Annotated in this window: 48 protein-coding genes, 1 tRNA gene and 2 pseudogenes (1 of these 51 only partly in view); 27 read left to right on the top strand and 24 right to left on the bottom strand. The window is 66.8% G+C overall.

What is annotated here, in order from left to right:
- Together ACVFYP_RS16435 and ACVFYP_RS16440 are read left to right on the top strand one after the other, a co-directional pair.
- The coding region (locus tag ACVFYP_RS16435; protein WP_499201286.1) for a DUF2274 domain-containing protein at positions 1-248 on the top strand (248 nt) is incomplete at its 5' end.
- A gap of 265 nt (positions 249-513) precedes the next feature.
- Positions 514-702 (top strand): helix-turn-helix transcriptional regulator, encoded by a 189-nt coding sequence (locus tag ACVFYP_RS16440; RefSeq protein ID WP_499201287.1) that lies wholly within the window; start codon positions 514-516, stop codon positions 700-702.
- Positions 703-811: 109 nt separating this feature from the next.
- On the opposite strand, the gene ACVFYP_RS16445 is transcribed toward ACVFYP_RS16440, so the two are convergent.
- From ACVFYP_RS16445 to ACVFYP_RS16465, 5 genes are all read right to left on the bottom strand, one after another.
- Complete coding sequence (locus ACVFYP_RS16445) at positions 812-2,068, bottom strand: tyrosine-type recombinase/integrase (RefSeq protein ID WP_499201288.1); 1,257 nt, start codon at positions 2,066-2,068, stop codon at positions 812-814.
- Positions 2,069-2,385: 317 nt separating this feature from the next.
- Positions 2,386-3,981, bottom strand: a complete 1,596-nt coding sequence (guaA, locus tag ACVFYP_RS16450) for a glutamine-hydrolyzing GMP synthase (protein WP_499201289.1) — start codon at positions 3,979-3,981, stop codon at positions 2,386-2,388.
- Between the two features lie 95 nt (positions 3,982-4,076).
- The gene (locus ACVFYP_RS16455) at positions 4,077-4,685 is read right to left on the bottom strand and encodes a calcium-binding protein (protein WP_499201290.1); all 609 of its coding nucleotides are present in this window, start codon (positions 4,683-4,685) and stop codon (positions 4,077-4,079) included.
- Between the two features lie 108 nt (positions 4,686-4,793).
- Positions 4,794-5,387, bottom strand: a complete 594-nt coding sequence (locus ACVFYP_RS16460) for a GNAT family N-acetyltransferase (protein WP_499201291.1) — start codon at positions 5,385-5,387, stop codon at positions 4,794-4,796.
- Complete coding sequence (locus ACVFYP_RS16465) at positions 5,384-6,697, bottom strand: RsmB/NOP family class I SAM-dependent RNA methyltransferase (protein ID WP_499201292.1); 1,314 nt, start codon at positions 6,695-6,697, stop codon at positions 5,384-5,386. Before ACVFYP_RS16465 ends, ACVFYP_RS16460 begins: the two co-directional genes overlap by 4 nt.
- Positions 6,698-7,015: 318 nt before the next feature.
- On the opposite strand from ACVFYP_RS16465, the gene ACVFYP_RS16470 reads away from it, so the two are divergent.
- Complete coding sequence (locus ACVFYP_RS16470; protein WP_499201293.1) at positions 7,016-7,522, top strand: hypothetical protein; 507 nt, start codon at positions 7,016-7,018, stop codon at positions 7,520-7,522.
- Between the two features lie 74 nt (positions 7,523-7,596).
- Here the strand turns inward: ACVFYP_RS16470 and guaB are convergent, their stop codons facing one another.
- From guaB to ACVFYP_RS16490, 4 genes are all read right to left on the bottom strand, one after another.
- Positions 7,597-9,123, bottom strand: a complete 1,527-nt coding sequence (guaB, locus tag ACVFYP_RS16475) for an IMP dehydrogenase (RefSeq protein WP_499201294.1) — start codon at positions 9,121-9,123, stop codon at positions 7,597-7,599.
- Between the two features lie 80 nt (positions 9,124-9,203).
- Positions 9,204-9,920: an RlmE family RNA methyltransferase gene (locus ACVFYP_RS16480; protein WP_499201295.1), complete on the bottom strand. Its 717-nt coding sequence runs from the start codon at positions 9,918-9,920 to the stop codon at positions 9,204-9,206.
- Between the two features lie 85 nt (positions 9,921-10,005).
- A complete protein-coding gene (locus tag ACVFYP_RS16485; RefSeq protein ID WP_499201296.1) occupies positions 10,006-10,491 on the bottom strand; it encodes a helix-turn-helix domain-containing protein in 486 nt (161 codons plus the stop codon).
- Between the two features lie 109 nt (positions 10,492-10,600).
- Positions 10,601-11,707, bottom strand: coding sequence for a Ppx/GppA phosphatase family protein (locus ACVFYP_RS16490; RefSeq protein ID WP_499201297.1), 1,107 nt, complete (start codon positions 11,705-11,707; stop codon positions 10,601-10,603).
- A gap of 191 nt (positions 11,708-11,898) precedes the next feature.
- On the opposite strand from ACVFYP_RS16490, the gene ACVFYP_RS16495 reads away from it, so the two are divergent.
- A tRNA-Gln gene (locus tag ACVFYP_RS16495) sits at positions 11,899-11,972 on the top strand.
- 254 nt (positions 11,973-12,226) lie between these two features.
- Here ACVFYP_RS16495 and ACVFYP_RS16500 read toward each other — a convergent pair.
- Both ACVFYP_RS16500 and ACVFYP_RS16505 read right to left on the bottom strand, forming a co-directional pair.
- Entirely contained in the window at positions 12,227-12,967 is a 741-nt protein-coding gene (locus tag ACVFYP_RS16500; RefSeq protein ID WP_499201298.1) for a hypothetical protein, read from the bottom strand.
- 103 nt (positions 12,968-13,070) lie between these two features.
- Positions 13,071-15,416, bottom strand: a complete 2,346-nt coding sequence (locus tag ACVFYP_RS16505) for a PAS domain-containing protein (RefSeq protein WP_499201299.1) — start codon at positions 15,414-15,416, stop codon at positions 13,071-13,073.
- Between the two features lie 243 nt (positions 15,417-15,659).
- Here ACVFYP_RS16505 and ACVFYP_RS16510 point away from each other — a divergent pair, with 243 nt between their 5' ends.
- Together ACVFYP_RS16510 and ACVFYP_RS16515 are read left to right on the top strand one after the other, a co-directional pair.
- The gene (locus ACVFYP_RS16510) at positions 15,660-16,013 is read left to right on the top strand and encodes an ArsC family reductase (RefSeq protein WP_499201300.1); all 354 of its coding nucleotides are present in this window, start codon (positions 15,660-15,662) and stop codon (positions 16,011-16,013) included.
- A gap of 74 nt (positions 16,014-16,087) precedes the next feature.
- Positions 16,088-17,371 carry an ArgE/DapE family deacylase gene (locus ACVFYP_RS16515; protein WP_499201301.1) on the top strand — a complete coding sequence of 428 codons (1,284 nt, stop codon included), beginning with the start codon at positions 16,088-16,090 and terminating at the stop codon, positions 17,369-17,371.
- A gap of 91 nt (positions 17,372-17,462) precedes the next feature.
- Here ACVFYP_RS16515 and ACVFYP_RS16520 read toward each other — a convergent pair.
- A pseudogene (locus ACVFYP_RS16520) lies at positions 17,463-17,570 on the bottom strand (IS5/IS1182 family transposase); the annotation flags it as partial.
- 147 nt (positions 17,571-17,717) lie between these two features.
- On the opposite strand from ACVFYP_RS16520, the gene ACVFYP_RS16525 reads away from it, so the two are divergent.
- A complete protein-coding gene (locus ACVFYP_RS16525; protein ID WP_499201302.1) occupies positions 17,718-18,818 on the top strand; it encodes an SGNH/GDSL hydrolase family protein in 1,101 nt (366 codons plus the stop codon).
- A gap of 80 nt (positions 18,819-18,898) precedes the next feature.
- Here ACVFYP_RS16525 and ACVFYP_RS16530 read toward each other — a convergent pair whose 3' ends face one another.
- The 3 genes from ACVFYP_RS16530 to ACVFYP_RS16540 form a co-directional block, all read right to left on the bottom strand.
- The gene (locus ACVFYP_RS16530) at positions 18,899-19,396 is read right to left on the bottom strand and encodes a cupin domain-containing protein (RefSeq protein ID WP_499201303.1); all 498 of its coding nucleotides are present in this window, start codon (positions 19,394-19,396) and stop codon (positions 18,899-18,901) included.
- Positions 19,397-19,408: 12 nt separating this feature from the next.
- Positions 19,409-20,380, bottom strand: a complete 972-nt coding sequence (locus ACVFYP_RS16535; protein ID WP_499201304.1) for a Bug family tripartite tricarboxylate transporter substrate binding protein — start codon at positions 20,378-20,380, stop codon at positions 19,409-19,411.
- A gap of 84 nt (positions 20,381-20,464) precedes the next feature.
- On the bottom strand, positions 20,465-20,845 hold the full coding sequence (locus ACVFYP_RS16540) for a hypothetical protein (RefSeq protein WP_499201305.1): 381 nt from the start codon (positions 20,843-20,845) through the stop codon (positions 20,465-20,467).
- A gap of 384 nt (positions 20,846-21,229) precedes the next feature.
- Here ACVFYP_RS16540 and ACVFYP_RS16545 point away from each other — a divergent pair, with 384 nt between their 5' ends.
- From ACVFYP_RS16545 to ACVFYP_RS16565, 5 genes are all read left to right on the top strand, one after another.
- Complete coding sequence (locus ACVFYP_RS16545; protein WP_499201306.1) at positions 21,230-23,089, top strand: ribonucleoside-diphosphate reductase subunit alpha; 1,860 nt, start codon at positions 21,230-21,232, stop codon at positions 23,087-23,089.
- Positions 23,080-23,289, top strand: coding sequence for a hypothetical protein (locus ACVFYP_RS16550; RefSeq protein ID WP_499201307.1), 210 nt, complete (start codon positions 23,080-23,082; stop codon positions 23,287-23,289). The genes ACVFYP_RS16545 and ACVFYP_RS16550 overlap by 10 nt, the downstream gene beginning before the upstream one ends.
- Positions 23,290-23,314: 25 nt before the next feature.
- Positions 23,315-24,370, top strand: coding sequence for a ribonucleotide-diphosphate reductase subunit beta (locus ACVFYP_RS16555; protein ID WP_499201308.1), 1,056 nt, complete (start codon positions 23,315-23,317; stop codon positions 24,368-24,370).
- 57 nt (positions 24,371-24,427) lie between these two features.
- Positions 24,428-25,102 (top strand): SCO family protein, encoded by a 675-nt coding sequence (locus tag ACVFYP_RS16560; protein ID WP_499201309.1) that lies wholly within the window; start codon positions 24,428-24,430, stop codon positions 25,100-25,102.
- 105 nt (positions 25,103-25,207) lie between these two features.
- Positions 25,208-25,492, top strand: a complete 285-nt coding sequence (locus ACVFYP_RS16565) for a hypothetical protein (protein ID WP_499201310.1) — start codon at positions 25,208-25,210, stop codon at positions 25,490-25,492.
- Between the two features lie 3 nt (positions 25,493-25,495).
- On the opposite strand, the gene ACVFYP_RS16570 is transcribed toward ACVFYP_RS16565, so the two are convergent.
- Positions 25,496-26,224, bottom strand: a complete 729-nt coding sequence (locus tag ACVFYP_RS16570) for a tRNA1(Val) (adenine(37)-N6)-methyltransferase (protein ID WP_499201311.1) — start codon at positions 26,222-26,224, stop codon at positions 25,496-25,498.
- Positions 26,211-26,429, bottom strand: coding sequence for a putative signal transducing protein (locus tag ACVFYP_RS16575; RefSeq protein ID WP_499201312.1), 219 nt, complete (start codon positions 26,427-26,429; stop codon positions 26,211-26,213). Before ACVFYP_RS16575 ends, ACVFYP_RS16570 begins: the two co-directional genes overlap by 14 nt.
- A gap of 215 nt (positions 26,430-26,644) precedes the next feature.
- Here ACVFYP_RS16575 and ACVFYP_RS16580 point away from each other — a divergent pair, with 215 nt between their 5' ends.
- On the top strand, positions 26,645-27,604 hold the full coding sequence (locus ACVFYP_RS16580; protein WP_499201912.1) for a polyprenyl synthetase family protein: 960 nt from the start codon (positions 26,645-26,647) through the stop codon (positions 27,602-27,604).
- A gap of 36 nt (positions 27,605-27,640) precedes the next feature.
- Here the strand turns inward: ACVFYP_RS16580 and ACVFYP_RS16585 are convergent, their stop codons facing one another.
- On the bottom strand, positions 27,641-29,050 hold the full coding sequence (locus ACVFYP_RS16585) for an aspartate aminotransferase family protein (protein WP_499201313.1): 1,410 nt from the start codon (positions 29,048-29,050) through the stop codon (positions 27,641-27,643).
- Between the two features lie 149 nt (positions 29,051-29,199).
- Between ACVFYP_RS16585 and ACVFYP_RS16590 the strand changes: the two genes are divergently transcribed.
- The 3 genes and pseudogenes from ACVFYP_RS16590 to ACVFYP_RS16600 all read left to right on the top strand — a co-directional run bounded on the left by ACVFYP_RS16590 (position 29,200) and on the right by ACVFYP_RS16600 (position 33,406).
- A complete protein-coding gene (locus ACVFYP_RS16590; protein ID WP_499201314.1) occupies positions 29,200-31,500 on the top strand; it encodes a molybdopterin-dependent oxidoreductase in 2,301 nt (766 codons plus the stop codon).
- A gap of 165 nt (positions 31,501-31,665) precedes the next feature.
- Positions 31,666-32,115, top strand: a pseudogene (locus tag ACVFYP_RS16595) (AAA family ATPase); the annotation flags it as partial.
- A gap of 160 nt (positions 32,116-32,275) precedes the next feature.
- On the top strand, positions 32,276-33,406 hold the full coding sequence (locus tag ACVFYP_RS16600) for an AAA family ATPase (protein WP_499201913.1): 1,131 nt from the start codon (positions 32,276-32,278) through the stop codon (positions 33,404-33,406).
- A gap of 428 nt (positions 33,407-33,834) precedes the next feature.
- Here the strand turns inward: ACVFYP_RS16600 and ACVFYP_RS16605 are convergent, their stop codons facing one another.
- Positions 33,835-34,788 carry an alpha/beta hydrolase gene (locus ACVFYP_RS16605; RefSeq protein WP_499201315.1) on the bottom strand — a complete coding sequence of 318 codons (954 nt, stop codon included), beginning with the start codon at positions 34,786-34,788 and terminating at the stop codon, positions 33,835-33,837.
- Between the two features lie 107 nt (positions 34,789-34,895).
- On the opposite strand from ACVFYP_RS16605, the gene ACVFYP_RS16610 reads away from it, so the two are divergent.
- A complete protein-coding gene (locus ACVFYP_RS16610) occupies positions 34,896-37,517 on the top strand; it encodes a bifunctional acetate--CoA ligase family protein/GNAT family N-acetyltransferase (protein ID WP_499201316.1) in 2,622 nt (873 codons plus the stop codon).
- Position 37,518: 1 nt separating this feature from the next.
- On the opposite strand, the gene ACVFYP_RS16615 is transcribed toward ACVFYP_RS16610, so the two are convergent.
- The 4 genes from ACVFYP_RS16615 to otnI all read right to left on the bottom strand — a co-directional run bounded on the left by ACVFYP_RS16615 (position 37,519) and on the right by otnI (position 40,994).
- On the bottom strand, positions 37,519-38,394 hold the full coding sequence (locus ACVFYP_RS16615; protein WP_499201317.1) for a helix-turn-helix domain-containing protein: 876 nt from the start codon (positions 38,392-38,394) through the stop codon (positions 37,519-37,521).
- Between the two features lie 267 nt (positions 38,395-38,661).
- On the bottom strand, positions 38,662-39,546 hold the full coding sequence (locus ACVFYP_RS16620; RefSeq protein WP_499201318.1) for a 2-hydroxy-3-oxopropionate reductase: 885 nt from the start codon (positions 39,544-39,546) through the stop codon (positions 38,662-38,664).
- Between the two features lie 20 nt (positions 39,547-39,566).
- Complete coding sequence (locus ACVFYP_RS16625; protein ID WP_499201319.1) at positions 39,567-40,211, bottom strand: nicotinamidase; 645 nt, start codon at positions 40,209-40,211, stop codon at positions 39,567-39,569.
- Positions 40,212-40,214: 3 nt separating this feature from the next.
- A complete protein-coding gene (gene otnI, locus ACVFYP_RS16630) occupies positions 40,215-40,994 on the bottom strand; it encodes a 2-oxo-tetronate isomerase (RefSeq protein ID WP_499201320.1) in 780 nt (259 codons plus the stop codon).
- 156 nt (positions 40,995-41,150) lie between these two features.
- Here otnI and ACVFYP_RS16635 point away from each other — a divergent pair, with 156 nt between their 5' ends.
- The 6 genes from ACVFYP_RS16635 (at position 41,151) to ACVFYP_RS16660 (ending at position 47,945) form a co-directional block, all read left to right on the top strand.
- A complete protein-coding gene (locus ACVFYP_RS16635) occupies positions 41,151-42,224 on the top strand; it encodes an AI-2E family transporter (RefSeq protein WP_499201321.1) in 1,074 nt (357 codons plus the stop codon).
- A gap of 110 nt (positions 42,225-42,334) precedes the next feature.
- Positions 42,335-43,930 (top strand): ABC transporter substrate-binding protein, encoded by a 1,596-nt coding sequence (locus ACVFYP_RS16640; protein WP_499201322.1) that lies wholly within the window; start codon positions 42,335-42,337, stop codon positions 43,928-43,930.
- A 96-nt stretch (positions 43,931-44,026) separates the two neighbouring features.
- On the top strand, positions 44,027-45,010 hold the full coding sequence (locus tag ACVFYP_RS16645) for an ABC transporter permease (protein WP_499201323.1): 984 nt from the start codon (positions 44,027-44,029) through the stop codon (positions 45,008-45,010).
- Positions 45,011-45,020: 10 nt separating this feature from the next.
- Positions 45,021-45,932 carry an ABC transporter permease gene (locus ACVFYP_RS16650; protein ID WP_499201324.1) on the top strand — a complete coding sequence of 304 codons (912 nt, stop codon included), beginning with the start codon at positions 45,021-45,023 and terminating at the stop codon, positions 45,930-45,932.
- Positions 45,932-46,915, top strand: coding sequence for an ABC transporter ATP-binding protein (locus ACVFYP_RS16655; RefSeq protein ID WP_499201325.1), 984 nt, complete (start codon positions 45,932-45,934; stop codon positions 46,913-46,915). Before ACVFYP_RS16650 ends, ACVFYP_RS16655 begins: the two co-directional genes overlap by 1 nt.
- On the top strand, positions 46,908-47,945 hold the full coding sequence (locus ACVFYP_RS16660; protein WP_499201326.1) for an ABC transporter ATP-binding protein: 1,038 nt from the start codon (positions 46,908-46,910) through the stop codon (positions 47,943-47,945). Before ACVFYP_RS16655 ends, ACVFYP_RS16660 begins: the two co-directional genes overlap by 8 nt.
- Positions 47,946-47,977: 32 nt before the next feature.
- Here ACVFYP_RS16660 and recG read toward each other — a convergent pair whose 3' ends face one another.
- Complete coding sequence (recG, locus tag ACVFYP_RS16665) at positions 47,978-50,050, bottom strand: ATP-dependent DNA helicase RecG (RefSeq protein ID WP_499201327.1); 2,073 nt, start codon at positions 50,048-50,050, stop codon at positions 47,978-47,980.
- A gap of 43 nt (positions 50,051-50,093) precedes the next feature.
- Here recG and ACVFYP_RS16670 point away from each other — a divergent pair, with 43 nt between their 5' ends.
- The 4 genes from ACVFYP_RS16670 to proS all read left to right on the top strand — a co-directional run.
- Positions 50,094-50,474, top strand: coding sequence for an FAD assembly factor SdhE (locus ACVFYP_RS16670; RefSeq protein WP_499201328.1), 381 nt, complete (start codon positions 50,094-50,096; stop codon positions 50,472-50,474).
- Entirely contained in the window at positions 50,471-54,085 is a 3,615-nt protein-coding gene (gene mfd, locus ACVFYP_RS16675; RefSeq protein ID WP_499201329.1) for a transcription-repair coupling factor, read from the top strand. Before ACVFYP_RS16670 ends, mfd begins: the two co-directional genes overlap by 4 nt.
- Before the next feature lie 50 nt (positions 54,086-54,135).
- Positions 54,136-54,435, top strand: a complete 300-nt coding sequence (locus tag ACVFYP_RS16680; protein ID WP_499201330.1) for a DUF1467 family protein — start codon at positions 54,136-54,138, stop codon at positions 54,433-54,435.
- A 423-nt stretch (positions 54,436-54,858) separates the two neighbouring features.
- Positions 54,859-56,136, top strand: the 5' portion of a protein-coding gene (gene proS, locus ACVFYP_RS16685) for a proline--tRNA ligase (protein WP_499201331.1). 27 nt of this gene lie beyond the right edge of the window; only the first 1,278 of its 1,305 coding nucleotides appear in the window; the start codon lies at positions 54,859-54,861; its stop codon lies beyond the right edge, outside the window.

The following is a 56,136-nucleotide window of genomic DNA, read 5'->3' on the forward strand; positions in this document are numbered from 1 at the left end:
GATTTGGTGCTCGAACCCTACAGGAACTGACTATGGCCAAGCTGAAACTCGGCCCGATCGCCGACGACAAACCTGTGAAGGTCGCCTTGGAGCTGCCCGCCGCGCTCCATCGCGATCTTACAGAATACGGCCGCCTGCTAGCCGAGGGCGGCGAACCCATCGAGCCCGCTAAGCTGATCGTGCCAATGCTCGAACTCTTCATCTCGACCGATCGCGGCTTCGCTAAGGCCCGGCGCAGCATCGGCTGAGCCCATGCCCGCGGGTCGTACCGGCGATGCTGTTATGCTCCCGCCGCGCCCATTCCGCTCTCACCAGCATAATCACCGTACGATATGCGGTGATTAGCGCCCCTATCACCGCACACGTCATGCGAACCCGGTTGGGGTGCCGTGCGCGAGCGAACGCGAATGCGGCACGCTACCGGCGGCCGATCCTTCGCCATGGTTCGCTAGACGCCGAGAATGCAGCCAAGTCGCTACCCCGGCCACATTAAAGGAGGTTTGGAATGAACACATGGAACGACAGGATCGCAAACGGTGTGGCTGGGCGATGAGCCAGACACCGGCCCCTCTCAACAAACGCACCATCCGCAGGCACCAGCTTCGACAGATCGTTCCCCTGGCCGACACGACCATCTACGACATGGAGCAGCGCGGCGAGTTTCCGCAGCGCTTCTATCTGACATCTCGAACCGTCGTATGAGACCTCGGCGAAGTGGAGGCTTGGCTTGAAGAACGCCGTCGAGCCTCCAAGGCGAAGACCGCCAAGCGTGCCCCCGCACCCGACGTCACGCTCAGGAAGACCCGTCCAGTCAAAGGTTAGGCTCCGGGGCCAGAAGGTCCATGGAGGCCGGATAGAGCGTTGGGGTGTATTTCTGACCGCCGACCCATGCGTCGATCAGATTGCCCCATTCCTGCATCATGTGGCGGCGCTGGTGCTCATACTCGGCCTTGTTATAGACGCCGCGCGAAGAACGCCCGTCCTCGTGCGCCAGGCACTTCTCGATCCAGTCTCTGTTGAAGCCCAGTTCATTGAGCAGCGTCGAGCCCGTGCGGCGAAGATCATGCACGGTGAACGGCTCCAGCGGCAGACCCGCCTTCTTGGCTTGCACGACGACCGCCGTGGTGACACGGTTGAAGGTCGCGCGCGACATCGGCGCATCCGCATCGTAGCGCGAGGGCAGCAGGTAGCGCGAATTGCCCGCACAGGTCTTGAGCGCGACGAGGATGTCCAGCGACTGTTCGCACAGATAGACGTTGTGCGGCTTGGAACGCTTCATCCGCTCCTTCGGGATCGACCACACCGCATTCTCGAAGTCGACTTCATCCCACACCGCGTCCTGCAACTCGCTCTTGCGAACCATTGTAAGCAGGATCAGCTTCAAGCCGAGCCGGATGGTCGGCAGCGTAGCCACATGCTCTAGCTGGCCGAGCATCACCCGAATTTCAGCGGGCGAAAGCGAGCGGTCCTTGGGAACGAAGGTCGCGATCGACGCCGGCCCGACCTCTTCGGCGGGGTTCGCCACCTTCTCCCCGTGCAGCTTCGCGAAGGCAAAGACCAGCTTCACAATGTCCCGGACATGGACCGCCGTGGCTGGCGCTCCCCGCTTCTTCACTTTGTCGCACATCGCCCGAAGATCTTCGGGCGTGATTTCCGTCAGCAACCGATTGCGGAACGTCGGCAGTATATCGCGCTCGTAGATCGAGCGGCGCATCGCGCGAGTGCTTTCGGCCATCCGGTGCTCTTGCAGCCAGCGTTCGCCAAACTCGCCAAAGCTCTTTGCTTCCTTGATGCGGCGCTTCTCGCGCTGCTTCTCCTGGGCGGGCGACCGCCCCTCCTGAATCGAGCGCTGTGCGTCGATTAGCTTTTCCCGAGCACGGGCGAGAGAAAGGCCCGCTGGCCCGTATCGGCCGAGGGTCAAGGTCTCGCGTCGACCGTGCATACGGTAGTCATAGCGGAACACGACGGCGCCCGACGGGTTCACGACGACATACATACCGTCACGGTCAGTGACCTTGTATAATTTGTCCTTTGGTTTCAGTGCCTTGATTGCCGCATCGGTAAGCATCAGCCCCTCCTAGATCGTTCAAAAACGCCAGAGAGCCCCTAAAAATACCGTCAGGCCAAAATCGACCAATCCAGACGGCGAATTTTCCTTTATTCTCAACGGAATAAGGTCAAAAAAATACCGTCACAAGCTCTCTTAGCCATGACGGTATATGCAATTCCGCGATGTCACAAGGCGCCCCATACCGTCAGCTCCGCCGTCGATCGCGAGGCTTGCTCAGCGATTGACGGCGAAAGGCGTTGGAAAGAAAATTGTTTATTTTCAATGTGTTGTAGAGGGAAATCGGCGGCTATCGGCGGCGTTTGGGTAGGCGCGAATTATTCCCACTCGATCGTACCCGGCGGCTTGCTGGTGATGTCGTAGGTCACGCGGTTGATGCCGCGCACCTCGTTCACGATGCGCCCCGCCACGCGGGTCAGGAATTCCATGCTGAACGGGTAGACATCCGCCGTCATGCCATCCGTGCTGGTCACGGCGCGCAGCGCGCAGGCGGAATCGTAGGTGCGGCCATCGCCCATCACGCCCACGGTCCGCACCGGCAGCAGCACGGCAAAAGCCTGCCAGATCGCGTCGTAGAGGCCGGCGTTGCGGATTTCCTCCAGGTAGATGGTGTCCGCGTGTCGCAGGATATCCGCCTTCTCCCGCGTCACTTCGCCAGGGATGCGGATGGCGAGGCCCGGGCCGGGGAAGGGGTGGCGGCCGACGATGACCTCCGGGATGCCGAGTTCGCGGCCGAGCACGCGGACCTCGTCCTTGAACAGGTCGCGCAGCGGCTCCACCAGCTTCATGCGCATGCCCTCCGGCAAGCCGCCCACATTGTGGTGCGACTTGATGGTGACGGAGGGGCCGCCGGTGGCGGAGACGCTTTCGATGACGTCGGGGTACAGCGTGCCCTGGGCCAGGAAGTCGGCGCCGCCGATCTTCTGCTGCTCCTCCTCGAACACCTCGATGAACAGCCGGCCGATGGTCTTGCGCTTCAGCTCCGGGTCGGTGACGCCGGAGAGCTGGCCGAGGAACAGCTCGCTGGCATCGCGATGCACCAGCTTGATGTTGAAGCGGTCGCGGAAGGTGGCGACGACCTGTTCCGACTCATTGGCCCGCATCAGCCCATGATCGACATAGATGCAGGTGAGCTGGTCGCCGATCGCCTCATGCAGCAGCACCGCGGCGACGGAGGAATCGACGCCACCGGACAGGCCGCAGACCACGCGACCGCTGCCGACCTGCGCGCGGATCTTCTCCACCATCTCGGCCCGGAAGGCGCCCATGGTCCAGTCGCCGGAACAGCCGCAGACAATATGCGAAAAGTTCTTCAGCAGGGCGGCGCCATGCGGGGTGTGGACCACCTCCGGGTGGAACATCGTCCCGTAGTAGCGGCGTTCGTCATTGGCGATGACGGCGAAGGGCGCGCCCTCGCTGGCGGCGACGACTCGGAAACCCTCGGGCAGGCGGGTGATGCGGTCGCCATGGCTCATCCACACCTGTTCGCGCGCGCCTGGCGCCCAGACGCCCTGGGTGATGGCGCAGTCGCCGGTCACGTCGATATGGGCGCGGCCGAACTCCCGCAGATGGCCGCCCTCCACCAACCCGCCGAGCTGATGCGCCATCACCTGCTGGCCGTAGCAGATGCCGAGAATCGGCAGGCCCATCTCGAACACCGCCTGCGGCGCGCGGGGGCTACCCTCCTCGGTCACGCTGGCCGGCCCGCCGGAGAGGATGATGCCCTTGGGGGCGAAGGCGCGGATGCGCGCCTCGGGAGCCGCGTTGAACGGCCAGACCTCGCAATACACCCCGGATTCGCGAAGCCGGCGCGCGATGAGCTGCGTCACCTGGCTGCCGAAATCGAGGATGAGGATGCGGTCGTGGTGCTGCGCGACCGGGGCGGATGCGGCGTCGGGGGCGGCCTGTGTCATGGCGCCTATCAGCACAGGCCGGCCAGCACGACAAGCCGTTTCGACGCCACCCAGGGCTGCGCCGGGCGGGGCGCTGCCCCACCCGGCGCGGCGGGTCACCCGGCGAGGGTGATCTGTTCCATCTCGAAGAACCGCACCACCTCGCCATTCACCGTGAACTGGCCATTGGCGGGGCCGTGGAAGACGATGGCATTGCCGGTGATGGTGTAGCTGCTGCCGTCATACATCTGCAGCCCGGCCTGCAACTGCTCCATGGTCACGCCTTGCAGCATGACGTTGTCGGCACCATTGCCGCCATGCAGCTCGTCATTGCCGTCGCCGGCCTGCCACCAGAAGGTGTCGCTGCCCTCGCCGCCGAAAACCTTGTCGCCATGCCCGGCGCCGCCGCGCAGATGGTCGTGGCCGTCGCCGCCATGCAGCTCATCCGTGCCGGCGCCACCCAGCAGCAGGTCGTTGCCCTCGCCGCCGAACACCTTGTCGTCGCCGGCGCCGGCATCCACGAAGTCATCGCCGCTGCCGGCATGCACCTCATCCTGGCCACCGCCGCTGCTGATGGTGTCATTGCCACCGGCGCCGAAGACCTTGTCCATGCCGTCGCCGGTGGCCAGGTGGTCGCCGCCCTCCGTGCCGAAGCGGTCGGTGAAGCTGCCGCCGGTCACCCGGTCCAGCGCCTCGGGGGGAATGATCTTCGCCTGTTCAGCCATCGGAACCTCCTCTGCCTGTCCGTCTCGATAACGGAACGCTAGGGCAGGGTGGGCAGGGCGCCTAGCGGGGCGATTCCTCTCGGCGGCATAGGCAGGGGCGATGACCGCTCAGTCGCCCTCGCGCAGGCGGCCTTCCGGCACTGGGGCGGTGGCCGCCAGCAGGGTGTCGATCGGGTCCCAGACCATGGCGATCTGCTCGACGGGCTGATTGCCGACGCGGATGGTCTCCCGCATCGCGGTCCTGCCGCCCAGATGGCGGTAGAAGAAGCGGCTCGGATTGGCTTCCAGCACCCAGGCGAGGACGGACTGGCAGCCGATGGCGCGCAGATGGGCGGCCATGGCGCGCATCATGCGCCGGCCGCAGCCGCGCTCCCGATGGTCATCCAGCACATAGAGGGTCTCCACCTCGCCCTCCGCCAGACCGCCGCGACGGGCGCGACCGCCGGAGGCGAAACCCACCACACTGGGCTCCCCGTTGGCTTCCCCGGCCTGATGCGGCGACCCCACCGTGGCGACGAAGACCGCATGGCCGCCGCGCCGGTCCAGGATGGCACGGTGGTAGAAGCCGGCGAGGCGGGGTTCGGACAGGCTGGCCAGATAGCCGTCCCGCAGCATGCCGGCATAGGCGCTGCGCCAGGCGGCCACATGCACCGCGGCGATCGCCGCCGCATCACCCGGCCGGGCGCGGCGGATGGCGATCATGAAGCCCGCCTTTGCAGCACCGCGGCGAAGAAGCCGTCCGTGCCGTGGCTGTGCGGCGACAGCGCCATATAGGGGCCGGGGCAGGGGGCGGCGATGTCGGGGCGAACCGCCGGCCACAGCGCCGCGAAGGGCAGTGGCGTGAAGTCGGGGTGGCGTTCCAGGAAGCCCGCCATCTGCATCTCATCCTCTTCCGGCAGCAGCGAGCAGGTAGCGTAGACCAGCCTTCCGCCCGGGCGCACCAATTCAGATGCATCGTCGAGAATCATCGCCTGCTTGAGAACCAGCTCCGCCAGGTCGCGTCCATTGGTGCGGATCCGGGCATCCGGATTGCGCCGCCAGGTGCCGGTGCCGGTGCAGGGGGCGTCCACCAGCACACGGTCGAACTTGCGGGAACTGCGCTTGCGCCACTTGTCGCCGCTGGTCAGCAGGTGACATTCGGCATTGTGCACGCCTGCCCGGCGCAGCCGCTTGACCGCGCCTTCGAGACGGGAGGCGGAGGTGTCGCAGGCGACGATATGGCCGCGATTGCCCATGGTGGCGGCCAGCGCCAGGGTCTTGCCGGCGGCGCCGGCGCAGTAATCGGCCACCCGCATGCCGGGCGCGGCCTCGGTCAGCAGGGCGATGAGCTGGCTGCCCTCGTCCTGGATTTCGATCAGCCCCTCCAGGAAGGGTTTCGTGGCGCTCACCGGCCGGCGGTCGGCGATCCGCATGCCCCAGGGGGAGAGCGGCGTGGCGGTGGCGGGAATGCCCTCCGCGGCCAGGGCGGCCAGCGCATCCTCCCGGCTGACCTTCAGGAGATTGGCGCGGAGATCGAGCGGCGCGGCCTGTTCCATGGCCGCTGCCTCCTCCGCCAGACGATCGCCGAAGCGGGTCAGCAGGCCGGGCATAGCCCATTCCGGCAGGTTCAGCCGCGGCCCGTCCGGCATCCGCGGCACCACCAGCGGGCGCCCGACGAGCTTGGCCAGCACGCCACGCTCCTCCTCCGAAAGGGGGGAGGCGGCGAAGCGCTCGCCGGAGAAGTTCTGGTCCACGCCGTCCAGCGTCCAACCCTCCGCCAGCAGCAGATGGCCGGCCAGCAGCAGCCGGGCAGAGGGTGCCGCGATGCCGAATTCGGAGAAATGCCAGGCGAGACGCAGCCGCTGCCGAATCGCGCCCCAGGCGCGTTCCGAGACATTGCGGCGGTCCGAGCCGCCGATGTAGCGGCGGGTGCGGAAGAAATCATTGGCGATGGCATCCGCCGGACGGCGGGGCGAGGCCTCGATGGCGGCGAGCAGGTCGATGGCGGCGGCGAGGCGGGCGGCGGGGGTCATGAGGGTATCCGGACGGGCCGCGCGCCGGGGCGGGATCGGGCCTGGGCGGGGGGCGGGAAGGGCAGGGGCGCAGGGCGCCAGCGAGGTTCGTCGGCGCAGCATAGCCGGTCCGTCGCCGCTTCGCGATGGCAGGCCAACTTTGTCATGCATCGCGCGCTTCAGACGCTGACTCGCGAAACTCTGTTTCGGATCATGAGCGTGGTTTCGCCATGATTTTTTCGTCAGCTCCCCCTACCCGCATGGGCCGAGGGTGGGATTTCGGCCTAGACTCAGCTCTCAAGCTCGCATCCAGCGAGCCAGAAAGGGGACCTGCCACACATGTTCAAATCCATTCTCGCCGCCGGCGCCGTCGTTGTCATGGTCGCCGGTGCCGCGGTGGCGCAGCAGAAGGGCGCACCCCCGCAGCAGGCGCAGCAGTTCCCCGATTGGCGGGCCCAGCCGCGCTACGCCACGATCAACCTGCGCGCCGGCTTCGAGCCCGACCCGCGCGAGGTTCCGGTCGAGGCCGGTGGCGATCGCGAGGCGACCAGCGTGGGCCCGGACTGCGCCGGCTGGATCGATTTCTCCAAGCCCGACGTCGACCTGAACTACACCTCGGGCCAGTACCCGCTGTATATTTCCGTTGCCGCCAATGTGGACACCACGCTGGTCGTCAATGATGCCGCCGGCAACTGGCACTGCAATGACGACATGGATGGCGTGAACCCCGGCATCATCCTGCGCAGCCCGCAGAGCGGCAATTACAACATCTGGATCGGCACCTTCGAGCGTGGCGCGCCGCAGCGCGCGACGCTGCGCATTTCCGAGGTTCCGCCCCAGCGCTGATGGCCAGGCGCTGACATGACGACGGCCCGGATGATCCCATCCGGGCCGTTCATCTCGCGTCGCTGTCAGGGCATTCAGCCTTCCAGGCGATAATTCGGCGCTTCCCGCGTCACCGCCACGTCATGCACATGGCTCTCGCGCAGGCCGGCATTGGTGATGCGGCGGAATTTCGCGCGCGTCTGCAGGTCGGGGATGGTGGCGGCGCCGGTATAGCCCATGGCGGCGCGCAACCCGCCGACCATCTGGTGGATCACTGTGCCGACCGGACCCTTATAGCCGACGCGGCCCTCCACGCCTTCGGGCACCAACTTCAACTTGTCCGCCACTTCCGCCTGGAAGTAGCGATCCGCCGAGCCGCGCGCCATGGCGCCGAGGCTGCCCATGCCGCGATAGGACTTGTACGACCGGCCCTGGTAGAGAAACACCTCGCCCGGCGCCTCGTCGGTGCCTGCGAAAACGCTGCCCATCATGACGCAATCCGCGCCCGCCGCGATCGCCTTGGCGACGTCGCCGGAGGAGCGGATGCCGCCATCGGCGATCGCCGGCACGCCGCGTTCGCGGCAGGCGGCCGCACTTTCCATCACCGCGGTCAGCTGCGGCACGCCGACGCCGGCGACGATGCGGGTGGTGCAGATGGAGCCTGGGCCGATGCCGATCTTCACCGCATCGGCGCCGGCCTCGATCAGCGCCAGCGCGCCTTCCGGCGTGGCGACGTTGCCGGCGACGATCTGCACGGAGTTCGACATCTTCTTGATGCGCTCGATGGCGCGCAGCACGCCGCCGGAATGTCCATGCGCGGTGTCGACCACCAGCACATCGATATCGGCGGCCACCAGCAGGCCGGCACGGTGGTAGCCGTCCTCGCCCACGCCGATCGCCGCGGCGGTGCGCAGGCGGCCCATCGGGTCCTTCACCGCATTGGGGTTGGCCTGGGCCTTGTCCATGTCCTTCACGGTGATCAGGCCGACGCAGCGATAGGCGTCGTCCACCACCAGCAGCTTCTCGATGCGGTGCTTGTGCAGCAGCTCCCGCGCCTTGTCCTTGGTGACATCGGCATCGGCCGTCACCAGGCCTTCGCGCGTCATCAGCTCATAGACCCGCAGATTGGGGTCGGTGGCGAAGCGCACGTCGCGGTTGGTGATGATGCCGACCAGCCGGCCGCTGCCGCGTTCCACCACGGGCACGCCGCTGATGCGATGGGCGTCCTGCAGGGCGCGCACCTCCGCCAGCGTCTGGTCGGGATGGATGGTGAGGGGATTCACCACCATGCCCGATTCGAACTTCTTCACTTGGCGGACCTGCGCGGCCTGGTCTTCCGGCGACAGGTTCTTGTGGATCACGCCGATGCCGCCGGCCTGGGCCATGGCGATGGCCATGTTGCCTTCGGTGACGGTGTCCATCGCCGCGGCGATCAGCGGGATGTTCAGCGAGATCTCCCGCGTCAGTTTCGTGCGAGTATCTGTCTCGCTGGGCAGCACGGTGGAATAGGCGGGGACGAGCAGCACGTCGTCGAAGGCATAGGCCTCCTCGAAGCGCGCGCGAAAGGCGGCCTCGCGATCGGTGGTACCCGTCTGGGCAGTATTTGTGTCTGGGGGCGCCATGGAGGGAACCTCTTTCGATCCGCTACCTTGGCGGCCCCGCCTACACCGCTTCCGGGGGCGGCGTCCATAGCGGAGACATGTCAGCTGCCATGTCCGATGGGGGCGCCTGCCCCGCGAAAGCCGGTGGCGACGACGTAAAGCTCCGCGCTGTCCTTGCGGCTGGCCGGTGGCTTGGCGTGGCGGACCGTGACGAAGTCCCGCTTCAGCGTGGCCAGGAAGTCCTTCTCCGACCCTCCGGCCAGGACCTTGGCGACGAAGCCGCCGCCCGGCGCCAGCACGCGACCGGCGAAATCCAGGGCGATCTCGGCCAGCGCCATGATGCGCAGATGGTCGGTGGCGTTGTGGCCGATGGTGTTGGGCGCCATGTCCGACATCACCAGATCGGCCTGGCCGTCCAGCGCGTCGAGCACCCGGCGCTCCGCCTCGGCCAGCTGGAAGTCGCCCTGCAGCAGGATGGCGCCGGGAATCGGGTCCACCGGCAGCAGGTCGATGCCCACGACGCGCCTGGCGCCGCGCGCCAGCGCCACCTGGGTCCAGCCCCCCGGCGCGGCGCCGAGATCGACCACGCGGGTTCCGGGTTTCAGCAGATGGAAGCGGTCATCCATCTGTTCCAGCTTGAAGGCGGCGCGGGACCGGAGGCCACGCGCCTTCGCCTCCTTCACATAAGGATCGTTGAGCTGACGTTCCAGCCAGCGCTGACTGCCGATGGTGCGGCCCTTGGCAGAGCGCAGGCGGTCGGCCAGCTGGCGCACGGGGCCGCGGCCCGGCTTTCCGGGGGGGGAGGGGGGTTTGGCCATGAGGAGGCTTTACGCCCTTGGCGCCTGTCCCGGAATGCTTTCGCGGCGCGCCGCCTGGATTTTACGACCTGGTGCGCGGGGAGGATTATTCCCCGTCGCGCCAGCGCTTCACGAAGGCACGGCCGATGCGGAGGGTCTTGGCGATGGCGGAGACGGACTTGCCCTCCGCCAGCATCTCCAGCGTCTTGGCCTTCTGCTCGTCGCGCGTCAGCTTCGCGGAGGCGGGCGCTGCCGGGCTCGGGGCTGCTTTCGGCGCGCTGGGGGCGGGCGCCGCTGCGCTCTCGACGGGCTCGGCCGGGCTGGCGGCGGCAGGCGCGGCATCGGCGCCGGCGGGCGCTTCCGCGGCGGTGAGCTGGTTGGCCAGGCAGTAGATGATGTGCTCCGGCACGGCACGGCCGTTCACCGTGGCATTGCGGATGACCAGGATCTTGCCGGAGCGCTCGATGGAGCCGGCTTCAATGACCTCACCCTGGGTGACACGAAACTTGTCAGAATCCGGCAGGTCGCGGCTGAACTTGTCTCGGTCAGCCTTAAGAAAGGTGTCGGTCGTGGCGGTCAGAAGATGCGGCATACGTAACCCTATCGAGCATATCACCGCCGGATGTTTAACACTTGGCCGTCGGCTTTCGAGGAGGTTTTACGGCAGCGGGTGATAAATTGCCACGGCGGGACGCCAGGGGTCACCCACAGCCCGGCCAGAACCGCCCCGGCCGGCGCTGCGCGCGATCCAGGCGCATCAGGCGTAGCAAAATTCCCTCCCGCAGCCCGCGATCGGCCACGGTCAGCCGTGGCACCGGCCAGACGCGGCGGATGGCGGCATAGACGGCGCAGCCGGGCAGCACGAAGTCCACCCGCTCCGGCCCCACGCAGGGATGCGCCGCCAGCCCGTCCCGGCCCAGCGCGAACAGGTCGCCTAGCGCCTGGTCCGCCACGCAGGCTTCCAGAACCTGGCCATCCACCAGCAGCCGGCGATAGCGCGGCAGGGCCATGGCGACGCCGGCGAGCGTCGTGACAGTGCCGGAGGTGCCCATCAGCCGCACCCCGCCGGCGCGGATTTCCTGGCCGATGCAATGCACCGCGTCGAAGCCGCGCAACCGCTCCGCCACCTCATCCACCACCGCATGGAACCCCGCTTCCGTGAAGCAGGAGGGGCCGCAGCGTTCGGAGAGGGTGACGACCCCCACGGGGACCGAGATGGTGCCGATCAGCTCCGGCAACCTCTGCCCCGGCACGATGCGAATCCAGGCGATCTCGGTGGAGCCGCCGCCGATGTCGAACAGCAGCGCGCGCCGGTCCCCGGCTTCCAGCAGGGGCGCGCAGCTTTCCATCGCCAGCTCCGCCTCCTCCCGCGCCGAGATGATGCGTAGGCGAAGGCCGGTCTCGGCCTCGACGCGGTTGAGGAAGGCCTGGCCGTTTTCCGCGCGGCGGCAGGCTTCGGTGGCCACCGCCTGCAAGGCCCGCACCGGGCGGCGCGCCAGCTTGGTGGCGCAGGCCTTCAGCGCCGCCATGGCCCGTTCCATCGCCTGTTCCGACAGCCGGCCGGTGGCGCCCAGACCCTCCCCGAGCCGGACGATGCGGCTGAAGCTGTCGATCACCCGGAAGCCGGCGGGGCCGTGGCCAGGGGTCGGGGTGCCCAGCAGCAGGCGGCAGTTGTTGGTGCCGAGATCCAGTGCCGCATAGGCGCCGGAGGCCGGATTCGGCTGCCAGCTCTCCACCCGGCCGGCCGCGGCGCCCAGATGGGCGGTCGGGCAGGCCGGGTGGAGGGGATAGGCTGCGTCGTCGGGCATGGCTCGCCATAGATGGGAAGTCCGGCGGCCCAGCCCCAGCCCCTGCATGGGGAGCAGGGCTGCGCCTGGGGCATGATCCGGCGGTCCGGCGACAGGGGCAAGGCATTTTGCGGCGCCGCATGTTGCCTGACCCAAAAACGCATGCTAGTTCGCCGCTCCCGACGAAAAGCGCCCCGGCGTGCTTCGCTCGGTGGGGGATAGTTTAACGGTAGAACTCCCGACTCTGACTCGGGCAGTCTTGGTTCGAATCCAGGTCCCCCAGCCAATCGGCCATAGGCCATTGATACTTCAGCATCATCATCGCTGAGCCTCGCATTCAGGCAGGGACGCCGCGAGCCGCGCTCTGCCATTGATCCTTCGCATCCGGGAAGCGGCGACCTGCCGTCGGCGCTGCGCCTGGCGGGTCAGGCGGGGATCGTCATGCCCCGTAGCGCCCACCGCCGAGTGGCCCCGCTTAGCTGCATTCCGCCGTCCAAAGCTGAGCTAAAGGGGCCTCCAGGGATTAGTAGGACCAGCTAGCTATGGCCCTTCTGCCGAGGTGGCCGAGTCAGTCGTACGGACTTCGTTAGCCGATTTGTTCCGATATCCGCCAACCTCGTAGACGATAGGGGGCCGACCCGGTGGTTCCGTGACTAACGTGAGCCGAATGGGGCGACCGCTCCCCGTGGCGTCCTTGCTGGGGAAAAGCAGGTCTTCCATAAAAATTTGGCCTGTCTGCGCTGGAGTGGCAGGAACAACCAAGTCGAACGGTGTGAATGCCGACGCATACGCGAGAATTGCGAAGGTGCCGCTGTTTTTCAATTTCGCTGCGTAAAGCACCGTTCGGCCAGTGCCCACCGTTAGATGTGTCAGCACGGAGGGCGGCTCCATGGTGATGACGAAATCCAGCACACGCGCTTCGTCCTCACCCGCCGGGTCAATCCAGTGAAGACGCTTCACCTTATTTGGCAGCGGCGCTGCGGTCTTGCCGGGTGGGTCGGATAGGTGAGATGTCGGGATAATCGCCGATAGCAACAGGGAAGCCTTCCCCGTTCCGAGCCCAGGGACGCTGTCGCGGCGCCAGCGGCGCATGCATCGATCACGTCCATCCGTCTGTTGATGCACTAATGCCCACCGGCAGGCGCCGCTACTGTGAAAGCTGAATTTCGCGATCTCGCCCATCGACCGTGTGAGCAAGTAAGCTTCATCGCCCTGCGTCCAGGCTTTCCAGACCGACGACTGCTTGCCGCCTTCCCGCCCTATTGCGAAACGAAAGGCCATGCCTGACCGCCATCACTGTTCGCGTATCGGATAGCGCACCGGCTCTCATGCGGCACGGGGCCAAACTCGGCGGTTGTTTGAGTTTAGCCAAGCATCGCGCCTTCTACGCGACCAGCACGCGCCCCGCCGGCATCGCCAGCGCCACCCGCAGCCCGTCCCCGCTCCAATCCCACTCCACCGTGCCGCCCAGCTGTGACCGCACCGTCGCGTCGACGACGCGCGACCCGAAACCGCGGCGGGCGGGCGCTTCCGGCAAGGGCGGGCCGCCGCTCTCGTTCCAGTTCAGCTCCAGCATGCTCTCCCGTAGCCGCCATTCCACGCTCAGCCGGCCACCGGTGCAGGACAGGGCGCCGTATTTCGTGGCGTTGGTCGCCAACTCATGCACCGCCATGGCCAGGGGCTGGATGGCGCCCGCGGCCAGCACCACCTCCGGCCCCTCCAGCACCACCCGCGGCGCATCGCCATTGGGCGCGCCGATGAAGGCCTCCAGCGTGCTTTGCAGAATCTGTCGCAGCGGCGTGCCGGCCCAGCTCGTCTCCGACAGCAGCGCCTGGGCGCGGGCCAGCGCGTCGATCCGGCCTTCCACCGCCTCGGCAAAGGCCGCGGCATCGTCGCGGGGCGTCAGGCGCAGCGCCGCCTTCACCACGGCCAGGGCGTTCTTCGCCCGGTGGTCCACCTCCCGCAGCAGCAGGAACTGGCGTTCCTCCGCCAGGCGGCGCGCTGTCACATCAACCGCGCCGCCGATCATCCAGGCGACCGTTCCGCTGATCGGATCGCGAGTCACCCGGCCGCGATCCCACAGCCATGCCCAGCCCCCATCGGCGCGGCTGACCCGGTATTCGATGGCATAGTGGCTCTGCGACCGGTCGGCGTTCAGACGCTGGATCTCCGCCTCCATCCGCGCCCGGTCCTCCGGATGCAGCCGCGCCATCCAGTCCTCGCCCGACAGCGCCACGGCGTCGCCGAGCAGCGAATTGGCGCCGGCGGTGCGTTCCACCTTGCCGGTCGCCATCTCCCATTCATAGACGAAGCCGGCCATGGCGGCGGTCGCGGCCTCGAAGCGGGCCTCGGCGCGGCGGCGTTCGGTGATGTCGATGTCGATGCCGACCAGGGTGGCGGGCGTGCCGCCCTCGGCGGGGTAGAGCCGGGCGCGGCGAAGCAGCCAGATCGCCTCCCGCCTTCCATCCGGCTGGCGGCGGAAGACGCGGAACTCGACGGAGATGGTGCCCTCCGTCAGCCCTGCGATCAGCGCATTGCGCAGCACCGGGCGGTCCTCCGGATGCACCACCGCCATGAAGCTGTCGAGCGTGGCCAGCCCGGCATCCTTCTCCGCATCCAGGCCGAGCAGGGCGAACATCTCCGGCGACCAATGCAGCGATTCGAGGTCCGGCTGCCAGGACCAGGCGCCGGCGCCGGCAGCCTGCTGGGCCAGGCGCAGCAAGCTTTCGCGCCCCCGAAGGTCGCGGGTGCGCGCCTGCACCCGCCGTTCCAGCGCGGCATGGGCCGTGGCCATCTCGCGATCCCGCCGCAGCAGGGCGCGGGCCAGCAGCAGCAGCAGCAGGGAGGATCCGAAGGACAGCAGAACCTGCGGCCCCACCACCTGGCGCCAGGCCTGCACCACCGTCTCGCGGTCCTGCACGGAGGCGGCATAGACCGGCCAATCGCCGCCGACGCGGCGCAAGGCCGTGATGCGCGGATTGGTGTCGAGGATCTGTTCCTCCTGCCGCTGCATGGCGTTCAGGATGGGGCTGTTCATCGCCAGGCGCAGCGTCTCCGGCGCATGGCCGCCAAAGCCGTCGGAGCGTGCCAGCAACACGCCGTCCGCGCGCAACAGCGCCACCCGCCCCTCCGGCCCCGGGGCCAGGGCGGTCAGGGCCGCATTGGCGTGGTCCAGATAGACCGCGGCGACCAGCACGCCGTCATAGGCGTCGGCCGCCAGGCCATTGCCGCTGTCGTGACGGCGCGTGGCGATCGAGAAGTAGGGCCGCTGGGTGTTACGGCCGACATAGACCTGGCTGACGAAGGCCCAGGGGGCGTCGGCGGCGCGCAGGGCCTGGTTGAAGTCGCGATCGGGATAGCTGTCATCCGGCGCGGGCGCGGGCAGCAGGTTGCTGGAGACCAGCGGCTGGCCCTCGCGGTCATAGGCAAAGATGTAGAAGGAGGCCTGGTCCGCCGGCTCCCGCTCCGCCGCCACCTGCGCCAGGGCGGCGTGCAGTTCCGGCTGGCGGGCGCGAATCTCGTCGTCGGCCAGTCCGGCGAGCAGGTCCTGCGTGCGCTCCAGCTTCAGCACCTGGCCTTCCAGCAGGCGCCGGGCATATTCGGCCGCGGCTTCCGCGGTGCGGGTGACCTCGACCGTAGCGGTGCGCCAGGCGGCATCCCAGGCGCGCCAGGCGGAAACGCCGCAGACCAGCAGCGGCGCCGCGACCGCAGCCGCGAGCCCCCATTGCATTGGGCTGCCGAGGCGCGGTCGGCGTGGCGGGTCCTGCGTCCGGACTTCGGGGGTGGGCGCGGAGCGGAGGACAGCCTTGTGCAAATGCGTTCCGTGGGATGACCGGGAGGGGATGGGCAAAGCTTCCCACCTTCGTCTTGGCCACTCAACTTAGAGTGAAGGCCGGCGGGACCCGGCCCTGCGGCGGGCTTTCCCGTCGCAGTGGCGCGATGTAGCCGCTTTCCGTCGAAAAGGAGATTCCTGATGACGGCGACCCCGATCCTGCATGGCATCCGCAACTGCGACACCATGAAGAAGGCACGCGCCTGGCTGGAGGCGCGGGGCGTGGCGCATGTCTTCCACGACTATCGCGTGGAGGGCGTGCCGCCCGGCTTGCTTGAAGCCTGGGTGGCCAGGCTGGGCTGGGAGGTGCTGCTGAACCGCGCCGGCACCACCTTCCGCAAACTGCCGGAGGCCGACCGGGAGGGGCTGGACGAGGCGCGCGCCATCGCACTAATGCGGGCGCAGCCAGCGCTCATCAAGCGGCCGGTGCTGGTGGCGGGTGAGCAACTGCTGGTTGGCTTCAAGCCGGAGGCTTACGCGGCCGCATTTGGCTGAACCTGGCCGCCTTGACGTGGCGGGGTGGCGGGCGACAGGGTCTGGCTCCCGCCTCCCGTCACGGAAGATGCCCGATGCCCGATCCCGCTCTGCTTGACCGCCTCCGCCAGCATGTGGAGGCCGGCTTCGCGCAGGAGACGGCCTTCCTGCAGGAGCTGGTGCGCTTCCCCAGCCTGCGGGGGCGGGAGGCGCCGTTGCAGGACTGGTTCGCCCGGCAGATGGCGGCGCGCGGCTATGCAGTGGACCGTTTCAGCCTGGCCGATGTGCCAGCGCATCCCAAGACCGCGCCGATGGTGGATGCCGACCCCGCCGCCAGCCTCCAGGTGGTGGCGACGCATCGCGCTGCGAATCCCACCGGGCGCAGCCTGATCCTGCAGGGCCATATCGACGTGGTGCCGGAAGGCCCGCATGAGATGTGGACGCATCCGCCCTTCGCCGCCGTGATCCGCGATGGCTGGCTCTATGGCCGGGGCGCGCACGACATGAAGGCAGGCGTTGCCGCCATGGTCTTCGCGCTGGACGCCATCCGCGCCGCGGGCCTGGAACCCGCGGCGGATGTGCATGTGCAGACGGTGACGGAGGAGGAAAGCACCGGCAATGGCGCGCTCGCCACGCTGCTGCGCGGTTATCGTGCCGAGGCCGCCCTGGTGCCTGAGCCCACGGGCCACACCATCACCCGGGCGCAGACCGGCACCATCTGGTTCCGCCTGAAGGTGCGCGGCGTGCCGGTGCATGTGATGGTGGCGCAGGATGGCAGCAACGCCATCATGTCCGCCTATGCGCTGATCAACGCCCTCTATGCGCATACCAAGACGTTGAACGAGGCTGGGCGGGACAATGCCTGGTTCGGCGGGCAGGTGCAGGACCCGATCAAGTTCAACCCGGGCATCATCCGAGGCGGCGATTGGGCCTCCTCCACCCCCGCCTGGTGCGAGGTGGATTGCCGCATCGGCCTGCTGCCCGGCACGACGCCGGAGGAGGCGATGGCGGGCGTCGAGGCGGCGGTGCGCGCCGCGGCGAAGGGCGATGCCTTCCTGGCCAACAACCCGCCCGAGGTCACGTTCCACGGGTTCCAGACCGATCCCTATGTGCTGGAACCGGGGTCGGAGGCGGAGGCGGTGCTAGCCTCGGCGCATGCGGCGGTGCATGGCGGCGACATGCCGGCGCGGCTGTCTACGGCGGTAAACGACACACGCTATTACGGCCTGTACTACGCGATTCCCGGTCTGTGCTACGGGCCGAAGGGGGAGATGGCGCATGGCTTCGATGAGAGGACCTCGCTGGAGGACCTGAAGACTTGCACCCTGACCATCGCGGCCTTCATCGCGGATTGGTGCGGGGTGCGCCCGGCGGCGTGAGCGCCGCGGCGCGGCTGCTGGGGCTGGCGTGAATGCAGCCCGCCCCAACTGCGTCACGCCGTGGTTCGAATGCAGGCCTCCTCGGGGGCGCTCCACATGCCGCCGGCGCGTCGCGCCAGCGCAGATCGTCGCGGCTGACGAAGACGATACCGCTCCCGACACGCCGATGATCGAGCCGGACGCGTCTCCCTGACTTAGGCGAAGGTCACCAGTCGCTCCATCTGGCGTCTGTCCGCCGGCAGGACCATTCGCCATGCCCTGCCTCTGAGCGCACCGCCTCACGAACCGTACCTGTCGCGCAAGAAACTTTATCGGCCCCGAACTCGGACGGCTCTCGGAGCGTTGCATGACCAGTTCTTGGTCATGCGGAGAGATCCTGATGAAGTTGTGTGTGTTCGGCGGATCTAATACCGCGATGAAAAGCGGTTATTTGTACGCGGCAGTTGAGCTCGCGCGACAGGAAACAGCCATTGAGCTCGACAACTATGCTGTTGGCGCAGCCTCAACCTTGCACGGATTGCAGCTTTCTCTCGACGTCTCCCTGAAGGACTATGACGCCTTTATCATTGAATACGTGATCAATGACTACAAGCTCTCGAACGACAGGGCCATCAACATGTGGCGGGGGGCCTATGAGGGTCTGATACGGAAAATTCTGGTACATAACCCGCGTGCGCGAATCCTTTCTGTTCTACTGGGTAGAAGGGATGCCAAATTTCATGTCAGGCAGGCTCGCATCAAGGAAGAGGCTATCCTCGTTTCGAAATACTATAATGTCGACGCGCTCGATGTCGATGGGGTGTTTCGCGATGAAGTTGGAAATGATCCGGCAGAGTTCAGCAAATTTTACTCGGACGGTTCCCATTATCGCCGCCCAGATATCAGCAATAGAATCGCGGAGATGGTCAGCGACTGGCTTCTTCAGAAGCCGGCCGCCGCGCCTGACTGGCCGAAGGAAAAAATGTTCCCATGGTCGTTCGAGAATTGTGAAAACCTGCATTTGGGGGCAAGCGCCGACCCATCCTGCGTAGAATTCTCAAACTCGATGTTGAAAGTGCAGACACGCAAGATCGATCCGGGAGAGGAGATTTTCATTGAAACCTCCTCTGCCGTGCTGGCCCTCAGCTTCATCGCAGTCAAACATGGTGGTGCTCTTCTGATCCAGGAAGCGGACCAGGAAAAAGTCGTGGTGTTCACGACGCATAAGGCCAATGTAAACGGCAAGTTTAATTTCCTGCTGCGCTCGCTTCCTTTCAGCTGGAAGGATGCCAGGTCCCTGGAAGGCAAGACAGCATCGGGAATGCGCCTGCGTGCCCTGACAGCCGAAGAATTGGAGGCTCATGCGGAATTCGTAAGGCCGCAATACAATATGGAGCCATCGCCCGTTGATTCACACGAGCAGGCGGTCTTCGTTCAAACTGTCATGCTCAGCGGGCGGGCCGCGTAAAGGCGGATAAAATCCGGATCTGATGGGGCCGTCGGGGGGGGGGGCGGGCAGGGCCGCTTCAGGGGCGGCCCTTGCAAAGGTCAGGGCGCCTTGTGGATCGGGTCCACCCAGGCCACCGCCTCCGGCTTCTCCACCGGCTCGATATCCAGGTTCACCACCACCGCCTCATTGTCCGAACGCACCAGCACGCATTCCAGCGTCTCATCCGTGCTGGCATTGATCTCCTGGTGTGGGACATAGGGCGGCACGAAGATGAAGTCGCCCGGGCCGGCCTCGGCCACGAATTCCAGCTTCTCGCCCCAGCGCATCCGGGCGCGGCCCTTCACGATATAGATCACGGATTCCAGCGCGCCGTGGTGATGCGCGCCGGTCTTGGCATTGGCATGGATATGCACCGTGCCCGCCCAGATCTTCTGGGCGCCGACGCGGGCAAAGTTGATGGCGGCGGCGCGGTTCATGCCCGGGGTCTGTGCCGTGTTCACATCCAGGCTGCCCGCCGGGATGACGCGGACGCCGGTATGCTTCCAGCCGTCATCCGGCGGCGTCTCATGGCTGTGGTCGTGTCCGTCATGCGGCATGGTGGTGTCTCCTCAATCAGCCCGCGCGCCCGAGGCGCGCACCAGCGGCAGCCACAGGTCGATCTCGGACTTCAGAAAATCCTCAAAGCGTTGCGGGGTCCAGCCGCGCATGGCGGGCGTGCCCATCTCATCGAAGCGCCGGCCGATGGTGGGGTCGGACAGCGCCTGTTCGATCGCCGCCGCCATCCGCATCACGATCGGCGCGGGCGTGCCAGCGGGGGCGTAGATCCCGTACCAGGAATAGGCCTTGTAGTCGCCCAGCCCGACCTCCCGCGCCGTCGGCACGTCCGGCACCTGCGGGCTGCGCTCATCGGTCGCGACGAAGATCAGCCGCGCCGAATCGGCCTGGTGGAAGGGCGCGAGGATGGACGGGATGTCGCTGGTGAAGGCGATTTCGCCCTGTTGCAGCGCCAGATAGGTCTGGCCCGGATTGCGATAGGGGATGTGTTCTGCCGTCGCCCCGATGCGCGACAGGAAGGCGGAGGAGGCGATATGGCCCGAAGTGCCGGCGCCTGCGCTGCCATAGGAGTACTTGCCCGGATTGGCCCGCAGCAGCGCGATGAACTCCTGGGCTGTCCGCACGCCAAGCTTGGTGGAGATCGCCATCCCGATCGGAATGAAGACCGTGGGTGCAACTGAAGAAAAGTCCTTCAGCGGATCATAGGGCAGGCGGCTGTAGAGCCCGATGGCCAGCGCCATGTTGGACACGGTGGCCAGCAGGAAGGTCTCGCCATTTGGCGGGGCCTTGGCCACCACATCCGCCCCCAGCGTGCCGCCGGCGCCGGGCCGGTTCTCGATCACCACCGTCTGGCCGAGAATCTCGCTCAGCTTGGGTGCCAGGACGCGGGTGGTGATGTCCGTGCCCCCGCCGGTGCCGAAGGGCACCACGATGCGGATCGGCCGGGTTGGCCAGGCCTGGGCCAGGCTGGGGGTGGCCAGTGCTGCGAGTGGCAGGGCCAGGGTGGTGCGGCGGGTCAGGGACATGGGGCAGGCCTTCGTCAGCTTCGCCCAATCAAAGCGCGCCGCGTGGCGTGGCGCATCCCCCTTGCTACAAGAAAGCGCCGGCGCTCAACCCGGCGGCGGCAGCACCGGCAGGTCGGACAGGTAAGGTTGCAGGGTGAGCGCATCCTGCCGCGCAACCGACACGCGCCGGACGGTGCCGAGGCATAGCCGCCCATCCGGCCCTGTCACAGCCTGGTACTGCCAGCCGGAGACGACACCCTCCGCCGCGAGTCGCCGGGCCAGACGTTCCACCTCGGAGCCTGGTTCATGCCCGGCCAGGTCCGACGCGATCAATCCCAGCAGCAGGTCGCCGCGCATTGTCATCAACCGAAACAGCCGTATCGCCGGCATGCTGCGCCGCGGCGCGGCGGCCAGGGGCGCGCCCAGCAGCAAACCCATCGCCAGGCGCGGCCAAAGTCCGGGGACGGGGCGTCGGGAGGCTGTCATGGAGGCTCCTTGGACTGCGGGAGCAGGGTGGCCGGTCCATGTTGCATCCGCATGTCGCGGCGAGTTTCGCGCGCTTCGCGGTGCAGCGGCGGGGCTGTGGATCGCGAGGATATCGGGGACGAGTCGCCTTGCCCGGCCCTTGGGACGGCGACCGCGCCGCTTTGGCCGGGACGCGCGCCGGGAAACGCGCTAAACTTGAACAAATTAAGAACACAGGTGGTGTGATCGCAAGCTTGGGAAAAATGCAACCCTGGATGTGTGGCGCACCTGTGGTAGGGTGATGGGTGTGGCAACACTACATCTTGTTGGCCGAGGGCTCCCCGGGGCATTCTTCGCCGCAGGGGAGTCGCTCCGTGTTTTGGGAGCCATTTCGGGGGATTGGTCGTGTTTGATGCAGTGCAACTTGAAGGCCATGGCCAGGTTCAGATCGACAGGTCCCGCGACTCGCTGCTGACCGATTTCGGTAAGGCGACCCTGGACGACCGCTACTTACTGCCAGGTGAATCCTATCAGGATCTTTTTGCGCGGGTGGCCTCGGCCTATGGCGACGACGCCGCCCATGCGCAGCGCATCTATGACTATATCTCCCGGCTCTGGTTCATGCCGGCCACGCCTGTGCTGTCGAACGGGGGTACAACGCGCGGGCTGCCGATTTCCTGCTTCCTGAACGAGGCCTCCGACAGCCTGGATGGCATCGTCGGCCTGTGGAACGAGAATGTCTGGCTCGCGGCCAAGGGCGGTGGCATCGGCTCCTACTGGGGCAATCTGCGCGGCATCGGCGAGAAGGTCGGCCGCAACGGCAAGACCTCCGGCGTCATTCCGTTCATCCGGGTGATGGACAGCCTGACGCTCGCGATCAGCCAGGGTAGCCTGCGGCGCGGCTCGGCCGCCTGCTACCTCCCGGTGAACCATCCGGAGATCGAGGAATTCCTGGAGATGCGCCGCCCGACGGGCGGTGACCCGAATCGCAAGGCGCTGAACCTGCACCACGGCGTGCTGCTGTCGGATGCCTTCATGCGCGCGGTGGAAGCGGATGAGGACTGGGCGCTGGTCTCGCCGAAGGACGGCGCGCTGATGCAGAAGGTCTCGGCGCGGTCGATCTGGATTCGCATCCTGACCGCGCGGATCGAGACCGGCGAGCCGTACATCATCTTCTCCGACCGCGTGAACGGTGCGCGGCCCGAGCACCACAAGCTGGCGGGGCTGGAGGTGAAGACCTCCAATCTCTGCTCCGAGATCACCCTGCCGACCGGCCTCGACCAGCATGGGATGGAGCGCACCGCGGTGTGCTGCCTGTCCTCGCTGAACTGCGAGACCTGGTTCGAGTGGAAGGACAATCCGCGCTTCATCCCGGATGTCATGCGTTTCCTGGACAACGTGCTGCAGAGCTTCATCGACAGCGCACCGGATTCGATGGCGCGCGCCCGCTACTCGGCGATGCGGGAACGGTCGGTTGGCCTCGGCGTGATGGGCTTCCACAGCTTCCTGCAGGCCTTGAACGTGCCCTTCGAGAGCGCGATCGCGAAGGTGTGGAACCTGCGGATGTTCAAGCACATCCGCGGCCAGGCCGATGTCGCCAGCCGCATCCTGGCGGAGGAGCGCGGGCCCTGCCCGGATGCCGCCGAATACGGCTTCATGGAGCGCTTCTCGAACAAGATGGCGATCGCGCCGACCGCGTCGATCTCCATCATCTGCGGCGGTGCCTCCCCGGGCATCGAGCCGATCGCGGCCAATGTCTACAACCACAAGACCCTGTCCGGCAGCTACATCGTCCGCAACATCCACCTAAAGAAGGTGCTGGCGAAGCATGGCATGGACGATGCCGACACCTGGACCAGCATCACGGTCAACAAGGGCAGCGTTCAGCACCTGGACTTCCTGACGGAGCAGGAGAAGGCGACTTTCAAGACCGCCTTCGAGCTGGATCAGCGCTGGGTGATCGAACACGCCGCCGACCGTACGCCCTATATCTGCCAGTCGCAGTCGGTGAACGTCTTCCTTCCAGCCGATGTCCATAAGCGCGACCTGCACCAGATCCACATGGCCGCGTGGAAGAAGGGCATGAAGTCCCTGTATTACTGCCGCAGCCTGTCCATCCAGCGCGCCGACACCATCTCCGAGAAGGTGGTCGGACAGTCTGACGTCATGACGCTGCATCAGGACAAGCCGGTTCGGAAACTGGCGGCGGCGCTGCCGCCTTCTGACAATGCCAATGACTACGAGGAGTGCCTTGCGTGCCAGTGAAGACCACCCGCAGCCCCGAAAGCCATCAGGTCGCCCGGCTGAAGGCGGCGCTGGAGGAGGATCTGGAACGGATGTTGCGCTGGCGCGGTCCGGTGACGGAGGTGCGTCGGCTTGTGTCGGAGCTCGACCGGATCGACCAGCAGCAGGGCCAAGCCAGTAGCCGTGCCGGCGGCCGCGGCCATGACCATATGGCCAGCTGAACTTCATTTTTCGTGAGATTGCCCCATGCCCGATGACGCGATGCCCGGTGCCGAACTGCCGATCCGCTTTGACCTGCTGACCGCCAACCCGGTCTACAAGCCGTTCCGCTACCCCTGGGCCTATGAGGCATGGTTGCAGCAGCAGCGCATTCACTGGCTGCCGGAGGAAGTGCCGCTCGCCGATGACGTGAAGGACTGGCAGAAGAACCTGACGCCGGGTGAGCAGAACCTGCTGACGCAGATCTTCCGCTTCTTCACCCAGGCCGACGTCGAAGTGAACAACTGCTACATGAAGCAGTATTCACAGGTGTTCAAGCCGACTGAAGTGCTGATGATGATGTCGGCCTTCTCGAACACTGAGACGATCCATATCGCCGCCTATTCGCATCTGCTCGACACCATTGGCATGCCGGAGATCGAGTACACGGCCTTCCTCAAATACAAGGAGATGAAGGACAAGTACGACTACATGCAGAACTTCTCGGTCACCTCCAAGACCGAGATCGCCAAGACCCTGGCCGCCTTCGGCGCCTTCACCGAGGGCCTGCAGCTTTTCGCATCATTCGCCATCCTCATGAATTTCCCTCGCTTCAACAAGATGAAGGGGATGGGCCAGATCGTTACCTGGTCTGTGCGCGACGAAACCCTCCACTGTCTCTCGGTCATTCGCCTGTTCCGCACTTTCGTGCAGGAAAACCCGGAGATCTGGACGCCGGCGCTGAAGCAGGAGCTTTACGACATCTGCTCCACCATCGTGGAGCATGAGGATGCCTTCATCGACCTCGCCTTCGAACTGGGCGGCGTGGAGGGTCTCGATGCCGCGCAGACCAAGCTCTACATCCGCTACATCGCCGACCGGCGCCTGCAGCAGCTTGGCCTCGAATGCCTCTACAACATCGAGAAGAACCCGCTGCCCTGGCTCGATGAGATGCTGAACGCGATCGAGCACACCAACTTCTTCGAGAATCGCGCCACCGAATACTCCCGCGCCAGCACCGGCGGCACCTGGGAGGAGGCCTTTGGCGACGCCACCTTCACCACGGCGCAGCCCGAAGGGGAGATCGCGCTGCCCCGCGGATGATGCCCCGTCGCGCGGCGGCCATGGACGGGGCGTCGCGCGGCGCCTATTTCAGGCGGCATGCTGATCGCGATTCGTGTCTGTGCCCTGATCCTCATCCTCATCCTCGGCGGCCTCTGGGGCGCCGCCTGGATGGGGCGTGACCCGGGGGAGGGGGTGGCGGACGCCTTTCTCCGCCGCATCGGCAGCTTCGTGGGGGCCGACATGCCGGCCCCGTCCGCGGGGGGAGTGCAACTGCCGCAGGGCCTGGCCTTGGGCGGACCGTTCAATCTGGTGGACCAGACCGGCCGCGCGGTGACGCAGGCCGATTTCGCCGGCCGCACGCTGCTGGTCTATTTCGGCTTCACTTATTGCCCCGATGTCTGTCCGACCGAGCTCGGCACCATCGCCGCCGCCATCGACGAAATGGGCGAACTCGGCGAACAGGTGACCCCGGTGCTCATCACCATCGATCCGGCACGCGATACGCCGGAGGCGCTGGCCGATTATGTCTCCCGCTTCCATCCGCGCATGGTGGGGCTGACCGGCACCGCGGAGCAGATCGCCGCCGCCGCCCGCGCCTATCGTGTCTTCTACGCCAAGGTGGAGCGGCCGGAGATGTCCGGCTATCTGATGGACCACTCCTCCTTCATCTATCTCGTCGGGCCGGATGGCCGGGTGCGCACGCTGTTCCGCCCCGAATCCACCCCGTCGACCATCGCGCGATCCGTCACGGCCCATCTGCGCGGGGCCTGACTCCCTTCCATCCGTCGCACGGGGAGGGTTTCGGCCAAGCTTAACACTGGCTATTGTCCGAACATGGCACCGGCTCCCGGTGCCGAACTGGGAGCCGCATTCTGCATGTCCGACGAGGAACGGGATCCGTCCGGCCGCGATGCAGGGCGAGCATCGTCCAATCCGCCCCGCCATACGCGACGGCTCTCCGACAAGATCCTGATCGCGTTCCACCACGCCTGTGACCAGGGCGACTTCGAGGTGGCCGAGGAGCTTCTTCGGATTCTGGAAATGATGCTGACGCGCCGACCAGTTTCCCCCGACGTCAATCGCCGCAAGAACATGGAAAGCCTGGTCGCGGCGCATGAGCGGCTGTGGCTGCTGCGCCACCCCGACGCCAACGAAAGCTGACGCTCAGAGGGCCAGCGCCGAGCCGTCCCGCAGGATGGGGCCGGCTGCTTCGCCCGGACCATGCAGGATCAGCCCGGGCAACACCCGTCCGGGTCCGCGCCCACCGCGCCGGCCGGCCAGAATCACGCGCTTGGCCGCGACTCCGGCACGCGGCCAGAGCGGCAGCAGCGCCGGGCTGCCACATCCGGCCTCCGCCAGCGCGGCCAGCCCCTCGGCGAATCGCGACGCCGGCAGCACCAGGGTGACGCTGCCGCGATGGCGGAGTGGGTGCGCCAGGAAGGCCGCCCAGGCGGCCAGGGGCACCGCCTCCGCATGGGTCGCACCAGCGCGCAGCGGGTCTGGCGGCGGCGTGCCATCGGGCCAGTAGGGCGGGTTGGCATAGGCATGGGCAAGCTGGGGCAGGGATCGTCGCAGCGCCGGGTCGGCCACATCGCCCTCCAGCACCGTCACCTGCGCGCCAAAGCCGTTCCGCGCCGCATTGGCCCGCGCCAGCTCGGCCAGCCCCGCATCGCGTTCCACCGCCACCACGCGCAGCCCCGGCACGCGGGCCAGCAGGCACAGGAAGGCGGCACCGCTGCCGCAGCCGGCCTCCAGCACCGTCTGGCCGGGCTTCGCCGGCACCGCGGCCGCCAGCAGCACCGCGTCATGCCCGGCGCGCAGCCCGGCGCGCGGCTGGTGCAGGCGCACCCGGCCGCCGAGCAGCGAATCCTCGGTCAGGTCAGCGAAGGCCATCCGTCTCCCCGGCCTCGACCAGAACCCTGCGGGCCTGGGTGGCCTGCTCCTCCGGCACCGCCAGGCGGCGGGGAAAGATGCCGATGCCGCCCTCGATCGAGCTGACATGGCCATCCAGCACCAGCGGCGCGCAGCCCGCATCACGCAGCAGCGCCATCAGGAAGGACAGGCGGATCGGGTCCGTGGTGGCCAGCAACACCTGCATCGCGCGACGCCCCCGCCTCGGCCGCATCCTTGCGGAATCGCGATGCCACCGCAGTTGAGCGGGCGGGCGTTTTGCCGCCAGCTTGCCCCCCGGGGGGGCGGTGGCTAAGTTGCCCGCCACTGGATTGAGGTCAAGACCGCGTGGATCTGCCTGTCGCGCCGAGCAAGGATGAAGCTCCGGAGGCCGTTCGCGGCGAGGATGCGCTGGCCGCGCTGATGGCGCTGGTCGGGCGCGATCTGGAGGCTTGCAACCGATTGATCGTCGAGCGGATGCAGAGCCCCGTGGCGCTGATCCCGCAACTCGCCGCCCATATCGTCGCCGCCGGCGGCAAGCGGCTGCGCCCGCTGCTGACCCTGGCCGCCGCCAAGCTCGCCGGCTACCGGGACGGCCAGCGGCATGTCGCGCTCGCAGCCTGTGTGGAGTTCATCCATACGGCGACGCTGCTGCATGACGATGTGGTGGATGAAAGCGCGCTGCGCCGCGGCCAGGCCAGCGCCAATGCGCTGTTCGGCAACAAACCCTCCGTCCTCGTCGGCGATTTCCTTTTCGCCCGCGCCTTCCAGGTGATGGTGGAGGATGGGTCGCTGGAGGTGCTGCGCATCCTGGCGGAGGCGTCCGCGACCATCGCGGAGGGTGAGGTGCTGCAGCTCATCACCCAGAACGACACGGCGACCACCGAAGACCAGTACCTGGCGGTGATCGAGGGCAAGACCGCCGCATTGTTCGCCGCCGCCACCGAAGTGGGCGCGATCGTCGCCGATTGCGGCGCGGCGCGGCAGGCGGCCTTGCGCGCCTATGGCCACCATCTCGGCGTCGCCTTCCAGCTGATCGACGATGCGCTGGACTACAGCGCGGCGCAGGAAGCGCTGGGCAAGACGGTCGGCGACGATTTCCGGGAGGGCAAGATCACCCTGCCCGTGCTGCTGGCCTTCCAGCGCGGCGACGACGCCGAGCGCGTCTTCTGGCGCCGCACGCTGGAGGAACGGGAGCAGACGGAGGACGACCTGGCCCAGGCCATCGCCCTGATGCAGAAGCACGCCGCCTTCGCCGACACGGTCGGCCGCGCGCGCCACTACGGCCAACAGGCGCTGGATGCGCTGGAGGCCTTTCCGGATGGTGCCGAACGCCGCGCTTTGGCCGGCATCGTCGAGTTCTGCATTTCGCGGGCACGCTAAGGGAACGCCCCCTCCGGTCGGAGGGGGCGCCGGCCGTCACACCACGGTCAGGCTTTCGCGCCGCAGCTGCACCGTCACCGCATCCAGCGCCCGGCCCGCACGCTCCACCATCTGGTCGATGTCGTCGATCTGCATGATGAGCGGCGGGGAGAAGGCCATCGCGTCGTTCGGCAGGCCGCGCAGGATCACGCCCTCGGCCTCACCGGCCTTGGCCAGCCGCGGGCCGATCTTGGCGGAGGGGTCGAAGTTCTTCCGCGTCGCCTGATCCGCCACCAGTTCCACCGCGCCGACCATGCCGATACCGCGCACTTCGCCGACCAGCGGATGCCCCTCGAACCGCGCGCGCAGCGCCTTCTGCATATGCGCGCCGGTGGTGCGGACATGCTCCACCAGGTTCATCTCGTCGTAGATCTTCAGCGTTTCCATCGCCACGGCGGCGGAAACCGGATGGCCCGAATAGGTGAAGCCATGGCCGAAGGTGCCGATGGTGGCGGAGCCATCCGCCAGGCCCTGGAAGACCTTGTCATTGATGATGATGGCCGAGATCGGCAGGAAGGAGGCGGACAGGGCCTTGGCGCAGGTGATGATGTCCGGCGTGATGCCAAAGGTCTGGCAGCCCCAGTAGTTGCCCGTGCGCCCAAAGCCGCAGATCACCTCATCGGCGACGAACAGCACGTCGTACTTGCGCAGCACGGCCTGGATCTTCTCGAAATAGGTGGCGGGCGGCACCATCACGCCGCCGGCGCCCATCACGGGTTCGGCGAAGAAGCCGGCGACGGTCTCCGGCCCCTCCCGCAGGATTGTCTCCTCCAGTTCCGTGGCCAGGCGCGTTGCGAAATCCTCCTCCGACTCGCCGGGCAGGCAGCCGTGGTAGTGGTGCGGCGTCGAGACATGGATGAAGCGGTCCGACACCGGCAGGTCGAACATCTTGTGGTTCGCCGGCAGGCCGGTGAGGGACCCCGCCACGGCGGTGATGCCGTGATAGGCCTTGTGGCGCGCGATCAGCTTCTTCTTCAGCGGGCGGCCGATAGCGTTGTTGTAGTACCAGATCATCTTGACCGCGGTGTCGTTCGCTTCCGACCCGCTATTGGCATAGAACACCTTGCTCATCGGGCAGGGCGCACGCTCGATCAGCATCTCCGACAGGTCGATCAGCGGCTCATGCGATTTGGCCGTGAAGGCGTGGTAGAAGGGCAGCTTCAGCATCTGCTGATGCGCCACATCGGCTAGCCGCTTGCTGCTGAAGCCCAGCGAGGCGCACCACAGCCCGGCCATCGCCTCGATATATTCCTTGCCCTGGTCGTCCCAGACCCGCACGCCCTCGCCGCGCGTGATCACCACAGGGCCGTTCACCGCATGGGCGCGCTGGTCGGTATAGGGGTGCATGACATTGGCGATGTCGCGGGCGGCGTTGGAATTGCGGGCCGCGTTGGCGGGGGGCGTCATGGCGCTGATCGATCCTCGGGCAGGTGTCCTGGAAGGCGAAGCCTAGACCCTTTTCGGCCGAGTGGAAGCGCCAGCCGCCCCGGTGATGGTGTGAAGGTTGCCCCGGCCCGCGCCCGGCGGCAGATTGCAGGCAGCACGGGAATTGACACATGACCGAGATCAAGCCGCATTCCGCCCATTGGGGCGCCTTCGACGCGGTCGTCGAGAATGGCCGCTTCGTCGAGGCCCGCCCCTTCGCGCGCGACCCTTTCCCCGGCAGCCTGCTGTCCTCAATGCCCGATGCGGTGCATGGCAAGGCGCGGATCGACCGGCCCTATATCCGCGCGGGCTGGCTGCGCGGCGAAAGGCGCGGATCGGCGCGCGGCGGCGATGACTTCGTGCCGGTCGGCTGGGACGAGGTGCTGCGCATCGTGGCGGAGGAAACCGCCCGCATCCGCACGGAGCATGGCGCGCCCTCGATCCTCGGCGGGTCCTATGGCTGGTCCTCCGCCGGGCGCTACCATCATGCGCGGACGCAGCTGCACCGCTACCTCGGCATGGGCGGCGGCTTCACCAGCCAGGTGACCAACTACTCCTACGGCGCCGGCATGACGCTGATGCCCCACATCCTCGGCACCAACGAGGTCGTGCAGGGCCGCGTCACCGACTGGGGCAGCATCCGCCGCAACACCAAGCTGATGCTGTGCCTCGGCGGGCTGCCGCTGAAGAACGGGCTGGTGACAGCCGGCGGCGGCGGTGCGCATGAATATGTGCCGCTGATGAAGCAGGCCGCTGAGGCCGGCGTGCGCTTCGTCAATATCAGCCCCTTCCGCGGCGATGCGGCCGATTTCCTCGGCGCCGAATGGGTGCCGATCCGCCCCAACACCGATGCGGCGCTGATCCTCGCCATGGCGCATGTGCTGATCGCGGCGGGGAAGGAGGATACGGATTTCCTCACCCGCTGCGCCGTCGGCTTCGACCGTTTTCGGGCCTATGTGATGGGGGAGGTGGATGGCGTGGCGAAGACCCCCGACTGGGCCGCTGCCATCACCGAGGTGCCCGCCGAGACCATCCGTCGCCTGGCCCTGGAAGCCGCCGGCGTGCCGACCATGCTGACCGCCACCTGGTCCATCCAGCGCGCCGAACATGGCGAGCAGCCCTGGTGGGCGCTGGTGGCCTTCGCGGCGATGCTGGGCGGCATCGGCAAGCCGGGGCAGGGGATTGCCTTCGGCTATGGCAGCATCAACGGCATGGGCACGCCGCGGCAGGAACTGCCCTCCGTCTCCGGCCCCGGGGTGCGCAACCCCTGCGGCGCCTATATCCCTGTGGCGCGGGTGACGGAGCTGCTGGAGCGGCCGGGCGAGATCCTGCAATACAATGGCCGCGACCTGCTGCTGCCCGATATCCGCATGATCTGGTGGGCCGGCGGCAACCCCTTCCACCACCATCAGGACCTCGGCCGGCTGCTGCGCGGCTGGAACCGGGCGGAGACGGTGGTGGTGGCGGAGCCTTGGTGGACCTCCGTCGCGCGGCACGCCGATATCGTGCTGCCGGCGACGACGACGCTGGAACGCAACGACATCGCCAGCTCCTCCCGCGACCGCTTTGTCCGCGCCATGCATCAGGCGATCGCGCCGGTGGCACAGGCGCGCAACGATGTGGACATTTTTGCGGACCTCGCCGATGCGGCCGGGTTCCGGAACAGTTTTACCGAGCAGCGGGACGAAAGCGCCTGGCTGCAGCACATGTATGGCCGCTGGCGCCAGGCCTGCGCGAAGCAGGGCGTGGTGGTGCCCGATTTCGAGACGTTCTGGGAAACCGGCCATGTCGAGATTCCGGCGCCGGAGGAGGATTTCGTGCAATTCGCGGATTTCGCCGCGGACCCGGAGGCGAATCCGCTGAACACCCCCTCCGGCAAGGTCGAGATTTTCTCCGAAACCATTGCCAGCTTCGGCTATGCCGAAACGCCGGGCCACCCGGTGTGGCACGAGCCGACCGAATATCTCGGCAGCAAGCTGGCCACGAAATACCCGCTTCATATGCTGTCCTTCCAGCCGGCGACGCGACTGCATGGGCAGTTGGACAGCGGCCGGGTGGCGGCGGCGGATAAGATTCAGGGCCGCGAGCGGCTGCGCATGAACCCGGCGGATGCGGCGGCGCGTGGGCTGGTGGATGGCCAGGTGGTGCGGGTGTTCAACGACCGCGGCGCGGTGGCGGCGGGGGTCGAGGTGACGGAGGCGATCCGCCCCGGCGTGGTGGCCATGGCCACTGGCGCCTGGTGGAACCCCGAACGCCCGGGCGCGACGGACAGCGCCTGCCTGCACGGGAATGCGAATGTGCTGACGCAGGATGTGGGGACATCGCGGCTGGGGCAGGGCTCGGCGGCGCAGTCGTGTTTGGTGGAGATTGAGGGCTGGGTTGGGGAGGCGGGGGCGGTGACGGTGCATGGGCCGCCGAAGGGGGCGGGGTGAGGGGCGTCTACTTCGGCTGTTTCCCGGTGGCTATCTACGTCAAATCGTCAATGCCTAACGTAAGTGCGATACAAAAAATTTAGTCTGCCCGACAACGATATATGTAGATAATTCTTGCAATAATATCCTTGTTTCGTAACATACGCGAACGCGGGGAGAGAGTGGATGCTTCAAAAATTCCGAGTCATCGAAGAGATAGGGCGTTTCTCCAAATTAACCCATAAGGCCGAGCCGTTTACGAAATTTTCTCTTGTGTTTGGTCGCAATGGGCATGGAAAAAGCACCATTTGTGATATTTTGAGATCGGCGGCAGAAGGTAAGTCAAACTACATAACTGCGCGGCGTAGGCTAGGAGCAACCGCTGATTCTCGCGTCGATTCAGTTTGGGCTTCAGGCTTAACTGTGGCCTACAATGCAGGTAGTTGGAATACATCTCCCGGAAAAATTTATATTTTTGATCATGAGTATATTCAGCAAAATCTACATATAGGAGAAAGCGTTACCAGGCAAAATAAAAGAAATCTGCTTCCGGTTGTTTTGGGTGCGGAGGGAATAGGGCTTGCTGCCAAAGTTCTCAGTCTTGACCAAGAGCAGCGTGAGGTTGACGAAGACGCTAAAGCGCAATCTCGTCTCATTGTTGCGATCTGCAAAAACTTGTTGATCGGTGAGGTTGCCGCATTCTGTAATGCGGCAGTTCCGGGCGACCTGATCGCCCGAACTGAAGCGTCGGCTAGACGTGTTCAACTGTTGCAACAGGCGATGATATTAAAGCAGAATCGCCACAGAGCTCGTCGCAAACCATTTAAAAACGCATCAGCTCGGCGCTCGCGGGCAAGATTGGCTAAAATACGGCACAGCACACGCGCCCAAAGATCATTGCCCGTATTGTGCGCAAAATACTATTGGGGTTCCTCTGGTCGACGCGTACCGAACCTACTTCAGCGAAGCTTTCAAGTCACTCAGCGGCCAAATTGACAACTTGAAATGTATTGTGGATTTATATTCGCTAGAGAAACTAAATGAGTTGGTTCTTTATAATGACATCGAATTCGACTATTGGGTAAAACTCTGCGACATTGAACCAATTCCGACCTTATCTCCGGTTGACCGTGGTTCGATAGCTAACTCTCTTCAGCTGCTTTCTCAGCTCATTGACGAGAAGCGCCAAAATCCACTGGCAAAATTAGCGCTAGGCTCGAATGCGCCTAGTATCCACGGCGCTATCAGTCTGCTTCAGGCGTACAACGAGCAAATTGCATCACGCCATGCGATTATCGATCTGGCTCGTTCCGGAGCCGAGGGAGGCGACTTAGAAGAAGCAAGGCGTATCCACGGAAAATGGTTAGCCATTAATGAAAAGCTGCGCGATCCAGTTAGATCAGCGGTTATCTCTTTTAACAATGCGCAGAACCGTCTTGGTGAGATCAAGAAGGAAAAATCCGCTGCTCAGGCAGCATTGAAGGCATACACTGAAGCTACGATGGTTTCGCGACAATCCGCTATAAATGAAATTCTATCTGATTTTGGGGCGAGTTTTCAAATTGTGGACGCTAGGACAAATTTTACTGGAAGGGAGCCGAATGCCGAATTCGCGATCGAGATTAGAAAACAAAAAGTGAAAGCTGGTGAGATATTGGCGGAGGAGCCGAGCTTCAAGACAGTTCTTAGCGCTGGCGATAAGATTACTTTGGCGTTAGCGTTTTTTATTGCTCAAATTCAATCTGACGTCAACTTAAAAGAGGCTGTCGTTGTTTTTGATGACCCCTTTAGTAGTCAGGACATGGATCGGCAATTTTATACAACAAGTCACATTAGGGAAATTTGTAAAAATTCTCGCCAGACATTAGTTTTATCGCACGACCCGCGATTTCTTCAGTTAATTGAAAAAACGCAGACAAGTCTATAACTCGCACTTTTCAAATTCAGTGCGGGGATTCCGGAGAGAGCTCTATTAAATCATGGAATGCCGCGGATGAGTTGAAGAGTCTATATCTCCAGCAATTCGAATTAATTTGAGAGTATGCTGGCCATCAAAATATAGTGGCTGGACAAACGCTTAATGGAATTAAACAAGCAATACGTCCGTTTGTTGAGGACTATTTAAGACTCCGTTTTCCTGGGCGCTTCTCCGACGCTGCCAACATTTTCGAAATGGCCGAGATAATTCGCGCGGCCGGCCCAGCAGATCCTCTTGCAGCCAGTGTTGCCTTTTTGTTTCAAATTAATGAATATACCCGTTCCAATATGCATGGTGGCGGGGCGCCGCCGGTGCCAAATGAATTGAGGGTAGCTTGCCGGCAAGCTATCAGTATTGTTGGAAAATACTAAGGAATTTTACCCCAGCACCCTCCTCAACCACGCCCCGCCCCCCGCCGCCGCCCGCCGCGCCGCCCCCACATGATTAACCGCCCGCAAAAACCCATGCGCCGTCCCCGCAAACACCTCCTGCTCCACCTGCACCCCCGCCGCCCGCAGCGCATCCCCCATCGCCAGATTCTCGGAAGCCAGCACATCCAGCTCCGCCACATGCAGCAGGCAGGGCGGCAGGCCGCGCAGGTCGGCGCGCAGGGGGCTTGCCACCGGGTTCAGCCGGTCGGCATGGCGCGGCGCGTAGCAGTCCCAATAGAACCGCATCTTCTCCCGCGTCAGAAAATACCCATCCGCAAACTCCCGATAGCTCGGCGTGTCAAAGTCCGCGTCGAACACCCCGTAGTTCAGCAATAGCCCCGAAAGCTTCAGCCCCGGGTCGGTCCGCCGCAGCAGCAGCGCCACGCCCATCGCCAGGTTCGCCCCCGCGCTGTCCCCGCCGAGCACGATCCGCGCCGGGTCCAGCCCCCATTCCGTGCCCTGCGTCGCCACCCAGCGCACCACGGCCGCGCATTCCTCCACTGCCTGGGGGAAGGGCGCCTCCGGGCTCATCGCATAGTCCGGGCCGATCACGGCGCAGCCGGCGGAGGCCGCGTATTCGCGCATTAGCCGGTCATGGGTGTCGATGCTGTTCCACACCCAACCGCCGCCATGCAGATAGACCAGCACGGGCAGGGTACCCTCCGTCGGGCGGTGCAGCCGGCACAGCAGCCGGCGGCCGCGGATCGGCAGCCAGCGATCGGCGCTTTCGGCCATCACGGGGCCGCCCTCGGTCAGCGGAATGTTCATCGCCTCGGTCAACGCCCGAGCGGTGTCCAGCGGCAGGGTTAGGGTGATGGGCGGCTGCTTGGCGCCCTCCGCCTCCATCATGGCGTTGAAGGCGAGCATTTCCGGGTCCCAGCGAGGGTCTTGGGCGGGCATTGTGGCTCCCTTCATCGGTTCCGCGCTATCGAAGGCGGGAAGACGGCGGCCGGCAACCCCCCATCCCGTTGTGGCCCGGCACCGGCAAGCCCATGTTGCGCTGCACAATGAGCCTTTCCTCCAGCCTCTCTCACCATTCCGCCGTGCGCTTCCGCGAACAGGCCCTGTACCGGCCGCGCCATGTGGTGCTGGTGGCTGATCCCGCCGTGCCGTCCTCCGCGCCACTGCGCCAGAACCTGGAAGCCGGCGGCTTTGGCGGCAGCGTCGTGGTGCTGGAGGATGTGGCCGGCATCGCGGGCCTGGCGCAGGCGCCGGACCTCGCCGTGCTGTCCGTGGCGCCAGGGCTGGTGGAGCCCGCCATGGCGGCGCTCTCCGCCCGCGGCTGCCATGCCGTGGTGGTGCCGGGCGCAGCGCCGGACCTCGCCGGCGCCAGCCGCCGCACGGGGGTGCGCGCCCTGGGGCAGGGCAGCTTCGGCATCTGCGTGCCGGGCATCGGGCTGAACGCCTCGCTCTCCCACCTGCCCCCCCGGCGTGGGCGGCTGGCGCTGGTGGGCCAGTCCTCCGCCCTCAGCCGCGCGGTGCTGGATTGGGCGGAGGCGGAGGCGGTGGGTTTCAGCCATGTCATCGGCATCGGCGAGAATGACGACCTCGGCTTTGCCCATGCGCTGGACTGGCTTTCGCGCGACCCCGGCACCGGCGCCATCCTGCTGGAACTGCGCCATATCAAGAATCGCCGCATGTTCATCTCCGCCGCCCGCGCCGCCGCGCGGATGCGCCCGGTGGTGGCGATCCGCGCCGGCGGGCGGCTGGCCGATCCCTCCGGCACCGCCGATGCGGTGATGGAAGCGGCGCTGCGCCGCGCCGGCGTGCTGCGGGTGACGGGGCTGGACGACCTGCTTTCGGCGGCGGAGACGCTGGCGCGGGTGAAGCTGGGCACAGGCGTGGCGCCGGGGGCGGGCATTGCCCTGGTGGCCAATTCCACGGGGCTCGGGCTGCTGGCGGCCGATGCGGTGCTGGAAGGCGGCGCGCGGCTGGCGACCCTGCCGGCGGAGGCGATGCAGGCGCTGGAGATCGGCCTGCGCCCCGGCTGGTCCGGCGGCAACCCGCTGATCCTGGGTCCGGGCGCCGCCACCGGCCTCGGGGAGGCTGCGATGATGCTGGCGGGCATCCGCCAGGTGGATGCCGTGGTGGCGCTGCACGCGCCGGAGGCCGGGGAGGATGCGGCGCTGCTGGCCGCAACGCTGTCCGCCGCCGCCAAGGCCACGCGGGCCGCGCCCATCCTGGTGTGCTGGTCTGGCCAGGCGACGGCCGGGCCGCAGCGCGGCGCGCTGGCCGCCGCCGGGCTGGCGGTGTTCCCGACTCCGGAAGGCGCGGTGCGCGGCGCGCTGCATCTGCTGAAGGACCGCCAGAACCGCGCCGCCGCAGCCGAACTCCCCGGCCGCCAGGTGCTCGCCCTGCAACCGGATCGCCCCGCCGTGCAGCGCATCCTGGCGGATGTGCGGGCGGAAGGCCGGCTCTCGTTGGCGGAGGATGAGGCGCTGGCGCTGCTCGCCGCCTATGGCCTGCCGGTGGTGGCCGGGCAGGTCGCCGCCGATGTGGCGGGGGCGGAGGTGGCGGCGGAAGCGCTAGGCTTCCCCGTGGTGCTGAAACTCCGCTGCCCCGACATCGCCCGCAAGACGGAGGTCGGCGGCGTCGCGCTCGGCCTGCGCAGCCGCCTCGCGGTGCGGGAGGCGGCGGAGGCCATGATGGACCGCGTGGCGCGGGAACGCCCCGGCACGCGGCTGACCGGCTTCCTGGTACAGCGCCAGGCGCAGGGGGCGCAGGAGCTTCGGATGCGCCTCGGCGACGACGCCATGTTCGGCCCTTTCATCGGCTTCGGCATGGGCGGCACGGCGGCCGACCTGTTGCGCGACGAGGGTTTTGACCTGCCGCCGCTGAACCACGCCTTGGCCGGCGCGCTGATCGGCCGCAGCCGCGCCGCGCCGCTGCTGGCGGGCTATCGCGACCATGCGGCGGTGGATCTGGATGCGGTGGCGGGCGCACTGGTGCGCCTTTCCCAGATCGCTGTGGACTTTCCGGAGATCGAGAGCCTCGGCGTGAATCCGCTGTTCGCCGCCGCCGGCGGGGTAATGGCGGCCGATGCCTCCTGCCGGCTGCGGCCGGCGGGCCAAAAGGCCATGCTGGCCGTGCCTCCCTATCCGGAGGAGTTGGCAGCGCCTTGGCGCGCAAGGTCGGGCGAGACGCTGCTGGTGCGCCCGGTCCGCCCGGAGGATGCCGAGGCCCATGCCGAGATGTTCCGGCGCCTGACGCCGGAGGATGTGCGCTGGCGCTTCTTCAGCCAGTTGCGGGAATTGCCGGCGGTGCAGATCGCCCGGCTGACCCAGATCGACTACGACCGCGAAATCGCCTTCGTCGCCATGCGCCGCCGCGCGGATGGGGCGGAGGACATGCTCGGCATCTCCCGCCTGATCCGGGAGGCTGATGGCCAGACGGCGGAATTCGCCGTTGTGGTGGATGCGGCGATGAAGGGTCAGGGCCTCGGCCGGCACCTGATGCAGCGCCTGTTCGACTGGGCGCAGGCGGAGGGGGTGCGCCACATCGTCGGCCAGATCCTGGCCGACAACGCCCCCATGCTCGCCTTCATCCGTGCCATCGGCTTCACCACGCGCCGCAGCCCGGAGGATGAGGAGGTGGTGGAGGCCCGGCGGGAGATCCCGCCGAGTACCTAGTTCACTCGCCGCTGGCGCGAATCAGCTCCCGCACCCGCGCGGCGGCCGCGGCCCCCTTCATCGCGTCGCGCCAGGCCACTTCGGCCACGCGCTGATGCGCGGCCACGGCCTCATCCGCCGCAGTGATGGAGCCGACGCCGAGGCCGCCATTCGGCGGGGTGTCGGCGGGGAAGGGGGAGGAGACGACATGCGCCCTTTCCCGCCCGCGCAGCACCATGAAGCCCCCGGTCGGCTCCACGCCGGAGGCGAGGCCGAGCTGCACGCCGATCGGCACGCTTTCCATCATCGCGGCGATCGCCTCCGCCTCCGCCCGCGCCGCCGCCAGGCAGCGCTGGCGGGTGCGTTCCGGCACTGGCAGGCCGGCGGCCACGCCATCCTGCAGGAAGCGGCGCAGCGCGGCCTCGCCCAGGATGGCGATGATGGTCGGGCGCCGGGCGGCGTGCAGGCGCTTGCGGGCGGAGAGCAGGCCCAGCGCCTGATCGGCGCTGGCGCGGGCCTGAAGGCGTTCCGGCGCCGCATCCGCGGCCTCCGTCCAGGCTTCGCCAACCGCGCCGTCGAAGGCGTCGGTCGTGGTCTGGTAGCAGAAGGCGCCGCCGACGATCAGGATCTGATCCGCCTGCTCCTCCACCTGCCGCAGCCGCTCCTGGAAGGCCAGGGGGCGGGCGAAATACTCGACGCCGATGCCCAGCAGGGACAGCGGCGAGATCTTCAGCAACTCCGCGAGGCGCCGGATCGTGTCCAGCTTGATGACCTCGCCCTTCTCATACCGGTACAGCGCCGCGCGCGAGACGCCTAGGCGCGCCGCGATCTCTTCCGCCCGGAGGCCTGATTCGAGGCGATAGGCACGCAATTGCTGCCCTATATCCGCGAAACGCATGCAATCCCCCGTAGGTCCACTGATCAAGATACAACCACGATCTTAGAGACAGAATCTCACGGATCGGACGCTGAGGGCTAAAATGCGGGACACTTGGCCGTGAGGCAACGTGAAAATCACGGAAAAATGGTAGTCGTGGCGTTAATTTAACTCGCATTGGTTGTGTAAGCTTTTGTCGAGCGCACGTTTTACGCGAATTTGGGTGTGCGACGGACGCGACGGTGGCGCGCCCGTCGCGTCCTGCGAGTCCTCGCCCCTTGGGCTGGTTCAGGTGTCAGGCGCAACCTTATGCGCAGCCAATGTTTCCAACGCCTTAACCATCCCGGAGTGATCCCAGGCGGCCCCGCCCATCGCGGCGCAAGCGGCGAATAGTTGGGCAGTTGATGCGGTATTGGGCAATGCGACTCCAAGCTCTCGGCCGGACTGCAACGCCAGGTTGAGATCCTTTTGGTGGAGTTCAATCCGGAAGCCGGGCGCGAAGGTGCGCTTGATCATGCGCTCCCCGTGCAGTTCAAGTATCCGCGAGGTGGCGAGGCCGCCCATCAGCGCCTGCCGTACCTTGGCCGGGTCCGCCCCCGCCTTGCTGGCGAAAACCAGGGCTTCGCCCACCGCCTCGATGGTCAGGGCCACGATGATCTGGTTGGCCACCTTGCAGGTCTGGCCGGCGCCGGTGTCGCCCACCAGGGTGATGTTCTTGCCCATCGCTTCGAACAGCGGCTTGGCCCGCTCGAACGCCGATTCGCTGCCGCCCACCATGATGGTCAGCGTCGCCTGCTTGGCCCCCACCTCGCCGCCCGAAACCGGCGCATCGAGGTAGTCGCAACCCTTCTCCGCCACCTTGGCGGCAAAGGTCTTGGTCGCGGTCGGGCTAATCGAGGACATGTCGATCACCAGCTTGCCCGGGGCGAGTCCGGCCGCGACACCGCCGGCGCCGAACAGCGCGGCTTCCACATCGGGGGTATCGGGCACCATCAGGATGATGACCTCCGCCGCGGCGGCCACCGCGCTGGCATCTGGCAGGATGGTCAGCGCCTGCCGCAGCTCCTCCGTCAGGCTGGCGCGGTCTGGCGCGCAGACCTCATGGCCCGCGGCCTTCAGGTGCAGGGCCATGGGCTTGCCCATGATGCCGAGGCCGATGAATCCAACTTTCATGACGACTGTCTCCGGTGATGTCAGATGAGGGCGGATGCGGTGGTGAAGCGGATGCCGGCCTCCGCGAGGCGCCGGCGACTGGCATCGAGGGCCGTGTCCGGACCGAGCCGGGCACAGGCATCCTCAACCAGCCAGGTTTCGAAGCCGAGGGCGGCGGCATCCTCGGCGGTCCAATCGACGCAATAGGGGCGGGTGATCCCGGCGATGAAGACGCGCCTGACCCCCACCGCGTGCAGCCACTCCGCGAGGCCGGTGCCGGTCTTGCGGTCGTTTTCCCGAAAACCTGAATAGCTATCGATCGTGGGACGGAATCCCTTGCGCAGGACAAGCACGACCTTGGCCTGGTCCAGCGCCGGATGGATCGCCGCCCCGGGCGTGGCGCGCACGCCATGATCGGGCCAGAGGGTCTGCGGCCCGTAGGATGTCTCCACCTGATCCAGCGGCGCGCGGCCAGGGTGCTGGGACGCGAAGGACAGGTGGCGCGGGTGGTGCCAGTCCTGCGTCACCACGGCGCGGGCGATCGGTCCGGCCAGGATACGGTTGATGATCGGGATCACCGCCTCCGCCCCCGGCACGGGCAATTCATCCGGGCAGAGATCCATGAAGGTCGGCTGCGGATCGACGATCAGCAGCAGGTCCTGTTCCGGATGCAGGGGCGCGGGCATGGCTCAGCCCTTATAGGGGCTGAACCAACCCAGGCCGGCCACCGTCTCGCCGGCCGGGCGGTATTCGCAGCCGATCCAGCCCCGGAAACCCAGCGCGTCGATCTTGTCGAAGACGAAGGGCCAGTTCACCTCGCCGGTGCCGGGCTCGTTGCGGCCGGGATTGTCGGCCACCTGCATATGGGCGATCAGCGGCAGGTGCTTTTCCACCCGCTTGACGATGTCACCCTCGGTGATCTGGCAGTGGTAAAGGTCGAACTGCATGCCGACCTTCTCCGCCCCGATCGCCTGGATGATGGCGGCGGCCTGGTCGGTGGTGTTCAGGAAGAAGCCGGGAATGTCGCGGTGGTTGATCGGCTCGATCACCGGCTTCACGCCGGCCGGGCCGGCCAACTCCGCCGCCCAGGCGAGGTTGGCGGCCAGCGTCGCCGTCATCGCGTCATGCGGCACGCCGGCCGGGGCGAGGCCGGACATCACATGGATGCGCGGGCATTCCAGCGCGGCCGCATAATCCAGCGCCTTCCGGAAGCCTTCCTTGAATTCCGTCTGCCGGCCGGGCAGTGCGGCCTGGCCGCGCTCGCCCTGGTTCCAGTCGCCGGGCGGGCCATTGAACAGCACCTGGGACAGGCCGTTATCCTTCAGCCTGGTGGCGATCTCGGCCGCGGGGAAGTCGTAGGGGAAGAGGAATTCCACCGCCTTGAAGCCGGCCTTGGCGGCGGCGGCGAAACGGTCGAGGAACGGCAGCTCGGTGAACATCAGCGAGATATTGGCGGCAAAGCGCGGCATGGCGGTCTCCTTCCCCTCCGGTTGCTCCCCGGGCTTCGGGTGATGCCTTGGGCCCTGGCGGCCGGCAAGCCCGCCGGGCAGGGGCGGGGTCGGCGCACGGGGCGTGCGCAGCGCCCGGGCTTCAGCTAAGTCTCGATTCCCAGGCTGGAAATCCCGATGAGCCAAGACTCCATCCGTCCCGCCCGCCTGCTCGGCCTTGGTGCGCTCGTCGCGCTGGGCCTTGGCTGCTTCTGGGTGATGCGGCCCTTCATCTCCGCCCTGCTCTGGGCGGTGATCCTCACCTATACCACTTGGCCGGCCTTCCGCGTGCTGCGGGAGAAGACCGGCCTCGGCCCGGGCAGCGCCGCGCTGGTTATGGTGATCGCCGAATTCGTGCTGATCGCCCTGCCGCTGGTCTTCGCCACGCCGACGACGCGGGAGGAGGTGGATGCGCTTCGCGCCTCCTTCGAGGGGCTGCTGGTGACCGGCCTGCCGAGCCTCGCCACCTGGCTCGGTGGCCTGCCTTATGTTGGTGAGCCAATCCGGGGCCTGCTGGCCGGCTGGGATTCGACCTTCGCCGGGCTGTTCGAGACCATCAGCCCCTATGCCGGCACGATTGCCAGCAACGCCCTGGCCGTGCTGCTGGCGCTGCTGTCGGGCATCGCCGAGCTTATCCTGGCGATCTTCCTGGCCTTCTTCTTCTATCGCGACGGCCCGGCCATGGCCGCCCATGCCGAGGCGGTGATGGAGAAGATGGCCGGGCCGGGTACCCGCCGGCTGATCCTGCTGACCGGCAATGTCACCCGCGGCGTGGTCTATGGCCTGCTGGGTACCGCCGTGGTGCAGGGGGCGATGACGGTGTTCGGCCTGTGGGTCGCGGGCGTGCCGCAGCCGGTACTGCTGGGCGTGGTGGCGGGCGTTCTGTCCATCCTGCCGGTCGGCGCGCCGCTGGTCTGGATTCCCGCCACGGTCTGGCTGTTCACCCAGGGTGAGACGGGCTGGGGGCTGTTCATGGGGGTTTATGGCGCGGCCGGGATTTCCTCGGTGGACAACGTCATCCGCCCCTGGCTGATCAGCCGGGGTGCCGACCTGCCGCTGCTGTTGACGCTGTTGGGGGCGATCGGGGGCGTGATCGGCTTCGGCATCCTCGGCCTGTTCCTGGGGCCCGTTCTTCTGGCAGTGGGCTTCACCCTGCTGCGGGATTGGGCAGGTGAGGGGGCCGGACGGCTGGCCGGCAGGCCGAAGCCCTGAGATCGGGCTTCCGAAGCCCGTCGCGGCACGATATGGACCATGTGAGGCAAAGGCATGGTTTCGGCAGGCGGGCGCAACGACCCGCCGCCACCCAACAGGGGGTATCTGGGATGCGAAGGTTGCTCTTGGCTGCGGCGGCGCTGCTGGCGCTGGGCGCGGCGCCAGGAATCGGTGGGGCTATGGCGCAGACGGTGCGCTGGGCCGCGGCGGGTGATCCCAACACCATGGATCCGCACAGCCAGAATGTCGGTACCGTCACCATGGTGCTGCAGCAGATCTATGACCCGCTGATCCACCGCAATGCCGACCTGTCGCTGCGCCCCGGCTTGGCGCTGTCCTGGACCCAGGTGGAGCCGACGCGCTGGCGCTTCGTGCTGCGCCAGGGCGTGAAGTTCCATGGCGGAGAGGCCTTCGGCGCCGACGACGTGGTGTTCAGCATCGGCCGCGCCCGGCAGCCCACCTCCAACTTCGGCATCTATGTCGATACGGTGCAGGAGGTGGTGAAGGTCGATGACGTCACCGTCGATGTGGTGACCCGCATCGCGGACCCGATCCTTCCGAACAAATTCGCCTCCGTCTACATGATGTCGAAGGTGTGGTCGGAGGCGAACGGCGCCAGCCTGCCGCAGAACACCCGGGCGCGGGAGGAGATGCACACCACCCGCAACACCAACGGCACCGGCGCCTTCCGCCTGGCGAGCCGGGAGAATGACGTGCGCACGGTGCTGCGCCGGAACACCGAATGGTATGGCTGGGCGGAGCCTGATTCGGCGCGGTCCAATGTGCAGGAAATCCAGTTCCGCCCCATCGCCTCCGACGCCACGCGCATCGCGGCGCTGCTGTCTGGCGAAGTGGATTTCGTGCTCGACCCGCCTTTGCAGGACCTGACCCGTCTGCGCGCCGCCCCGAATATCCGCGTGCTGGAAGGGCCGGAGGTGCGCAGCATCTTCCTGGCCTTCGACGTGGCGCGGCCGGAACTGCAATACAGCGACGTGCGCGGGCGCAACCCCTTCGCCGATCTGCGGGTGCGGCAGGCGCTGTACCATGCGATCGACATCCAGGCGATCCACCGCACCACCATGCGCGGCCAGTCCGTGGTCACCGGCACCTTCTTCCCGCCGCAGGTGAACGGCTATTCCGAGGCGGAGGATGTGCGCCTGCCCTACGACCAGGCCCGTGCCCGCGCCCTGCTCACGGAGGCCGGCTATCCGAACGGCTTCGGCATCACGCTGGACTGCCCCAACAACCGCTACATCAATGACGAGCAGATCTGTCAGGCGGTGGCGGCGATGTGGACCCGCGTGGGCGTGCGCACATCGGTGAAGGCGCAGCCTTTGGCTCCCTTCTTCGCGCAGATCCAGCGCCAGGATACCAGTGCCTATCTGCTCGGCTGGGGTGTGCCGACGCTGGATGCGCTGTATTCTTTCCAGTCGCTGCTCGCCACGCGCAACGGCGCGCAGGGCGACGGCATCTGGAACTATGGCGGCTATTCCAACCCGCGCATGGATGCGCTGGTGGAGCGGATGAAGACGCAGTCGGGCGCGGACCGCATCGCCGCGATCCATGAGGCGCTGCGCATCTATCGGGAGGACGTGCCGCATATCCCGCTGCATCACCAGATGATCCCCTGGGCGATGCGCAGCAACTTCACCATCCCGCACGCGGCCAACAACCAGCCTTACTTCCGTTTCGCGCGCATCGACTGAATATCGGCGGCCGACGACGTTTGTCGGCCAAGCGGGTCTAACACCCATGGCGGCGCCAGCCGGCGCCGCCACCACTGCCAGCCGCATCGAGGGACCGTGTTCGCCTTCATCATAAGCCGCATATTGCAGGCCTTGCCCGTCATGCTGACGGTCGCCCTGCTTTCCTTCGCGATGTTCGCCTATGTCGGCGATCCGGTCGCCATCATGCTGGGGCAGGACTACACCGTGGCGCAGCGGGATGCGCTGGTATCCGATCTGGGGCTGGACCAGCCCTTCTTCGTGCAATTCGTCAAATTCGTGATCAATGCGGCGCAGGGCGAATTCGGCCTGTCCTACCGCCTGTCGCGCCCCGTGGCGCAGTTGATCGTGGAGCGCGCGCCGGCGACGCTGGAACTGGCGCTCTGCGCCGCCTTCCTGGCGCTGGCGATCGGCGTGCCGATGGGAGTCTATACCGGCCTCTATCGCAATTCCTGGCTCAGCCGCTTCTTCCTGACTTTCAGCCTGATCGGCGTGTCCCTGCCGACCTTCCTGATCGGCATCCTGCTGATCCTCACCTTCTCCGTCTGGCTCGGCTGGCTGCCCAGCTTCGGGCGGGGCGACACGGTGAATATCGGCGGCTGGAGCACGGGGCTGCTGACCTGGTCGGGGCTGAAGGCGCTGATCCTGCCCTCCATCACGCTGGGCCTGTTCCAGCTCACGCTCATCATGCGGCTGGTGCGGGCGGAGATGATGGAGGTGCTGCGCACCGACTACATCAAATTCGCCCGCGCCCGCGGCCTGACCAACCGGGCGGTGCATTTCGGTCATGCGCTGAAGAACACGCTGGTGCCGGTCATCACCATCACGGGGCTGCAACTCGGCGCCATCATCGCCTTCGCCATCGTGACGGAGACGGTGTTCCAATGGCCGGGCATGGGGTTGCTGTTCATCCAGAGCGTGGGTTCGGCCGACATCCCCGTGATGTCCGCCTATCTGCTGCTGATCGCGCTGATGTTCGTCACCATCAATCTGATCGTTGACCTGTTGTACTACGCGGTGGATCCCCGCCTGCGCATCGGCCGTGGCAAGGGGGCGCACTGAGATGGCCCAGATGAATGCCATTCAGAGGGCGCTGGACAGCGACATCTGGTATTCGTTCACCCGCTCGCCGATCACGGTGGCTTCGGCCATCGTCGCGCTGATCTGCGTCGGTGGCGCGGTGCTGGCGCCCTGGATCGCGCCGCACAACCCCTTTGACCTCGCCTCGCTGCAATTGATGGATGCCTTCAAGCCGCCGGCCTGGGAGGCGGATGGCGATCCACTCTATCCGTTGGGCACGGATGACCAGGGGCGCGATGTGCTCTCCGCCATCATGTATGGCGCGCGGGTGTCGCTGCTGGTGGGCTTCTTCGCCGTGCTGCTCTCGGTCTCCATCGGCATCACCGCGGGGCTCGCGGCGGGTTATATGGGCGGCACGGTGGATGCGGTGCTGATGCGCATCGCCGACATCAAGCTGACCTTCCCCACCATCCTGATCGCGCTGCTGATCGATGGCGTCGTCAGGGCGGCGCTACCACGCGAGGTGCATGACCAGATCGCCTTGTATGTCGTGATCTTCGCCATCGGCATCAGCAACTGGCCCTCCTTCGCGCGCACCGTGCGCGGATCGACGCTAGTGGAGCGCAACAAGGAATATGTGCAGGCGGCGCGGGTCATCGGCCTGTCGCGGGCGCGGATCATGATCACCCATGTGCTGCCCAATGTGCTGGGCCCGGTGCTGGTCATCGCAACGCTGAACCTGGGCTTCGCCGTGCTGGCGGAGGCGACACTCTCCTTCCTCGGCGTCGGCGTGCCGCCGACCCAGCCCTCGCTGGGCACGCTGATCCGCATTGGCAATGACTTCCTATTCTCCGGCGAATGGTGGATCACCATCTTCCCCGGCATTGCCCTCATTCTCCTGGTGCTGTCCGTGAACCTGCTGGGCGACTGGCTGCGCGACGCCCTGAACCCGAAGCTCCGATAATGACCGCACCCCTGCTTGAAGTCCGCAACCTGCGCGTGGAGTTTCCCACGCGCCGCGGCACCCTGGTGGCCTTGAACGACGTCTCCTTCAGCATCGCGCAGGGCGAGGTGCTGGGCGTGGTCGGTGAATCCGGCGCCGGCAAATCCATGACCGGCGCGGCCATCATCGGATTGCTGGAGCCGCCCGGCCGCATCGCCGGAGGCCAGATTCTCCTCAATGGCCGCCGCATCGACAATCTGCCCTATTCGGAATTGCGAAAGCTGCGGGGCAGGGAGATCGGCGCGATCTTCCAGGACCCGCTGACCACGCTGAACCCGCTCTACACCGTCGGCGCACAGCTGATCGAGACGATGGTCACGCATCTGCCGCTGAACCCGGCGCAGGCGCGGGCCAAGGCGATCGAGTGGCTGGAACTTGTCGGCATCCCCGCCGCCAGCCAGCGCATCGACAGCTACCCGCATGAATTCTCGGGCGGCATGCGCCAGCGCGTGGTGATTGCTCTGGCGCTTTGCGCGGAGCCGAAGCTGATCGTGGCGGATGAGCCGACCACGGCGTTGGATGTCTCGATCCAGGCGCAGGTCATCGCCCTGCTTAAAACACTGGCGCGGGAAAAGGGCACCAGCATGATGCTGGTCACCCACGACATGGGCGTGATCGCCGAGACGGCGGATCGTGTGGCGGTGATGTATGCCGGCCGCATCGTCGAGATCGGAACGGTGCGCAATGTGGTGCGCCATGCCAGCCACCCCTATTCCGCCGGCCTGATGGGCTCCATCCCCCCCGTCGGGCGGCGGCTGGATCGTTTGCAGCAGATCGACGGCTCTATGCCGCGCCTCTCCGCCATCCCGCCCGGCTGCGCCTATAATCCCCGCTGCCCAAAGGTCTTCGACCGCTGCCGCGTGGAGCGGCCGGAGCTGATGCCGGCGGGCGACAGCCTGGCTGCCTGCTGGCTCTATGCCGAGGGAGCGCCGCGTTATGCGTGATCCCATCGGCACCCCGATGCTGGAAACGATCAACGTCGCCCGGCACTTCGACGTCTCCCGCCCCCTGGTGCAGCGGGCGCTGGCACGGGAGGGCAAGCGTAGCCTCAAGGCGGTGGATGGCATCTCCTTCGCCATCGAGAAGGGCACCACCCTGTCCCTGGTGGGCGAAAGCGGCTGCGGCAAGTCCACGGTGGCGCGGCTGGTCGTCGGCCTCTATGGCCCGACCTTCGGCAGCGTGATTTTCGACGGCCAGGATTTGTCAGAGGCGCGGGCGAATTCGGAACAACGCCGGCGCATGCAGATGATCTTCCAGGACCCCTATGCGAGCCTGAACCCTCGCTGGCGGGTGCGCGACATCATCGCGGAGCCGATCCGCGCCTTCGGCCTGATGAAGGACAAGGCCGAGATCGACGCCAAGGTGGCAGAGCTGCTGACCCAGGTGGGCCTGTCCCCGCTGGATGGTCAGAAGTTCCCGCATGAATTCTCAGGCGGCCAGCGTCAGCGGATTTCCATCGCCCGTGCGCTGTCCTCCAACCCCGAATTCCTGGTGTGTGACGAGCCGACCAGCGCGCTCGACGTGTCCGTGCAGGCGCAGATCCTCAACCTGATGAAGGATCTGCAGCAGCGGCTGGGGCTGACCTATCTGTTCATCAGCCACAACCTGGCCGTGGTGCGGCAGGTCAGCGACCGCGTCGGCGTGATGTATCTGGGACGGCTGGTGGAGTTGGCGCCGGCGGAGACGCTGTTCACCACCGCGCGCCATCCCTATACGCGGGCGCTGATGGAGGCGATTCCGGATCTGGAAATGACCGGCCGCCAGCGCATCCCGGTGGGCGGCGAGGTGCCGAGCCCGATCAACCCGCCCAGCGGCTGCCCCTTCCATCCGCGCTGCCCGCTGGCCAATGACCGCTGCAAGGCGGAGCGGCCGGAGATGATCGTCGCACGCGGCACGCCGGAAACGCTGGTGGCTTGCCATGCGGTGGAGGAAGGCCGCGACGATGCGCTGGCCTATGCGCGCGGCCTGGGGTGACGGGTTCGCCCTGAAGCCTTCGTTCCGCGCGCCTAACCGGCATCCAGGGCGGCGAGCGTCGTGTCATGCCCGAACAGGGCCAGCAGCCCCAGCGCCGCCTGCCCACGCGGCCCGGCCAGATCCGGGTCGCGGTGCAGCAGCAGCGCCGCATCCTGATGGGCAAGGTGGGTCAGGCGGGCCAGTTCTTCCGCCTCCTCCCGCGGGTCCAGCAGCCGGGCGCCGGGCAGGCCGGACTGCCGGGCGCCAAGGGCGTCGCCGCCGCCGCGGTTGAACAGATCCTCCTCCGCGATCCGAAAACCGTCCTCGGTGTCCCGTAGCACCAGCAGGCGGCGCTTCTCCGCCTCGCCCAGCGCGGGCGAATGGACCAGCAGGCACGAGGAGGGTTTCGCGCCTCGCCCGACGCGGCCGCGAAGCTGGTGCAGGGCCGCCAGGCCGAAGCGCTCGGCCTGCTCGATCAGCATGATGGTGGCGTCCGGCACGTCGACGCCCACCTCGATCACCGTGGTCGCCACCAGAAGCTGGGTTCGGCCGGCGGCGAAATCGCCCAACGCTGCCTCCCTTACCGCCAGCTCCTGCACCCCATGTGCCATGCCCACCTTGCCGGGAAAGCGGGCGGACAATTCGGCAAAACGGTCCTCGGCGGCGACGGAATCATCACGCTCCCCGCCCTCGATGGCACGCACCACCCAATAGGCGCGCTCGCCCCGGGCGATGGCCTCGCCGAGGCGGTCGATCACCTCCGGCAGGCGGTCCTGGCTGACGATGCGGGTCGCGATGGGCTGGCGGCCGGCCGGCTTTCCCTCCAACCGGGAGACCGACATCTCGCCCCATTGGGTCAGCAGCAGGGTGCGCGGGATGGGGGTGGCGGTCATGACCAGCATGTCGGCGTCGCGGCCCTTCTGGGCCAGCATCAGCCGCTGGCCGATGCCGAAGCGATGCTGTTCATCCACCACGGACAGGCCCAGGTCGTGGAACTGCACGGCGTCCTGGAACAGGGCATGGGTGCCGACGACGATCTGCACCATGCCATCCGCCAGCCCTCGCAGCACCCGCTTGCGGGCGGCGCCCTTCACGCTGCCGGTCAACAGCTCCACCTGCACCCCCGCCGGGATGCAGAGTTTTTCCAATGTCCGCAGATGCTGGCGGGCGAGCAGCTCGGTCGGCGCCATCAAGGCGGCCTGGGCGCCGGATTCCACCGCCTGGAGCATGGCGAGCACCGCCACCAGCGTCTTGCCGGAGCCCACATCACCCTGCACCAGCCGCAGCATCCGGCGAGGGCTGGCCATGTCGGCGGCGATTTCCGCCAGCGCTTGGGCCTGGCCGGGGGTGGGCGGATGGCCGAAGGCGGCCAGCGCCTGGGCCGCGAGTTCCCCCGTGCCCGGCAGCGCACGCCCGGCGCGGTCCCGCTGCCGCCGGCGGACCAGGCCGATGGCCAGTTGCTGCGCCAGCAACTCATCATAGGCCAGCCGTCGTCGCGGCAAGGCGGGCAGGGGGCCGTCCGGACGTTGCAGGCTGAGTATCGCGGCTGGGAAGGCGGGCCATCCCTCCTGCGACAACAGGCTGGTATCGGCCCATTCGGTCAGCGCCGGCAGCAGGGCCAGCGCCTGGTCCATGGCCGCGGCGATGCGCCGGCCGGTCAGGCCGCGTACCATCGGCCAGACCGGCTCCACCAGCGGCAGGCCCGATTCCTGCGCCGCCACTTGGGGGTTCATCATGCTGAAGCCGCCCGAACCCTCCGTCTGCACCCGCCCGGCGAGATAGCGCACCTCTCCCGGCGGCATCAGCTTCAGGATCCAGGGCAGGCGGCCGTTCATGAAGCGGAGCGTGATCGGCCGCCCCGAAACCTCTGCCCGCACCTCCACATAGGGTCGCTGGCTGCGGCCGGATCGGGCGGCGCGGTGGCCCAGCGCCACCGCCTCCAGCACGCAATCCTGGTCCAGCGGCGCTTCCGCCGGGTTGGCGGCGCGGGCACGGATCACCACCCGTTCCGGCAGATGCAACAGCAGGTCGAAGACGCGCGCGCCCCCCGCGGCCTCAGCCAACAGGCCAGCCATGGTCTTGCCCACGCCCGGCAGCCCGTCGATCGGGCCGAGCAGGGGCTTCACATAAGACGGCGCCTCGTCGGGCCGGGTTGCTGACAGGATTCCCATGGGCCTCTATATGACAGGGCGCATCGCGAGCGCCGACATGTCCCAGAACACCGAGAGCCTCAAGCTGACCGAAATCACCCCCGAACTCGACCCGCGCCGCCGCAGGCTCAACTTTCGGGCCTGGCATCGTGGCACCAAGGAGACCGACCTGATGGTCGGCGCCTTCGTCGCGCGCCACATCGCCCATTTCACCGAGTCGGAATTGGATGAGCTGGAGCAGATCCTGGAATTGCCGGATGTGGACCTGGCCGACTGGCTGATGCAGCGCCGGCCGATACCTGCCGAGGTGGCGACGCCGCTGCTGGCCCGCATGCTGGTGGAGTGCAACGAGTCGGGCGCCGGCCTGCCGCCGCATCTGCGCCCAGATCCGGGCCCATGAACATTCTGACGGTCCATGGCGCGCCGGAGGGCTTCGACGCCCTTCTGCTGGCGCGGCGGCGCGCCGAGTCCAGCGGATCGGTGCTGCATGTCTGCCGGGACGACGCGCGCATGGCCCGGATGGCGGAGGCGCTGGGCTTCTTCGCCCCGCATGTGGAGGTGCTGCGCTTCCCGGCCTGGGACTGCCTGCCCTATGACCGCGTCTCCCCCAATCCCGAGATCGTCTCGGAACGTGTCGCCACCCTGACCCGTTTGGCCGAGCCCAGCCCTAAGCCACGCATCCTGCTGACCACCATCAATGCCCTGGTTCAGAAAGTGCCGCCCCGCGCCGCCTTCCTGGGCGCGACCCTGGCGCTGAAGCGTGGCGGGCGGGTGAAGCCGGAGAAGCTGACCGAATTCCTGGAAGCCAATGGCTACCACCGCACCGGCTCCGTCATGGAACACGGCGAATATGCGGTGCGCGGCGGCATCGTGGATTTGTTTCCGTCCGGCCATGCCGAGCCCGTCCGGCTCGATTTCTTCGGCGACGAGATCGACGACCTGCGGGCCTTCGACACCGCCACCCAGCGCAGCGGCGCCAAAGTGGATGCGCTGGTGCTGCGCCCGGTGGGGGAGGTGTTCCTCGACGCCGATTCCATCAGCCGCTTCCGCTCCGGCTACCGCGAGCTGTTCGGCGCGGCGGCGGGGGAGGACCCGCTTTACGTCAGCATCTCCGCCGGCCGCCGCCACCCTGGCATGGAGCACTGGGCCGGGCTGTTCCATGACCATATGGAAACCCTGATCGACCATCTGGGGGAGGGGGTCTCCGTCTCCCTCGACCACCAGGCGGAAGACGTGCTGGCCGCGCGGCTGGAAATGGTGGCCGACCATTACGAGGCGCGGCGCATGCCGACGCGGGAGGGGGAGGTGCCCTACCGCCCCGCCCCACCGGACCGGCTCTATATCGACCATGATGGCTGGATCGACATGCTGGAGGAGGCCCGGGTTTTCCGCTTCTCCCCCTTCGATCAGCCGGAACACGCGGCGGGCATCGATGCGGGCGGCAGGCTCGGCCGGATGTTCAACGATGTGCGCGCGGAAGGCCGCAATGTCTTCGAGGCCTATGGCGAACACGCCGCCGCCTTGGCCAAGCGCAATATGCGTCCCGTTCTGGCGGCCTGGACCCGCGGGTCCCGCGAGCGCCTCGGCAATCTGCTGCGCGAGCACAATGTCCCGGCCGAGCCGGTGGACCATTTCCTGGATGTCCAGAAGCTGAAGCTGGGCACGGTGGCACTCGCTATCGTGGGCATCGAGCGCGGCTTCGTCGCGCCCTCCGACAAGCATAGCGACGGCCTGGCCCTGGTCTGCGAGCAGGATCTGCTGGGCGAGCGCATCGCCCGCCCGCCGCGCCGCCGCAAGCGCGCCGACCAGTTCATCGCCGATGCGACCGAGATCGCCCAGGGCGACCTGGTGGTGCATCAGGACCACGGCATCGGCCGCTATGACGGGCTGGAGACGATCCGCATCGGCGAGGCGCCGCATGAATGCCTGCGGCTGATCTATGACGGCGGCGACAAGCTGTTTCTGCCGGTCGAGAATATCGAGGTTCTGTCCCGCTTCGGCTCGGAGGTCGCGGGAGCGGCGCTGGACAAGCTGGGTGGCAGCACCTGGCAGGCCCGCAAGGCCAAGGCGAAGAACCGGATCGCCGATATGGCGGCCGCGCTGATCCGCATCGCCGCCGAACGCCAGACCCGCGACGCGCCCGCCGCGATCCCGCCCGAAGGCGCCTGGGACGAGTTCTGCGCCCGTTTTCCCTTCGCGGAGACCGAGGACCAGCAGCGCGCCATCGCGGATGTGCTGGAGGATCTGGCGGCTGGCCGGCCGATGGATCGGCTGATCTGCGGCGATGTCGGCTTCGGCAAGACGGAGGTCGCACTCCGCGCAGCCTTCGCGGTCGCCATGTCCGGCACCCAGGTGGCGGTGGTGGTGCCGACCACGCTGCTGGCCCGCCAGCATTTCCGCAGCTTCTCCAGCCGCTTCGAGGGGCTGCCCATCAAGGTCGCCCAGCTTTCCCGCATGGTGAACGCCAAGGACGCCCAGGCGGTGCGGGAAGGGGTCAAGGACGGCACGATCAATATCGTCGTCGGCACCCATGCACTGCTGGCGAAATCCATCGAATTCGCCGATCTCGGCCTGGTGATCGTGGATGAGGAACAGCATTTCGGTGTCGCTCACAAGGAACGGCTGAAGCAGTTCAAGGCCGATGTCCATGTTCTGACCCTGACCGCCACGCCCATCCCGCGCACCCTGCAACTGGCGCTGACCGGTGTGCGGGAGATGAGCGTGATCGCGACGCCGCCGGTCGACCGGCTGGCCGTCCGCACCTTCATCACCCCCTGGGACAGCGTCGTGATCCGGGAGGCGATCCTGCGTGAGCGCTTCCGGGGCGGGCAGGTCTTCTGCGTCTGTCCGCGCCTGGAAGATCTGCCACGGCTGCGGGAACGTCTGGCGGAGATCGTGCCAGAGGCGCGCATCGCGGAGGCCCATGGCCGCCTGGCGCCGACCGAGCTCGAACGGGTGATGACGGAGTTCGGCGACCAGAAATACGATATCCTGCTCTCCACCAATATCGTGGAGAGCGGGTTGGACATGCCGGCGGTGAACACGCTGCTGATCCACCGCGCGGATATGTTCGGCCTGGCGGGCCTGTACCAGCTTCGCGGCCGCGTGGGGCGCGGCAAGCTGCGGGGCTATGCCTATCTCACTTGGCCGCAGACGCACCGGCTGTCGGCAGCCGCCGAGAAACGGCTGGAGGTGATGCAGACGCTGGACAATCTCGGCGCCGGCTTCACGCTTGCCAGCCACGACCTGGACATACGCGGCGCCGGCAATCTGCTGGGCGACGAGCAATCCGGCCATATCCGCGAGGTCGGCATCGAGCTGTATCAGCAGATGCTGGAGGATGCGGTCCAGAGCCTGAAATCCGGGGCCAAGGACCGCGACGCGCTGGAGGATCGGGACTGGACGCCGCAGATCAATCTCGGCCTGCCGGTGATGCTGCCCGAATCCTATATCCGTGACCTGCCGGTGCGCCTGGGCCTGTATCGCCGCATTGGCAGCCTGCAGACCGAGGCCGAGATCGAGGCCATGGCCGCCGAGCTCGCCGACCGCTTCGGCAAGCTGCCGGCGGAGGCGGAGACCCTGCTTCAGGTGGTCTGGCTGAAGGCGCTGTGCCGGCAGGTTGGGGTGGAGAAGCTGGATGTCGGGCCCAAGGGCATCGTGCTGTCCTTCCGCGGCAACCGCTTCCCGAACCCGCCCGGCCTGATCGAATGGGCCACGGCCCAGAGCGGCTTCGCCAAGCTGCGGCCTGACCAGAAGCTCGCCTGGGCGCAGGAGATGCCCTATGAATCCCGCATCCGGACCGCGCGGGACTTGCTGAGCACGCTGGCGGAGGTGGCGCAGGGGCGCGTGCCGAAATCCGCCACCCCGCCGCCGAAGCCGCCGGCCCAGGCACCTGCCGCGACCAAGGCGCCGGCCTTCAAGAAGACGGTCTTCCGCACCCAAAGCCTGCCGCCGGCGCCGAAGGGCGCGACGACCAAGCCGATCCCCTTTCCGGGGCGCTGGAAGCGGTAGCTGCCCGGCCGCCGCTTCGGCGCAAGGGCCAAGACAAGTAGGACACGCGCATGGGCTGGTTCACGGGCGTCATCGTCTATCTGCTGATCTGGTGGCTAGCGCTGTTCATCGTGCTGCCAATCGGAACGCGGCCGGTCGATGTGGCGCCGGAGGATGGCGGCTGGCGCGGTGCGCCGGAACGGCCGCTGCTGCTGCGCAAGCTGGTAGGCACCACGCTTCTGGCGGCGATTCTCTGGCTTGGCGTCTTCGCGGTGATGGAAAGCGGCTGGATCGACTTCCGGGACGGCTGGTGGGCCTATACCGGCCCGGGGAGTTCAGCGGTCTTCCCGGGTAGGCCTGCACAAAATTAGGGCGGCAAACCCGCCTCCCCGCGGGTGCCGCCCTAAAAACAGGCACATTAGTTTTGGAAGCCTGTTTTTTGGCTTCCTGCAGCGGCGATTGCTGTTGTGCCGCCTTGGGTGCCGAGGCCAATCTAGGTTCCAGAGGGAGGTTGATCCTCTCTCTGCCGTGTGACTGGCGTTTCCTCCCTAAACTCGGGCCGTACCCTCACGGGTGCGGCCCTTCTTTTTTACTCCGCTGCCGCACCGGCGCAAGGGCTTTCTTAAGGGACGAAGCATTTTTTCGCTCTTTCCTTACCCGAATGGCCGGGTTAGCGCATTTTTGTTGCTGCGGTGCAGCAGGATACGCATTGCATCGCACAATGACGGGCCATGGCTGGCGCGGAGGCTTCGGGAACATTAGGTTCCCCCTCCCGTCCCTCTAGGAGCCGCCACTTGCGCCTCTCCCGCGCCTTCCTGCCGACCCTGAAGGAAACCCCGGCCGAGGCGACCATCGCCTCGCACCGTCTCATGCTGCGCGCTGGCCTGGTGCGGCAGACCAGCGCCGGCATCTATGCCTGGCTGCCACTGGGCTGGCGCGTGCTGCAGAAGATCGAGCAGATCGTGCGGGAGGAGCAGGACCGGGCCGGCGCCCAGGAAATCCTGATGCCGACCATCCAGTCGGCCGAGCTCTGGCGCCAGTCCGGCCGTTACGACGCCTATGGGCCAGAAATGCTGCGCCTGAAGGACCGGCACGACCGGGAGATGCTGTTCGGCCCGACCAATGAGGAAATGGTCACCGACATCTTTCGCGGATTTGCGAAGAGCTATCGCGACCTTCCCCGGAATCTGTACCACATCCAGTGGAAGTTCCGGGACGAGGTGCGGCCTCGCTTTGGCGTGATGCGAGGACGCGAATTCCTGATGAAGGATGCCTATTCCTTCGATGTCACCAAGGAAGGCGCGCAGCACAGCTATCGCCAGATGTTCCTGGCCTATCTCCGCACCTTCGCGCGGATGGGGTTGAAGGCGGTGCCGATGCGCGCGGATACCGGCCCCATCGGCGGCAACCTGTCGCACGAGTTCATCATCCTGGCCGAAACCGGCGAGTCCCAGGTCTTTGTCAGCCAGGACCTGCTGGACATGAACGCGCTGGAAGGCGCGCCGGACTACAACGCCGACCTGGCCCCGGCCGTCGAGGCCTGGACCAGCCATTACGCCGCCACCGAGGAAATGCACGACCCCGTCGCCTGGGAGCAGGTGCCGGAAGCCAAACGCGTCTCCGCGCGCGGCATCGAGGTCGGCCATATCTTCTATTTCGGCACCAAGTACTCCGCGACCATGGGCCTGTCCGTGCAGGGCTCGGACGGCAAGCCGGTGGTACCGGAGATGGGCAGCTACGGCATCGGCGTCTCCCGCCTGGTCGGCGCCACCATCGAGGCCAATCACGACGAGGCCGGCATCAAATGGCCGGATGCGGTCGCCCCCTTCAAGGCGGTGGTGATCAACCTGAAGCAGGGCGACGCCGCCTGCGACGCGCTGAGCGAGCGGATGTACGCCGCGATCCCGGAGGCGCTGTATGACGACCGCGCCGAACGCGCCGGCCCGAAATTCGCCGACGCCGACCTGATGGGGCATCCCTGGCAGGTTGTGATCGGTCCGCGTGGCGCCGCGAATGGCGTGGTGGAGCTGAAGCGCCGCGCCACGGGGGAAAAGATGGAAGTCTCGCCCGAG

Source organism: Roseomonas sp. F4, from assembly GCF_053891155.1.

What these genes read in the sequence shown, in the direction of transcription:
- ACVFYP_RS16565 (WP_499201310.1), top strand. Translation starts at nt 25,208, where the DNA reads ATGTCCGACGAGGAACGGGATCCGTCCGGCCGCGATGCAGGGCGAGCA.
- ACVFYP_RS16560 (WP_499201309.1), top strand. Translation starts at nt 24,428, where the DNA reads ATGCTGATCGCGATTCGTGTCTGTGCCCTGATCCTCATCCTCATCCTC.
- ACVFYP_RS16535 (WP_499201304.1), bottom strand. Translation starts at nt 20,380, where the DNA reads ATGTCCCTGACCCGCCGCACCACCCTGGCCCTGCCACTCGCAGCACTG.
- ACVFYP_RS16635 (WP_499201321.1), top strand. Translation starts at nt 41,151, where the DNA reads ATGAGCCAAGACTCCATCCGTCCCGCCCGCCTGCTCGGCCTTGGTGCG.
- ACVFYP_RS16470 (WP_499201293.1), top strand. Translation starts at nt 7,016, where the DNA reads ATGTTCAAATCCATTCTCGCCGCCGGCGCCGTCGTTGTCATGGTCGCC.
- ACVFYP_RS16575 (WP_499201312.1), bottom strand. Translation starts at nt 26,429, where the DNA reads ATGCAGGTGTTGCTGGCCACCACGGACCCGATCCGCCTGTCCTTCCTG.
- ACVFYP_RS16670 (WP_499201328.1), top strand. Translation starts at nt 50,094, where the DNA reads ATGGGCCTCTATATGACAGGGCGCATCGCGAGCGCCGACATGTCCCAG.
- otnI (WP_499201320.1), bottom strand. Translation starts at nt 40,994, where the DNA reads ATGCCGCGCTTTGCCGCCAATATCTCGCTGATGTTCACCGAGCTGCCG.
- ACVFYP_RS16615 (WP_499201317.1), bottom strand. Translation starts at nt 38,394, where the DNA reads ATGCGTTTCGCGGATATAGGGCAGCAATTGCGTGCCTATCGCCTCGAA.
- ACVFYP_RS16505 (WP_499201299.1), bottom strand. Translation starts at nt 15,416, where the DNA reads ATGCAATGGGGGCTCGCGGCTGCGGTCGCGGCGCCGCTGCTGGTCTGC.
- ACVFYP_RS16580 (WP_499201912.1), top strand. Translation starts at nt 26,645, where the DNA reads ATGGCGCTGGTCGGGCGCGATCTGGAGGCTTGCAACCGATTGATCGTC.
- ACVFYP_RS16605 (WP_499201315.1), bottom strand. Translation starts at nt 34,788, where the DNA reads ATGCCCGCCCAAGACCCTCGCTGGGACCCGGAAATGCTCGCCTTCAAC.
- ACVFYP_RS16660 (WP_499201326.1), top strand. Translation starts at nt 46,908, where the DNA reads ATGCGTGATCCCATCGGCACCCCGATGCTGGAAACGATCAACGTCGCC.
- ACVFYP_RS16650 (WP_499201324.1), top strand. Translation starts at nt 45,021, where the DNA reads ATGAATGCCATTCAGAGGGCGCTGGACAGCGACATCTGGTATTCGTTC.
- ACVFYP_RS16610 (WP_499201316.1), top strand. Translation starts at nt 34,896, where the DNA reads ATGAGCCTTTCCTCCAGCCTCTCTCACCATTCCGCCGTGCGCTTCCGC.
- ACVFYP_RS16590 (WP_499201314.1), top strand. Translation starts at nt 29,200, where the DNA reads ATGACCGAGATCAAGCCGCATTCCGCCCATTGGGGCGCCTTCGACGCG.
- ACVFYP_RS16530 (WP_499201303.1), bottom strand. Translation starts at nt 19,396, where the DNA reads ATGCCGCATGACGGACACGACCACAGCCATGAGACGCCGCCGGATGAC.
- ACVFYP_RS16620 (WP_499201318.1), bottom strand. Translation starts at nt 39,546, where the DNA reads ATGAAAGTTGGATTCATCGGCCTCGGCATCATGGGCAAGCCCATGGCC.
- ACVFYP_RS16525 (WP_499201302.1), top strand. Translation starts at nt 17,718, where the DNA reads ATGACCAGTTCTTGGTCATGCGGAGAGATCCTGATGAAGTTGTGTGTG.
- ACVFYP_RS16465 (WP_499201292.1), bottom strand. Translation starts at nt 6,697, where the DNA reads ATGACCCCCGCCGCCCGCCTCGCCGCCGCCATCGACCTGCTCGCCGCC.
- ACVFYP_RS16500 (WP_499201298.1), bottom strand. Translation starts at nt 12,967, where the DNA reads ATGGCCTTTCGTTTCGCAATAGGGCGGGAAGGCGGCAAGCAGTCGTCG.
- ACVFYP_RS16655 (WP_499201325.1), top strand. Translation starts at nt 45,932, where the DNA reads ATGACCGCACCCCTGCTTGAAGTCCGCAACCTGCGCGTGGAGTTTCCC.
- guaB (WP_499201294.1), bottom strand. Translation starts at nt 9,123, where the DNA reads ATGGCGCCCCCAGACACAAATACTGCCCAGACGGGTACCACCGATCGC.
- ACVFYP_RS16570 (WP_499201311.1), bottom strand. Translation starts at nt 26,224, where the DNA reads ATGGCCTTCGCTGACCTGACCGAGGATTCGCTGCTCGGCGGCCGGGTG.
- ACVFYP_RS16460 (WP_499201291.1), bottom strand. Translation starts at nt 5,387, where the DNA reads ATGATCGCCATCCGCCGCGCCCGGCCGGGTGATGCGGCGGCGATCGCC.
- ACVFYP_RS16485 (WP_499201296.1), bottom strand. Translation starts at nt 10,491, where the DNA reads ATGCCGCATCTTCTGACCGCCACGACCGACACCTTTCTTAAGGCTGAC.
- ACVFYP_RS16445 (WP_499201288.1), bottom strand. Translation starts at nt 2,068, where the DNA reads ATGCTTACCGATGCGGCAATCAAGGCACTGAAACCAAAGGACAAATTA.
- ACVFYP_RS16440 (WP_499201287.1), top strand. Translation starts at nt 514, where the DNA reads ATGGAACGACAGGATCGCAAACGGTGTGGCTGGGCGATGAGCCAGACA.
- mfd (WP_499201329.1), top strand. Translation starts at nt 50,471, where the DNA reads ATGAACATTCTGACGGTCCATGGCGCGCCGGAGGGCTTCGACGCCCTT.
- ACVFYP_RS16640 (WP_499201322.1), top strand. Translation starts at nt 42,335, where the DNA reads ATGCGAAGGTTGCTCTTGGCTGCGGCGGCGCTGCTGGCGCTGGGCGCG.
- ACVFYP_RS16555 (WP_499201308.1), top strand. Translation starts at nt 23,315, where the DNA reads ATGCCCGATGACGCGATGCCCGGTGCCGAACTGCCGATCCGCTTTGAC.
- ACVFYP_RS16540 (WP_499201305.1), bottom strand. Translation starts at nt 20,845, where the DNA reads ATGACAGCCTCCCGACGCCCCGTCCCCGGACTTTGGCCGCGCCTGGCG.
- ACVFYP_RS16625 (WP_499201319.1), bottom strand. Translation starts at nt 40,211, where the DNA reads ATGCCCGCGCCCCTGCATCCGGAACAGGACCTGCTGCTGATCGTCGAT.
- ACVFYP_RS16515 (WP_499201301.1), top strand. Translation starts at nt 16,088, where the DNA reads ATGCCCGATCCCGCTCTGCTTGACCGCCTCCGCCAGCATGTGGAGGCC.
- guaA (WP_499201289.1), bottom strand. Translation starts at nt 3,981, where the DNA reads ATGACACAGGCCGCCCCCGACGCCGCATCCGCCCCGGTCGCGCAGCAC.
- ACVFYP_RS16680 (WP_499201330.1), top strand. Translation starts at nt 54,136, where the DNA reads ATGGGCTGGTTCACGGGCGTCATCGTCTATCTGCTGATCTGGTGGCTA.
- ACVFYP_RS16490 (WP_499201297.1), bottom strand. Translation starts at nt 11,707, where the DNA reads ATGCCCGACGACGCAGCCTATCCCCTCCACCCGGCCTGCCCGACCGCC.
- ACVFYP_RS16455 (WP_499201290.1), bottom strand. Translation starts at nt 4,685, where the DNA reads ATGGCTGAACAGGCGAAGATCATTCCCCCCGAGGCGCTGGACCGGGTG.
- ACVFYP_RS16585 (WP_499201313.1), bottom strand. Translation starts at nt 29,050, where the DNA reads ATGACGCCCCCCGCCAACGCGGCCCGCAATTCCAACGCCGCCCGCGAC.
- ACVFYP_RS16510 (WP_499201300.1), top strand. Translation starts at nt 15,660, where the DNA reads ATGACGGCGACCCCGATCCTGCATGGCATCCGCAACTGCGACACCATG.
- ACVFYP_RS16480 (WP_499201295.1), bottom strand. Translation starts at nt 9,920, where the DNA reads ATGGCCAAACCCCCCTCCCCCCCCGGAAAGCCGGGCCGCGGCCCCGTG.